At 68.0% G+C, this 56,905-nt stretch carries 57 protein-coding genes and 1 pseudogene (2 of these 58 running past the window's edge); 15 read left to right on the top strand and 43 right to left on the bottom strand.

Annotation, left to right across the window (positions count from 1 at the left end; all coding sequences use genetic code 11):
* Positions 1-207, bottom strand: the 5' end (the start) of a protein-coding gene (locus QNO12_RS08995) for an SRPBCC family protein (RefSeq protein ID WP_257502585.1). It extends 231 nt beyond the left edge of the window; 207 of the gene's 438 nt are visible here — the first part of the coding sequence; it begins with the start codon at positions 205-207; its stop codon lies off the left edge, out of view.
* 473 nt (positions 208-680) lie between these two features.
* Here QNO12_RS08995 and QNO12_RS08990 point away from each other — a divergent pair, with 473 nt between their 5' ends.
* The 5 genes from QNO12_RS08990 (at position 681) to QNO12_RS08970 (ending at position 4,625) form a co-directional block, all read left to right on the top strand.
* Positions 681-1,622, top strand: coding sequence for a DUF1990 family protein (locus tag QNO12_RS08990; protein ID WP_257502586.1), 942 nt, complete (start codon positions 681-683; stop codon positions 1,620-1,622).
* 136 nt (positions 1,623-1,758) lie between these two features.
* A complete protein-coding gene (locus QNO12_RS08985; RefSeq protein ID WP_257502587.1) occupies positions 1,759-2,625 on the top strand; it encodes an AraC family transcriptional regulator in 867 nt (288 codons plus the stop codon).
* A gap of 182 nt (positions 2,626-2,807) precedes the next feature.
* A complete protein-coding gene (locus tag QNO12_RS08980; RefSeq protein ID WP_257502588.1) occupies positions 2,808-3,119 on the top strand; it encodes a hypothetical protein in 312 nt (103 codons plus the stop codon).
* A gap of 176 nt (positions 3,120-3,295) precedes the next feature.
* Positions 3,296-3,907: a hypothetical protein gene (locus QNO12_RS08975; RefSeq protein WP_257502589.1), complete on the top strand. Its 612-nt coding sequence runs from the start codon at positions 3,296-3,298 to the stop codon at positions 3,905-3,907.
* 583 nt (positions 3,908-4,490) lie between these two features.
* The gene (locus QNO12_RS08970) at positions 4,491-4,625 is read left to right on the top strand and encodes a hypothetical protein (RefSeq protein ID WP_257502645.1); all 135 of its coding nucleotides are present in this window, start codon (positions 4,491-4,493) and stop codon (positions 4,623-4,625) included.
* Between the two features lie 63 nt (positions 4,626-4,688).
* Here QNO12_RS08970 and QNO12_RS08965 read toward each other — a convergent pair.
* Positions 4,689-4,836, bottom strand: a pseudogene (locus QNO12_RS08965) (IS30 family transposase); the annotation flags it as partial.
* Between the two features lie 398 nt (positions 4,837-5,234).
* On the opposite strand from QNO12_RS08965, the gene QNO12_RS08960 reads away from it, so the two are divergent.
* The 7 genes from QNO12_RS08960 to QNO12_RS08930 all read left to right on the top strand — a co-directional run bounded on the left by QNO12_RS08960 (position 5,235) and on the right by QNO12_RS08930 (position 11,611).
* Entirely contained in the window at positions 5,235-5,615 is a 381-nt protein-coding gene (locus tag QNO12_RS08960) for a hypothetical protein (protein ID WP_257502590.1), read from the top strand.
* A gap of 230 nt (positions 5,616-5,845) precedes the next feature.
* Entirely contained in the window at positions 5,846-7,222 is a 1,377-nt protein-coding gene (gene gad / locus QNO12_RS08955) for a glutamate decarboxylase (RefSeq protein ID WP_257502591.1), read from the top strand.
* Between the two features lie 9 nt (positions 7,223-7,231).
* Entirely contained in the window at positions 7,232-8,764 is a 1,533-nt protein-coding gene (gadC, locus tag QNO12_RS08950) for a glutamate/gamma-aminobutyrate antiporter GadC (RefSeq protein ID WP_257502592.1), read from the top strand.
* A 240-nt stretch (positions 8,765-9,004) separates the two neighbouring features.
* The gene (locus QNO12_RS08945; RefSeq protein WP_257502593.1) at positions 9,005-9,433 is read left to right on the top strand and encodes a hypothetical protein; all 429 of its coding nucleotides are present in this window, start codon (positions 9,005-9,007) and stop codon (positions 9,431-9,433) included.
* 648 nt (positions 9,434-10,081) lie between these two features.
* Positions 10,082-10,591: a hypothetical protein gene (locus tag QNO12_RS08940; RefSeq protein ID WP_257502594.1), complete on the top strand. Its 510-nt coding sequence runs from the start codon at positions 10,082-10,084 to the stop codon at positions 10,589-10,591.
* A 9-nt stretch (positions 10,592-10,600) separates the two neighbouring features.
* The gene (locus QNO12_RS08935; RefSeq protein ID WP_257502595.1) at positions 10,601-11,269 is read left to right on the top strand and encodes a hypothetical protein; all 669 of its coding nucleotides are present in this window, start codon (positions 10,601-10,603) and stop codon (positions 11,267-11,269) included.
* A 33-nt stretch (positions 11,270-11,302) separates the two neighbouring features.
* A complete protein-coding gene (locus QNO12_RS08930; RefSeq protein ID WP_257502596.1) occupies positions 11,303-11,611 on the top strand; it encodes a hypothetical protein in 309 nt (102 codons plus the stop codon).
* On the opposite strand, the gene QNO12_RS08925 is transcribed toward QNO12_RS08930, so the two are convergent.
* Complete coding sequence (locus QNO12_RS08925; protein ID WP_257502597.1) at positions 11,608-11,769, bottom strand: hypothetical protein; 162 nt, start codon at positions 11,767-11,769, stop codon at positions 11,608-11,610. The two genes, QNO12_RS08930 and QNO12_RS08925, sit on opposite strands and share 4 nt — an antisense overlap.
* 94 nt (positions 11,770-11,863) lie before the next feature.
* Positions 11,864-12,115, bottom strand: a complete 252-nt coding sequence (locus QNO12_RS08920; RefSeq protein WP_257502598.1) for a hypothetical protein — start codon at positions 12,113-12,115, stop codon at positions 11,864-11,866.
* 440 nt (positions 12,116-12,555) lie between these two features.
* Here QNO12_RS08920 and QNO12_RS08915 point away from each other — a divergent pair, with 440 nt between their 5' ends.
* Together QNO12_RS08915 and QNO12_RS08910 are read left to right on the top strand one after the other, a co-directional pair.
* A complete protein-coding gene (locus tag QNO12_RS08915; protein WP_257502599.1) occupies positions 12,556-15,144 on the top strand; it encodes a DUF4062 domain-containing protein in 2,589 nt (862 codons plus the stop codon).
* Positions 15,145-15,158: 14 nt separating this feature from the next.
* Positions 15,159-15,470: a helix-turn-helix domain-containing protein gene (locus QNO12_RS08910; RefSeq protein ID WP_285177850.1), complete on the top strand. Its 312-nt coding sequence runs from the start codon at positions 15,159-15,161 to the stop codon at positions 15,468-15,470.
* Between the two features lie 123 nt (positions 15,471-15,593).
* On the opposite strand, the gene QNO12_RS08905 is transcribed toward QNO12_RS08910, so the two are convergent.
* The 34 genes from QNO12_RS08905 to pyrR all read right to left on the bottom strand — a co-directional run bounded on the left by QNO12_RS08905 (position 15,594) and on the right by pyrR (position 51,962).
* Positions 15,594-16,190, bottom strand: a complete 597-nt coding sequence (locus tag QNO12_RS08905) for a hypothetical protein (protein ID WP_257502600.1) — start codon at positions 16,188-16,190, stop codon at positions 15,594-15,596.
* Positions 16,187-16,567 carry an SdpI family protein gene (locus QNO12_RS08900; RefSeq protein WP_257502601.1) on the bottom strand — a complete coding sequence of 127 codons (381 nt, stop codon included), beginning with the start codon at positions 16,565-16,567 and terminating at the stop codon, positions 16,187-16,189. The genes QNO12_RS08905 and QNO12_RS08900 overlap by 4 nt, the downstream gene beginning before the upstream one ends.
* The gene (locus QNO12_RS08895) at positions 16,564-16,896 is read right to left on the bottom strand and encodes a GntR family transcriptional regulator (protein ID WP_257502602.1); all 333 of its coding nucleotides are present in this window, start codon (positions 16,894-16,896) and stop codon (positions 16,564-16,566) included. Before QNO12_RS08895 ends, QNO12_RS08900 begins: the two co-directional genes overlap by 4 nt.
* Before the next feature lie 85 nt (positions 16,897-16,981).
* A complete protein-coding gene (locus QNO12_RS08890; protein WP_257502603.1) occupies positions 16,982-18,322 on the bottom strand; it encodes a class I SAM-dependent methyltransferase in 1,341 nt (446 codons plus the stop codon).
* Positions 18,319-19,698: an FAD-binding oxidoreductase gene (locus QNO12_RS08885; RefSeq protein WP_257502604.1), complete on the bottom strand. Its 1,380-nt coding sequence runs from the start codon at positions 19,696-19,698 to the stop codon at positions 18,319-18,321. Before QNO12_RS08885 ends, QNO12_RS08890 begins: the two co-directional genes overlap by 4 nt.
* Positions 19,699-19,857: 159 nt before the next feature.
* On the bottom strand, positions 19,858-20,247 hold the full coding sequence (locus QNO12_RS08880; protein ID WP_257502605.1) for an SHOCT domain-containing protein: 390 nt from the start codon (positions 20,245-20,247) through the stop codon (positions 19,858-19,860).
* Between the two features lie 70 nt (positions 20,248-20,317).
* Positions 20,318-21,766: a pyruvate kinase gene (gene pyk, locus QNO12_RS08875; protein ID WP_257502606.1), complete on the bottom strand. Its 1,449-nt coding sequence runs from the start codon at positions 21,764-21,766 to the stop codon at positions 20,318-20,320.
* 56 nt (positions 21,767-21,822) lie between these two features.
* A complete protein-coding gene (locus tag QNO12_RS08870; protein ID WP_257502607.1) occupies positions 21,823-23,289 on the bottom strand; it encodes a glutamate synthase subunit beta in 1,467 nt (488 codons plus the stop codon).
* Positions 23,282-27,883, bottom strand: a complete 4,602-nt coding sequence (gene gltB, locus QNO12_RS08865) for a glutamate synthase large subunit (RefSeq protein WP_502883265.1) — start codon at positions 27,881-27,883, stop codon at positions 23,282-23,284. Before gltB ends, QNO12_RS08870 begins: the two co-directional genes overlap by 8 nt.
* A gap of 82 nt (positions 27,884-27,965) precedes the next feature.
* On the bottom strand, positions 27,966-28,943 hold the full coding sequence (gene lgt / locus QNO12_RS08860) for a prolipoprotein diacylglyceryl transferase (protein WP_257502608.1): 978 nt from the start codon (positions 28,941-28,943) through the stop codon (positions 27,966-27,968).
* Positions 28,944-28,953: 10 nt separating this feature from the next.
* Positions 28,954-29,751, bottom strand: coding sequence for a tryptophan synthase subunit alpha (gene trpA / locus QNO12_RS08855; RefSeq protein WP_257502609.1), 798 nt, complete (start codon positions 29,749-29,751; stop codon positions 28,954-28,956).
* Entirely contained in the window at positions 29,748-31,019 is a 1,272-nt protein-coding gene (gene trpB / locus QNO12_RS08850) for a tryptophan synthase subunit beta (protein ID WP_257502610.1), read from the bottom strand. The genes trpA and trpB overlap by 4 nt, the downstream gene beginning before the upstream one ends.
* Complete coding sequence (trpC, locus tag QNO12_RS08845) at positions 31,016-31,792, bottom strand: indole-3-glycerol phosphate synthase TrpC (RefSeq protein ID WP_257502611.1); 777 nt, start codon at positions 31,790-31,792, stop codon at positions 31,016-31,018. The genes trpB and trpC overlap by 4 nt, the downstream gene beginning before the upstream one ends.
* Positions 31,793-31,794: 2 nt before the next feature.
* Entirely contained in the window at positions 31,795-32,025 is a 231-nt protein-coding gene (locus QNO12_RS08840) for a DUF6704 family protein (RefSeq protein ID WP_257502612.1), read from the bottom strand.
* Positions 32,026-32,060: 35 nt separating this feature from the next.
* A complete protein-coding gene (locus QNO12_RS08835) occupies positions 32,061-32,678 on the bottom strand; it encodes a Trp biosynthesis-associated membrane protein (protein WP_257502613.1) in 618 nt (205 codons plus the stop codon).
* Complete coding sequence (hisI, locus tag QNO12_RS08830; RefSeq protein ID WP_257502615.1) at positions 32,675-33,034, bottom strand: phosphoribosyl-AMP cyclohydrolase; 360 nt, start codon at positions 33,032-33,034, stop codon at positions 32,675-32,677. The genes QNO12_RS08835 and hisI overlap by 4 nt, the downstream gene beginning before the upstream one ends.
* A complete protein-coding gene (hisF, locus tag QNO12_RS08825) occupies positions 33,031-33,795 on the bottom strand; it encodes an imidazole glycerol phosphate synthase subunit HisF (protein ID WP_257502616.1) in 765 nt (254 codons plus the stop codon). Before hisF ends, hisI begins: the two co-directional genes overlap by 4 nt.
* A 2-nt stretch (positions 33,796-33,797) precedes the next feature.
* Positions 33,798-34,640 (bottom strand): ATP phosphoribosyltransferase, encoded by an 843-nt coding sequence (hisG, locus tag QNO12_RS08820; protein WP_257502643.1) that lies wholly within the window; start codon positions 34,638-34,640, stop codon positions 33,798-33,800.
* 43 nt (positions 34,641-34,683) lie between these two features.
* Positions 34,684-34,947 (bottom strand): phosphoribosyl-ATP diphosphatase, encoded by a 264-nt coding sequence (locus QNO12_RS08815; RefSeq protein ID WP_257502617.1) that lies wholly within the window; start codon positions 34,945-34,947, stop codon positions 34,684-34,686.
* A gap of 44 nt (positions 34,948-34,991) precedes the next feature.
* Entirely contained in the window at positions 34,992-35,603 is a 612-nt protein-coding gene (locus QNO12_RS08810) for a hypothetical protein (protein WP_285177845.1), read from the bottom strand.
* A gap of 10 nt (positions 35,604-35,613) precedes the next feature.
* Positions 35,614-36,234 (bottom strand): ribulose-phosphate 3-epimerase, encoded by a 621-nt coding sequence (gene rpe / locus QNO12_RS08805; RefSeq protein WP_374761047.1) that lies wholly within the window; start codon positions 36,232-36,234, stop codon positions 35,614-35,616.
* 140 nt (positions 36,235-36,374) lie between these two features.
* Complete coding sequence (locus QNO12_RS08800; protein WP_257503707.1) at positions 36,375-37,739, bottom strand: RsmB/NOP family class I SAM-dependent RNA methyltransferase; 1,365 nt, start codon at positions 37,737-37,739, stop codon at positions 36,375-36,377.
* Positions 37,736-38,665, bottom strand: coding sequence for a methionyl-tRNA formyltransferase (gene fmt / locus QNO12_RS08795; protein ID WP_257503708.1), 930 nt, complete (start codon positions 38,663-38,665; stop codon positions 37,736-37,738). Before fmt ends, QNO12_RS08800 begins: the two co-directional genes overlap by 4 nt.
* Positions 38,666-38,673: 8 nt before the next feature.
* Positions 38,674-40,653: a primosomal protein N' family DNA-binding protein gene (locus tag QNO12_RS08790; protein ID WP_257503709.1), complete on the bottom strand. Its 1,980-nt coding sequence runs from the start codon at positions 40,651-40,653 to the stop codon at positions 38,674-38,676.
* 31 nt (positions 40,654-40,684) lie between these two features.
* The gene (gene metK / locus QNO12_RS08785; protein ID WP_257503710.1) at positions 40,685-41,878 is read right to left on the bottom strand and encodes a methionine adenosyltransferase; all 1,194 of its coding nucleotides are present in this window, start codon (positions 41,876-41,878) and stop codon (positions 40,685-40,687) included.
* 126 nt (positions 41,879-42,004) lie between these two features.
* Entirely contained in the window at positions 42,005-42,259 is a 255-nt protein-coding gene (gene rpoZ / locus QNO12_RS08780; protein ID WP_257503711.1) for a DNA-directed RNA polymerase subunit omega, read from the bottom strand.
* Positions 42,260-42,314: 55 nt separating this feature from the next.
* Positions 42,315-43,283 carry a guanylate kinase gene (gmk, locus tag QNO12_RS08775; protein WP_257503712.1) on the bottom strand — a complete coding sequence of 323 codons (969 nt, stop codon included), beginning with the start codon at positions 43,281-43,283 and terminating at the stop codon, positions 42,315-42,317.
* Positions 43,276-44,136 (bottom strand): orotidine-5'-phosphate decarboxylase, encoded by an 861-nt coding sequence (gene pyrF / locus QNO12_RS08770; RefSeq protein ID WP_257503713.1) that lies wholly within the window; start codon positions 44,134-44,136, stop codon positions 43,276-43,278. The genes gmk and pyrF overlap by 8 nt, the downstream gene beginning before the upstream one ends.
* Entirely contained in the window at positions 44,126-47,419 is a 3,294-nt protein-coding gene (gene carB, locus QNO12_RS08765) for a carbamoyl-phosphate synthase large subunit (protein ID WP_257503714.1), read from the bottom strand. Before carB ends, pyrF begins: the two co-directional genes overlap by 11 nt.
* A complete protein-coding gene (gene carA / locus QNO12_RS08760) occupies positions 47,419-48,603 on the bottom strand; it encodes a glutamine-hydrolyzing carbamoyl-phosphate synthase small subunit (protein ID WP_257503715.1) in 1,185 nt (394 codons plus the stop codon). The genes carB and carA overlap by 1 nt, the downstream gene beginning before the upstream one ends.
* A complete protein-coding gene (locus QNO12_RS08755; protein ID WP_257503716.1) occupies positions 48,600-49,103 on the bottom strand; it encodes a PH-like domain-containing protein in 504 nt (167 codons plus the stop codon). Before QNO12_RS08755 ends, carA begins: the two co-directional genes overlap by 4 nt.
* Positions 49,100-50,446 (bottom strand): dihydroorotase, encoded by a 1,347-nt coding sequence (locus QNO12_RS08750; RefSeq protein ID WP_285177842.1) that lies wholly within the window; start codon positions 50,444-50,446, stop codon positions 49,100-49,102. Before QNO12_RS08750 ends, QNO12_RS08755 begins: the two co-directional genes overlap by 4 nt.
* The gene (locus tag QNO12_RS08745) at positions 50,446-51,426 is read right to left on the bottom strand and encodes an aspartate carbamoyltransferase catalytic subunit (RefSeq protein WP_257503718.1); all 981 of its coding nucleotides are present in this window, start codon (positions 51,424-51,426) and stop codon (positions 50,446-50,448) included. Before QNO12_RS08745 ends, QNO12_RS08750 begins: the two co-directional genes overlap by 1 nt.
* Positions 51,423-51,962: a bifunctional pyr operon transcriptional regulator/uracil phosphoribosyltransferase PyrR gene (gene pyrR / locus QNO12_RS08740; RefSeq protein ID WP_257503719.1), complete on the bottom strand. Its 540-nt coding sequence runs from the start codon at positions 51,960-51,962 to the stop codon at positions 51,423-51,425. Before pyrR ends, QNO12_RS08745 begins: the two co-directional genes overlap by 4 nt.
* 297 nt (positions 51,963-52,259) lie before the next feature.
* Between pyrR and QNO12_RS08735 the strand changes: the two genes are divergently transcribed.
* The gene (locus tag QNO12_RS08735) at positions 52,260-52,604 is read left to right on the top strand and encodes a hypothetical protein (RefSeq protein WP_257503720.1); all 345 of its coding nucleotides are present in this window, start codon (positions 52,260-52,262) and stop codon (positions 52,602-52,604) included.
* A 128-nt stretch (positions 52,605-52,732) separates the two neighbouring features.
* On the opposite strand, the gene QNO12_RS08730 is transcribed toward QNO12_RS08735, so the two are convergent.
* The 5 genes from QNO12_RS08730 to aroB form a co-directional block, all read right to left on the bottom strand.
* Positions 52,733-54,310, bottom strand: coding sequence for a Rieske 2Fe-2S domain-containing protein (locus QNO12_RS08730; protein WP_257503721.1), 1,578 nt, complete (start codon positions 54,308-54,310; stop codon positions 52,733-52,735).
* Positions 54,311-54,421: 111 nt separating this feature from the next.
* Entirely contained in the window at positions 54,422-54,832 is a 411-nt protein-coding gene (gene nusB / locus QNO12_RS08725; RefSeq protein ID WP_257503722.1) for a transcription antitermination factor NusB, read from the bottom strand.
* A 20-nt stretch (positions 54,833-54,852) separates the two neighbouring features.
* Complete coding sequence (gene efp / locus QNO12_RS08720; protein WP_257503723.1) at positions 54,853-55,413, bottom strand: elongation factor P; 561 nt, start codon at positions 55,411-55,413, stop codon at positions 54,853-54,855.
* Between the two features lie 136 nt (positions 55,414-55,549).
* Positions 55,550-56,014, bottom strand: coding sequence for a type II 3-dehydroquinate dehydratase (aroQ, locus tag QNO12_RS08715; RefSeq protein WP_257503724.1), 465 nt, complete (start codon positions 56,012-56,014; stop codon positions 55,550-55,552).
* Positions 56,014-56,905: the 3' portion of a 3-dehydroquinate synthase gene (gene aroB / locus QNO12_RS08710; RefSeq protein ID WP_257503725.1), read on the bottom strand. Its footprint extends 191 nt past the window's final position; only the last 892 of its 1,083 coding nucleotides appear in the window; its start codon lies off the right edge, out of view — the gene reads right to left on this strand; the stop codon is at positions 56,014-56,016. Before aroB ends, aroQ begins: the two co-directional genes overlap by 1 nt.

Raw genomic sequence — 56,905 nt, 5'->3', positions numbered from 1 at the left:
GTCCGCGACGATTTCGCCCCGCATTCGGCCGAGCATGGTCGAGTCTTCGTATGTCAGCCGCGCCCCCACCTCCGGCGTTCGCATTCTCGTTCCGCGGTACACCAGGGAATGTCTGAGCCAGGTCGGATAGGCGTCGAGAGCACGGAGAGCCGAATAGACCTGGTGGGGAGACGCGTTGATATCGATGGTGTTCGTGATCCGGACCATGCGCCCCGTTCTACGCTCTGCCGGGCATCCGCGCCAGCCGGGCACCTCATTGTTCTCGTCGCGTCGACGCCGCCTTGACGCCAGGCGGCCCGCGCCGTGGGGCAACCACCCTGCATGCCTGTGCGACTCAAGCCGGGTGATGGCGCTCGAACCGATCCTCAACTGCCGCTCGCGGATCTCTGATCGAGCGTTGTGTCCGGCACCAACGATTCGCGCATGAGGACCCTGATTCGAGCTGGCGCCGGCGGCAGGATCCCGGGACCATCTGAGGTGCTCAGCGTCCTGCTACGGCCGACCACCAGGCCGGCGCCACATGCGTATCACTGAGACCGACGGGTGGCCCCGGACTCGTCGGCTCATTGTGGGGGGCGCTCAAGAATCTGCCTCTCCAGCCACATCCACGCAACCTCCACGCATGCGCGCAAGTGGGCCGGATACGGGCGGCGAGGTAGGGGACCTGACAGGATCGGGAGATGGCCAGCTCGTTCTCACTCGTGACTCGCGCGAGGCTGCCCGTGGCGGAACTGTTCGATGTGTCGCTGTCCATCGACGAGCACGTGGCGTCTATGGCGAAATCCGGTGAGCGGGCGATCGGGGGTGTGACCCGTGGGTCGATCGCTCTCGGCGAGTCCGTGACGTGGCGCGCGAGGCATTTCGGGATCTGGTTCACGATGACATCGCGGATCACCAGCCTGCAGAGACCGGACCGGTTTGTGGACGAGCAAGTCCGCGGCCCATTTCGCACGTTCCGCCACGAGCACGTCTTCACCGGGGATGGCAACGAGACAGTCATGACCGACACACTGACCATCGGATCGCCGATATTCGGCCGGCTCGCGGAACGCGTCGTCCTCGTTCCCTACCTGCGTCGGCTGATCCAGCAACGCAACCACCACCTGCTCACCGCACTCAACGCGAACGCAGGCACCAACCCAGACCTGCCGACATGGCCAGCGGACGGGTCGACCCACTTCCGACGATCCGAAGTTACTGCGCTGATAGGCCACGGCGATCACGCGTGGGAGCGCGCGAAACGAGACGTCCTGCGTTGGGCGGTGAAGACTCGCAGCGGGTTCGCCGTCGACGACACGCGCAAGGTCACGCCAGGCTCCGAACTGACCGTCACCGCCCGGATAGCTGGCGTGACCGTCCGCGAACCTGTCCGAGTCGAAACCGTCGTCGAGAGCGACACCCGCGTGGGATTCTCCTATCGCACGCGCCCCGGGCACCCCGTGTCCGGCGAGGAAGCGTTCATAGTGCAGCGCGACGAAGGAAAGGTGTCGCTCACCGTGCGGTCACTGACCGCGCCGGGTGACGAGCAGCCGTGGCGATCGTTGTACCCACTGCTCCGCATCGCCCAAATCATCGCCAGGCGCCGGTACCTTCGCGCTCTCCGCCCACCAGTTGAGCACTGAAGGACCCGCATAGGGGTGGGACTCGCGCGTGGATCCGATCGGATCGGACTATCGCAGTCCGATCCGATCGGATCGGACTGCGATAGTAGGGTGCCGATCGAGGTGCTCCGGAAGGGTGGATGCCGAAGGGAGAGCCGTGATCGCTGAACTGAACAGACTCGTCGCTCTGGTCGAGGATCATCTGACAGACGACCTCGATCTGGCGAGCGTGGCGTCCGCACTCGGCACGACCGAGTACCACCTGCGGAGGATGTTCTCGTCGCTGGCCGGGATGTCCCTCTCCGAGTACGTCCGCCGTCGACGCATGACAGTCGCCGCGGCCGAGGTCCTCGGAGAGGACGACTTGCTGAGAATCGCCGTGCGGTACGGGTACGGGTCGACTGAGGCATTCGGTCGCGCGTTCCGCTCGGTGCACGGCGTGAGCCCCGGCGATATCCGTCGACATGGTGGCCCCCTTCGCACACAACCGCAGATCAGGTTCCGCCTGACCGTCGAAGGGATCACCACCATGGATGCTCGCATCACCGACCGACCAGACTTCCGCCTCGTCGGGCACGTCGCCCGCGTGCCTCTCATCCACGAGGGCATCAACCCGCATATCCAGGCGCACATCGCTTCGCTCCCTATCGAGGAGCATGCCCGCCTCAAAGACCTGAGCAGCACCGAACCGGCCGGTCTGCTCCAGGTGAGCGCTGACGTCGACTCTGACTATACGGAGGGCAGCGAACTGACCTACCTGCACGGTGTCGCCGTCACCGACGCCACCCCGGTCCCGGACGACCTTGACACGATCGAGGTTCCGGCCGGCACCTGGGCGGTGTTCCGTACCGGAGGCGACTACCCCGCCGCGCTGCAGTCGGTGTGGGCCGCGACGGCGACGGAGTGGTTTCCGTCCAACCCCTGGCGGCTCCGTCCCGGGCCATCGATCGTCACAGTCCTCGACCGTTCAGACGACTTCAGCACCGCCACGTGCGAACTCTGGCTCCCCGTCGAGCGCGCATAGTTCGTGCCGGGTGCCCACCCTCCTACGCCGCTGACCCGACCAAAGCGTTCAGGTCAGCCACGAATCGGGCGAAGCCGTTCCCGTCGATCGTGCTCAAAGGTTCGCCGAACCAACGGACCCAGATCACATCTACGTCCGCGTCGCTGATCCGCCCGTGATCGATCAGGTGACGGGTCTCAACGGTGGAAGTCACGAACACGCCGGCGGGCCCAGGCCTCGGCGAGAACCTCGACGCGGCGTCTGCGCAGGTAGCGGTAGGAGACGTGATCCAGGTCAGGCAGGACGGCGTCGACCCCTCGGTCCTGCAGCCGGGTCAGGAGTACCTGCTGTACCTGACGCCCAGCATGCTCTCCGGGGAGGAAGCCGCTCACTTCTTCATCACGGGTACGGTCGCAGGGGCATACCTGAGGGAGGGCGATGATTTCAGGCGCGTCGCTGCCGACAGCGGCGACGACCTCCCAGACACGATCGAGATCGCGGGCGCGGAACGCTGACCGCCCCGGCCGGCGGCCTGCGACGGCCGTCACGACCGTCTTACGGGTTTCTGATTGCGCTACCGGGTTCGATCCGGAACACTCGACTCATACAGTTCGCCGGAGTACTTCCTGAAGATGCCCCTGACCCGCGCCGTGCTGCGGGCGGGCGGTTGTCCGATCTGCCATTCCCACTTGTGGAACTTTCCGCACAACCGACGATTGAAGACACGAACGCCCCGGCAATCACTGAGATTACGGGTTTCGAGGGGCAATCTCACCTCGCGGTGAGTCTCTCGTACACGCTCTGGCGCAATCCCGACGACCGCGCCGATCCCGTCAATCTCAAAGACCTTGACCCGGTCGAGCAGGAAGCCGTTGACGATGTCCCACCGTGGCCGCGGCCATCGTGGCTGATCGAGTACGTCGAGATGATGCGCTATCCCCAATTGTGGGAAGCGGTGCGAACGAGCTGGAACAGCGACGTTTCGGAGCACACCACCCTGGCCCAGCAACTCGTCGACCACACGAACTACATCCTCATGAATCAGTTCCGCAAGGAACTCGGGCTCGCGCCCGGGCCGACCGAGAACGGGCCATGGCAAGTGGGACCGTCTTCTGTCAACACCGCGGTCACGCTTGATATCGACGGCAAAGACGTTCCGGCCTTCGAGATCGACACGGACCCCTTCGTCTATGCAATCGGCGCCCACGTCCGAAATGACGTCGTTGTCACCGTCGTGATCGCGCGCGAGCATCTCCCATACGTGCGCGTGACGCTGCGCACGCAGAGCGCGGCAACGGCCTAACCTGGCCCCCCTCCCCCGGATCCACTCGCGGGAATCCGCGAACCCATCGTTCACCGCGCGCAGACGACCGGCCTTCGCGTGGCCCGTGCGATGAGGCCACTACCGAACCATGAGTTCTGAGAACGTCATTGGCGACCAGTTCGGTGAGCTCGCGGCGCGTGGTTTGTGCGGCCGCCGAGCGGCCTTGGGAGGAATAGGGTGCCGCGGCGGATGCGGAGGTCGCGGACGGGGGGTTCGGAGGTCCGCCTGAAGCGCCGGCTCCAAATGCGACGACCGTGCCGCGCAAGTCACGAAAGAGACCGGAGGCTGGAGGAAGCGCGATGCGTGCCGTCAAGAGGGTGGATCGGGCGAAACGTGTCACCGTCGTCTCCATAGAGCCATCCAGCCCGACTGATCGTAGAACCGATTCTGCTCATACATCGAGCCGACGACCGCACCGGTCTGGCCGCAGATTGCCTCCATGAGCCACGCCTATGAGTTGCCGCCGACATCGGCTCCGCCGCGCTCGACCGACCCCCTGTCAGGGCAGTGACGTCCGCATGGTCGTAGGGTGGGTCGGTTCGTGCGGGCGTACGGTGGGATCATGTGGAGCCTGATCGCGCTGTTGTTGCTCGCGTGCCTCGGCGTGGCGGCCTTCATCGTGGGAACGGTCGTTCTCGTCGTGTTCCTCGTCCGCATGTATTCGCGTAGACGCGAGAACCCGACGCAGGGCATCTGAGCGATTTCCCTCTCCGCCACGGTGCTCGTGCTCGTTCACGCTGCTCCGTCCGCGATTTCGAGGAGTGTTTTCGTTGATGCCACGTTGCCACGGCGACTTCGGGTCACAGAAGAAGGATCTCGATCCCGCTGTCGATGCGGACTTTCTCCCAGTCCCGCATCTCGGGTCCCTGATCCCAGGTCAACGCGACCCGCAGCTGCTCGGGAAGCTGGGGATGAGAATGGGCAGACGACCCATTTGACCCCGGTGCGGTCGTCAAGCCAGCGATCGCGATCAGAGACACCACAAGCACGATCAGGCCACCGACCATCATCACGATGCGAAGGGCCTAGCCATCTCGCGCGGTGCTCTCAGGGTCAACCATGGATGAAGTGTGGTCGCGGCATCCGATCCACGCAAGCAATACCGGCGCACCCGCGACGCTCCGAGCCGCGCCAACGCGAATCGACGCCTTCGATGTCCAGAGGCTGGTTTCGTGTCTACCGGCTTGCCGCCCGCTGCCTCGCCACCGTCATGCGGACGTTGGTCGACCGCCTGTGGTCCGCCTCCCACTAGATTCGCGTGGTGGGTACTCTTCGTGGCGCAGCGTTGACGCTTATCGTCCTCGTGTTGCCGGCCGCGCTGACCGGCTGTTCTATCGATTCGGTGATCTGGGGGTGGGACGGCGCCCGCGTCATCCAGATAACTGAGGAAATCGTCGACGCCATGGCCGACCGCAATCCGACTGATCTCATCTGTGCGGACTCGGCAGCGGAGCTCGGAGAACCGACCGATTGGCTCGGCCTGTCGGCGGGCGAGCCCGAGCGCTTCTTCGCAGACCATTGGGACGAGCAGGTGCCGCTGGACCCTCAGTGGAACATCAACCTCGAGGGCCTGCCCGAGGGTCTGACACCCGGCTCCACCTTCCCCGGTGACGTGTTCTACAGAGAGACCGACGACGGCCTTTGCGTGATCGACATCGCATGGTCAACCCTCGTGACCGAGGGCTGAGTTCCGTCCGTATTGCGGGCTGAGAGTGCCTCCTTTGGAGCTCTCCGCCACGGCTGCGACCCGCGCCGCGGCAGCGACTGCAGGCCGTTTCACCGTGGGCCTTATGCCTCTGCTGCAAGCACATGCGCAGGTTTACGGTCGGGCTGAGGGCGAGGCGGAGTGAAACTCGCGCCGCCTCATTCTCCTCGGTGACCCACTCAGGCAATTCACGGGACGAACGGGAGAGAACGATGAACGCACCTCAGACTGACGGTGGCTTGACTCCGCAGTTTGCCCGCCCAGGAGAGGCGACGGTCGCTGCACGCCACGTCATCCCACAGCAGGAGTCCTTGCCGTCCACGGCCAAGCAGATCGTCGATGACGAGACGATGCTCGACGGCAACTCCCGGCTCAACCTCGCCACCTTCGTCGGCACGTGGATGGACGATGACGCCAAACAGGTGTACGAGGCATCCTTCGACAAGAACATGATCGACAAGGACGAGTACCCGCAGACCGCGGCGATCGAGGACAACTGCTGGCACATGCTGGCGAACCTGTGGAACGCGCCGGACGCGTCCCAGAGCATCGGCACGTCCACGATCGGCTCGTCGGAAGCCTGCATGCTGGGCGGACTGGCCTTCAAGCGGCGCTGGCAGCAGTCCCGCCGCGTCGCCGGCAAAGACACCTCCAAGCCGAACCTCGTGATGTCGTCCGCGGTGCAGGTGTGCTGGGAGAAGTTCTGCAACTACTTCGACGTCGAACCCCGCTTCGTGCCGATCAGCCTCGAGCACAAGACCCTCGACGGGTACGACCTGGAGAAGTACGTCGACGAGAACACGATCGGCGTCGTGGCGATCATGGGAGTCACCTACACCGGCATGTACGAACCGGTCGCCGAGATCGCCAAGGCGCTCGATGAGATCCAGGCCAAGACCGGCCTCGACATCCCGATCCACGTGGACGGCGCGTCCGGCGCGATGATCGCCCCGTTCCTGCAGCCGGACCTGATGTGGGACTTCCGTCTCGAGCGGGTGCACTCCATCAGCACGTCCGGTCACAAGTACGGATTGGTGTACCCCGGACTCGGCTGGGTCGTGTGGCGCCACACGCAGTGGCTGCCCGAGGACCTCGTGTTCCAGGTGAGCTACCTCGGCGGGCAGATGCCGACGTTCGCCCTGAACTTCTCCCGCCCGGGTGCGCAGGTGCTGCTGCAGTACTACATGTTCCTCCGCCTCGGCTTCGAGGGTTACCGCGCCGTGCAGCAGGCCTCGCAGGACGTCGCGAAATACCTCGCAGAAGGCATCGCCAAGATCGGTGCGTTCGAGCTGTGGAACGACGGCAGCGACATCCCCGTCTTCGCGTGGTACCTGAAGGACGGGCACACCACGAATTGGAATCTCTACCATCTGCAGGATCGGCTGCGGATGAAGGGCTGGCTCGTGCCTGCCTATCCCATGCCCGACGACTTGAGCGACCTGACGGTGCAGCGCATCGTGGTCCGCAACGGCCTCAGCATGGACCTGGCCGCCGAACTGCTCGAGAGCATCGAGACCGAGACCGCGTACCTCGACGCGCTCGAGTCGGCCATGCCCGTCGAGGGTCAGCACCCGGCCTTCCACCACTGAGGCAACGACGTGTCCAGCACATCAAAGCCGACACCGGATGCCGCGGCCCAGGCCGCGTCAAATCATCCGCTCACATCCAGCAAGCTGGTCACGAACTACCTCGGGGTCGGCCAGCTGGCATTGCTGACGCTGGTGGTGGTGGCGAGTCTGCGCTCCCTTCCCGCTATGGCTGTGTACGGCCTGGGCAGCGTGACGCTGTACATCATCCCCGCCGTCCTGTTCCTCATCCCCACCGCACTCGTTGCCGCCGAGCTCGCCACCGGGTGGAAAGGTGGGGTATACGTCTGGGTACGGGAAGCGTTCGGTAACCGCTGGGGCTTCACGGCGGTCTGGCTCCAATGGATCCAGAACGTGGTCTGGTATCCCACGCAGATCGCCTTCATCGCCGCGGCCCTGGCATTCGTGTTCGTGGACCCGTCGCTGGCGAACTCCGGGTTGTTCACCGCGATCGTGATCCTGGTGCTGTACTGGGGATCGACGCTCATCACCCTGCGCGGCGGCAACCTCTTCGCCAAACTCGGATCGTGGGGAGGCATCCTCGGCACGCTTCTCCCGGCCGTGCTGCTCATCATCTTCGGCTTCATCTGGCTCGGCACCGGGCAGAAGAGCGAGGTCCCGCTGGATGCCTCGGCGATCATCCCACCGTTCACCGGCATCGCGTCCATCGTGCTGATCGTCTCCAACGTGCTCGCGTACGCGGGCATGGAGGTGAACGCCGTGCACGTCAACCAGATGAAGGACCCCGGCAAGGGGTACCCGCGGTCGGTTCTGCTGGCGTCCATCCTCATCCTCGTCGTGTTCATCCTGCCGACGATCGCGATCTCGATCGCCGTCCCGGAAAAGGAGCTGGGGCTCACCAACGGCATCATGCTCGCCTTCCAGGCCTACTTCGACAAGTGGGATCTCGGATGGGGAACCGCGGTGGTGTCCGCGCTGATCGCAGCGGGCGCCCTCGCCTCCGTCATCACGTGGATCGCAGGTCCCTCCAAGGGCCTGCTCGCTGCCGCCGAGACGGGGCTGCTGCCGCCGGCCCTGCAGAAGCGCAACAAGGCGGGCGTCCAGTCCGGAATCCTCATGCTGCAGGGGACGATCGTGACGATCCTTGCGGCGATCTTCATCGTGGTGCCCAACGTGAGCGCAGCGTTCGTCGCCCTCGTCGACATGGCCGCGGCGATCTACCTCATCATGTACATGCTCATGTTCGCCGCCGCGATCGTCCTGCGTCGCAAGGAGCCGAACGTCAAGCGCACCTACCGGGTACCTGCGATGAACCTCGTGGCCGGCGTCGGATTCGTCGGGTGCCTCGCGGCATTCATCCTCGCCTTCATCCCGCCCACCGGATTCACGGCGTTCTCGCCCGCGGTGTACCCGTGGATCGTGGGGCTGGTGATCATCGGGCTGGGCGCGCCGCCGCTGATCTTCTACGCGATGCGACGACCGAGTTGGGACCGCCGAGCGCCCGCCGACAAGGCGCTGCACGCCACCCACGATGAGGACGAGGCCAGCGCCGCACGTAGCCCTCGTGCGCCCTCCCCGCCGTGATGCTCCGGCCGACGGGCAACCGCGGGTCTGTCCGATAAGCCAGGAACGGCGGGAGCAGTGCGGGGCCTCGGCCCCACAGCAGCAGCAGCAGCAGACCACCTGACCATAGGGCCCACGACGACGAGCACCGTTACCCCCGGCGTGGCAGGCGACGCGAATTCGGCGCGAGGCCTTCCGTCCTGGTTGCGTTCAGCCACCGGCGTGCGCACAGCGGAACTGGCGCCTGGGTACACTCCAGGCGTGCGGATACGCCCGATGGACCTCGTGGACGTCTTGGCGTATCTCGTAGTGCTGGGACTGTTCATACAGCTGTTCCCGCAGGTGATCTCCGAATCGTTCCTTGTCGCTCTACTCACCTCCGTCGTGCTGAAGGTAGTTCTCGAGCTCGTTCTGTGGGTCAAGAAGCGGATCGTGTCTCGGATCCGTGGAGCGCAACGCCGATCGATCCGCATCCTCAACGTGGCTGTCCTTCTCCTGGTTCTCCCGGGAAGCAAGCTCATTGTTCTTGAGCTCATCGACTTTCTGTTCGGGGGCGCTGTGCACCTCGGCGGGTTCTTCCAGGTGAGCGCGCTGATCGTGGCGCTGCTGCTGGCCCGGGGCGGAATCCGGCGGCTGATCGCAGACCCCGCCGGGCCGGCCGGTGGCGATGATGAATCTAGCGTGCGCTGAGGGACCGACTTGCGAGCGTCAATGGCTCTACCCGGGTTGCCTTCCGCTTGAAGAGCTTGCCCCAGCAGAGTGTGCGAGCTGAACCGTACCGATCAGGGCTACTGCTGCACCCGCGAGCAGCAGCAGCCACGATTCGGGGTTCCATCCGCCGACACCTGTCTCGTCCACGATGACGGCGTGGTTGTACATCGCAGCGGCGCCAGCGCCGACGACCAGTACGCTCAACAGGATCACGCCGGCCGCCAACCCGGCCTTCATCGTCGCCCGAGGCGTGCTTCGGAACGGATTGCCGACTGGCGCCGATCGGATACCGAAGTGATGGGTTCTGTGTGCGTCACGATGCCTCTCCCCCGTCATCCTGTCACCGTATGAAGCAGATCGCGTGGCGTGATCAGTCAACGTGCGGTCAGCCGCGGAGCGCCCGGAGGTATCTGCGGCGCGCGACAGCCCGCGCGATCAAGAGTGCGGGATAGAGCAACCGCCAGCGGAGACTGTCTTCGCTGAGCGTGGAGCGGTGTATCACCAAGTGCAGACGCGCACTCTTTGCGTTAGGAGCACACGCGGCTTCCCCGGATGCAGTTCAGTGTGCTTTCGCGAGGTCGTCCAAAGACGGTCTCGCCCGAATAGAGGTTCAGAACGAAGGTCGTCATGAACACCATCCGCACCGAGGGCTTCGGGTCCATCGAGCTTCTGCGCGCGTCGCTCTCCCTGGGGGTGTCGCCGGGGGATCTGGCGTCCATCATCGTGGACGAAGCCGAGCGCACGATCGCCGAGGCGGGCGGCAGCCGCCACCGCGCGATCGGTCTCGGGCTCAGGCGCATGCAGCGAAATCACCTTCTGACCGAGGCCGACGTGAAGAGGCTGGACCAGGTGAGTCTCGTCGTCTTCCACGTCGAGGCGGACAAACAGTCGCCCGAGAAGGCCGCTGCCGTCATCGAGGGGCTCTACCGCGAGTCCCTTGACGATCCCACCGCGAGCGAGCTCGGCTCCACGATGGTCGGATCGACGTATTCCGCGCGCAACAGCACGGTGGCTCCGGCAATGGGCCTGTTCGGGATGCTGATCGGCGCGCTCCTGACAGGAGGCTCCGGCGGCATGCTGATCGGCGGACTCGTGGGCTGGGGTGTCGGCAAGGTCTGCGGCGACGAAGAGGATTGAGGTAGGGAAATGGCAATACTCAGGCTCGAATCGATCACGTGCCTCGGCCAGGCCGAGACATTTACGGACGAGCTGTATGTCACGTTCAACGGAACGAAGCGATCGTTGCCCAACATGACCAAGGGCCAGACCAGGTCCCTGAGCGACGAGTTCGAGTTCGACGGGGAGCGTGAGCTCAGTCTTTTCGAGAACGACGGTGACCATTGGTACGACCGGGACGACTTCATCGGTAAGCAGATGATCAGCCCGTCGCCGGCCGACCTCACGCTCCAGTTCAGCGGCAGCGGAAACGCGGGCGGCGCGCGCTACTCCCTGAGCGTGAGCGTCGACCCGCCGCCGCAGTCGGCCATCCTGCGCTTGCGATCAATCACCTGCAACCAGCAGGCCGAGACGTTCACCGACGAGCTCTACGTGACGTTCAACGGCGTGAAACGATCCCTGCCGAACATGACGCAGGGTCAGACGAAGGACCTTCGCGACGAATTCGTGTTCAACGGCGCGCGCGAGCTCACCCTGTTCGAGAACGACGGTGATCACTGGTACGACCGGGACGACTTCATCGCCAAGCACACCATCACCACCGCGCCCAGGGAGTCGACGGTGGGTTTCGTGGCTTCGGGAGGCAATGCCGAGAAGGCTGACTACTCGTTGAGCCTCAGCGTCACTCCCGTTCCGTGACCGCTCGTCGGTCGTGAGAGAAGGAGGGGTGTCATGCCGGTGAGGGAGAAGTTCGTGCGTTCAGGGGAATGGCGAACGCTCGAGACCTTTTGGAATGTGACCACCACGGCGTGGTTTCAGAAGCCCGAGGGTGCCGAACTGAAGATCCGGTACTCGGGGTGGTGGTTCGGTGCAGATCGACAGCGTCAGCGGCTCGATGGAAGCACCGTGAGGCGCCTGGTGGTCAGTCGCTGGTCGGTGTTCACGGCGCGGCTGCAGATTCGGGTGCAGAGCGACGGCACCGTCCTCTACGTCGTCGAGCCGGGCAACGTCGCGAATCTCCCGCCCGAGATCTCGTTCTAGCGCGACGTGGTCCGCTCAACGACCGGCGTCGGTCGCTTGTACTGGTTGATGACCTGGTCGTACTGGTCGTAGGACTTGTGATTCACCATCTGGCGGATGATCGCCTCGATGAGGTCGAGCACATCCCACCACTGGCGGCGTTCGCCGAGGCGCGACATCGCAAGAGTGCACGCTCACCGCGCGACTGACGCGCATCGCCCGCAAAGGGATCCCTCCTTGCAGAGAGGACGGAACGAGGTGCTCGAGCGGTGATCAGGCTGACTGGTCGCTTGTGTCCTCGACGAGGGTGGTGAGCTCGAGGATCCGCGCTTCGAGGGCACGCAGGAGTGGTTCGCGTCTGGCCGTCTTCAGCAGTTCGCTGATGTAAGACTGCGCAAGTCCTGTGGCGACGAGGCCGGCGTAGCTGCTGTCTTCGATTTCGATGACGAGGTGACTGATGGCGTCGACGTCGTCGGCGACCATTGCGCGGAGAAGTCGTGTCGCGAGAAGATCTGGTCCGTCCATGTCTGTTCGCTCCCTTCGCTGCGGAATTCTAGGAATCGTTCTGGCATTGCTCAAGGGTGTCTACACCCCTGATGCGCGAGGGGTTTCCTCGTTCGGTTAGCGCTCGCATCTGAATCGTGCTCAAGAAGCGATTGCGGAGACATCGACCAGACTTCGCCTTCGCGGTCATCTCGGCGGGCACTTTGATCGCTCGCCGGCAATTCGGCCCGCAGGAGGACCCATTTCGCGCGACATAGCCAACCTTGAAAGCGCCTACTTCCGGGCCGGCAGCGGCTGTGCGTCCTGTCAATCTCGTTCGCGACCCTGCGCCCGAGCACATGGGCACCGGATTGGCGTCAGGCGCTTGGCCTGCTACGAGGCCGTGGTTTGCTCATGCCCAAGTCCGAAGGGATACCCGACGTTCCCTGGACACACCGGTGAGCGAGGAGCATACTTCGGCCATGGTCCGGGGCGCCGGCGTCATCAGAACACCCGATCAGCGCCTGCGTGCCTTCGTCAGCTCTACGCTGAGCGAGCTGGCACCGGAGCGCCGCGTCGTTCGTTCGGTTGTCGAGCGCCTGGCGCTCACCCCAGTGATGTTCGAGCTTGGTGCGCGGCCGCATCCGCCACGATCCCTCTATCGCGCCTATCTCGAGCAGTCGGACATTTTCGTCGGCCTCTATTGGGAGTCGTACGGCTGGGTGGCGCCGGGTGAACAAGTCTCAGGGCTCGAGGACGAATACAACCTAGCGCCAGACATTCCCATGCTCATCTACGTGAAGCGGTCCACGAATCGACAGGGTCGCCTCGAGAAATTGCTCGATCGGATCCGCAACGACGACAGAGTCTCGTATGTAGCGTTCGACACTTCCGAGGATCTCGCTGCGCTGGTTACCGGAGACATCGCGATCCTGCTTGCAGAGCGATTCGCCGACCGACGCCGCGAATCAACCGACCCGCAGTCGGCACCTAAGGGTCCGCTTGCCGCGGATGCCCGTCCGCCGACGCCGCTAACTCGGCTGGTCGGCCGTGGGGACGACGTGCAGCGGTACAGTGACATGTTGCGGTCTGGTGCACGGCGGCTCGTCACGCTCACGGGGCCGGGTGGCATCGGTAAGACCCGCCTCGCCCTCGCTGTGGCCCGAGAAGTGGAGGGGTCATTCGCAGAGGGAATCTGCTTCGTTGACCTCGCGCCAATACGCGATCCGGCCCTCGTGATGTCCGCAATCGCCGCGGCGCTGGGTGTACGAGACACGGGTGAGGCCCCGCTCCGCCAGAGGATCGTACACGCTGTTGGGCAACGACGCATGCTTATAGTGCTGGACAACTTTGAACAGGTCATCGACGCCGCGGGCGAGCTCAGGTTCCTCCTGGATGGCACGGGAGTATCGCTACTCGTGACATCACGCATCTTGCTCCACGTTCACGGCGAGCAGGCGGTCACTGTCGCACCCATCGATTCTCCGGCAGGGATAGAGCTCTTTGTTGATCGGGCCCGCGCGGTCAAACCTGACTTCGCGCTCACAAGTTCCAACGCTGAGGACATCGCTACGGTGATCGCCGCTCTGGATAATGTGCCGCTCGCAATCGAACTTGCAGCCGCCCGCATTCTTATCCTGCCCCCCAGCGAGTTGGTCAGGCGGCTCGACAAGACTCTGCCAATTCTCGTGCGGGGTGATCGAGGACAACCCGACCGTCACCGAACTCTGCGGGCCACGATCGATTGGAGCACGGAACTCCTGACCGACACTGAGCGGGCCTTGTTCCGACGGCTGGGTGTGTTCCGCGGAAGCTTCGCACTCGACGCGGTGGAGTGGATGTGTCTCGACTTGCCTGACGCCGTGGCCATTGATCTGCTGTCGGCTTTGGTCGACGGCAGCCTGGTGCAGGCCAGGCAGGACACTGGCCGCGCGTCGTTCACGATGCTAGCCACGCTCAGGGAGTACGCACGGGAAGAACTTCAGCAGACGGGCGACTTGCAAGCGTGCCAGCAGCGGCACGCGGCCTTCTACTCGCAGCTCGCGGTGCAGGCTGAAACGGAGCTCGTCGGCGCTGACCAGCACACCTGGATTGCGCGGCTGCGGGCCGAGTACGAGGACGTTCGTGCCGCGATCGAGTTCTACCTGCGAGCCCAGCAAGCACGTGAAGTCGTCGCGATCGTGTGGCCGCTGAACTGGTTCTGGTGGGCGTCGGGACGGGTCGCAGACCTTGAGCGATGGATGAGCGCCGTCGCCGACGCGCCCTACGACGTGGACGAACGCACCCGCCACATCGCTGAGTTCTACCTGACCTCCGGTTCGATCTGGATTGCGCCGGATCCCAGCCGCATCCCAGACTTCGAGCGGCTACTCACCTATTTCGTCCGAGCGAAGGACGTCTATGGGGAGATCTTCCTGCGCACCTCGCTTGCACTCCTGCAGATGGTGAGGAACTCTCCCGACCTTGACGAGGCTGAGCAGCACCTCCGACGAGCGCAGCAGATCGCAGACCAGACGCGGAGCAGCTTCCTCACATCGATGACACTGATGATTCGCGGGCGAGCAGCCCTCGTCCGGGGTTCTCTCTCAGAAGCCGCAATACTGTTCAACAACAGCCTGCAGGTTTCGCAGACCAGCGGAGACGCGCTGAGCCAGTCCGGTGCCCTCCAGTCGCTTGGATGGCTGCGTGTCGTCGGCGGTGATCTCGCCAGTGCAAGCGACTACTTCAAGAGGGCGCTAGCAATTTCCTCCAATGCCGGGCACGAGGAAGGAATGGCTCTTGGTCTCGAGAGCTTCTTCGCCATCACTGCCTTGAGTGGCGACATTCAACGCGCAGGTACCTACCTCGGCGCCGCCGAGAACATTCGCGCGCGTCGAGGCATCGACGGACCCTCGATCCTCTCCTCCCACCAGCACGTCCTTGCCCAACTCGAAGCATCCCCCGCCGCCGAAACCCTCAACGCCAGCCGAGAGGCAGGCAGGCTCGCCGACATCGACACCATCGTCCACGCCGCACTGACCGACGCAGCAGTCATCTCCGACCCAGATCCCTCGCACGCCAAGCATGAGTAGTCCTGCGTCCTCGCGTGGCGCACCAATCCGTTTCTCAAGCATCTGCGTACGGCCTGACCGAGCGAGAACGCGAGGTCGTTGAGCTCGTCCTGACGGGCCACTCCACCAACGAGATCGCCACGGAACTGTTCGTCTCACCGCTCACGGTTCAAAACCACCTGCACAACGTGTTCGAGAAGACCGGAGTGCGCAGCCGGCGTGACCTGGTGGCGAAGATCTACTTCACGCACTACGAGCCGCGATTTCGCGACAACGAGCAGCGAGTGCTCCGCGACGAACCAGTCCGGGGCGGCCCCATCGGCGGATGGGGCGCGGGAACTCAGTGACGCGCGGACTTGCTTCAGCTTTGGCGCGAGTTGCCACCCATCGATACGTGCGCGGCCACTTGGCGGTCCGCCAGTGCGGCGATTGTCAACGTCTATGCGAGCGAATGAGCACGTGTGTCTATGTCACGCTCGCGAAGCGTCGTCCTTGCCGGCGAGGTTGAGGAGGATGCTCGCTGGTTCCTCCGCGCCGTCGAGGGTGATCGCGAACTGCTTGCCGTTCTGCCGGGTGAACACCAGCCCGGGGCCTGCCCTCAGGATGATCGCGGACCGCCCTGGCATGATTCGAAACCCCCAGCCACCCCACTGCATAGGTTCCAGCACGGCCACCTCAACAGCCGCATTGTCTTCGGGGGCGATTCGCTTGAGGGGAATACCGAACAGGAGCGACGCGACGCGAAAGCCCCTCCAGTCCACGGTGACCCGGAACGCACAGAAGAGGGCGACAAGTAAGAACGCCCCGAGAAAGGGGATCATCGCCCAGCTCGCTGCCTCGATACCGTCACGAAGGATGGGCATCAAGAAGAGCAGGACTCCCACGATGAGCACCACGACGGTTATCGAAATGAACAACCAGGATGACACGGTGCGGCTCCAAGCGACCGTGTGCATCGGAACAAGGGTCATCGGTTTCACCGCAACCGGGTCCCGGACGGTCACGGCCGGCCCGCTCGGCAAGGGGAACAGCGCCAGAGGCACGAATGCGTAGAACGGCGCGATCAAGGTCGGAATGATCCACGCGCCAAGCTCCACCGTGTACGGGTCGGCGACATCGAGTGACGGAGCAGTGCTCCCAGCCACATGCCGAACACGAACGCACCGGTGGCAGCCGTAATGCCACCGATGGCACGCTGCTCCCACTTGCCCGACATCGGAATCAAAAGCAGAATCGTACCGATCAGTGCCGCACCAATGGCGACCGCCACCAGCCACCCCAGGAATGTCGCGGCATCCGTCGCCGAATCAGCGGGACCGCTGTTTCCCCAGTGTGTCGGCAGCTGGCCCGGCAAGCGGCCGCTCCATAGCGCCCAGGTACTGAGAATGGCCGCGGCAGGCAGCCACAAGGAGACGATCGCCAGGGCTTTCCGTAGCCCGATCATGCGGCGCCGCCCATGAGCCGATCGATCCGGGCATGTAGGTCCTGCACAGAAAGGCCAAGCTTTCGCGCCTCCGCTGCAAGTTGCGCGGCCAGCTCACCCACGCGCAAAGATGCTGCTCCTGCGTCATCTCGCACGAATGCCCCGCGGCCCTGTCTCATCGCTATCAATTCCTCATCCCGCAATTGTTGATACGCCCGCAGCACCGTGTGCATGTTGACCTGCAGCGACACCGATAACTCTCGCGCCGGGGGCAGCCGTTCACCGGGGGCAAGATCGCCAGAAGCGATCGCGGCACGCACCTGTACAGCGATCTGTTCGGCCAGCGTCACCCCCGACCCCTGCAGGCTCACACAATCGCGGCACGGAGCGTGGCGGAGTTGAGATGAGGATCGCGGCGACTCCGGCCGAATGCCGCTATGGTGTCCACCACGGCCGCAGCGGAAGGTCGGCATCGTCGCTGTTCCCCCGGGAGTTGACGGCGAGAACGTGGTGCAGCTCGATCCCGCCCGATTCGAAGGCGAGCCGTGATCCGGCCATGTAGAGGCCCCACACCTTCGCAGCGGGCAGTCCGATCTCGGTGACCGCTTCGTCCCAGTGCTCGACGAGGTTCGCGCACCAGTCACGGAGCGTCAGTGCGTAGTGAGGGCGCAGGTTCTCCTCGTGCAGCACTTCGAGCCCGGCATCCTGTGCCTCGGTGATGATGCGACCGGAACCGGTCAGCTCTCCGTCCGGGAAGACGTAGCGGTCGATGAACCCCCGCGCCGCGGGCTCGGTCTTGTTGTCACTGCGGGTGATGCAGTGGTTGAGCAGCAGGCCTCCCGGGCGTATCCGCGAGCGCAGGAAGCGGAAGTACGCCGGGTAGTTGCGCACCCCGATGTGCTCGAGCAGCCCGATCGACGACACCGCGTCGAAACCGGTCTCGGCGATACCGCGGTAGTCGCCGTACCGCACATCAGCATGCTCCAGCCCTTCGCCGGCGATGGCGCGCTGCGCCCACCCGGCCTGCTCCTGCGACAGCGTCACTCCGAGGGCGTGGACACCCCGACGAGCGGCGTAGCGCACCATGCCGCCCCAGCCGCATCCGACGTCGAGCAGCCGGTCCCCCGGCTTCAGCCGCAGCTTGTCGAACACGAGGCGGTACTTGTTCTCCTGTGCCTCCTCGAGCGAAGCGTCGAGGTGCGGGTAGCACGCGCACGTGTAGGTCATCGATGGGCCGAGCACCCACTCGTAGAAGGTGTTCGAGACGTCGTAGTGGTGGTGGATCGCCTGCGCATCGCGTGACTTGCTGTGCCGCAAGCCACCGGCGATGCGCTTCCAGCGCGGGGGCACCTCCTGCGGCGGCGGCGCGACCGGGCGCAGATGCTCGACGCCGATCGAGCGGATGATCCGGGCCATGAGCCGCGGCGATGGTCGCGTGAACTCAAGGCTCTCGAGCGTCTTGAGCAGCTCGTACGGGTCGCCGGGGTGCACACCTCGGATGTCGAGATCGCCTGCGATGTAGGCACGCGCGAGCCCCAGATCGCCGAACCCGGTGACGAGATAGGTCGTGCCGCGGGGTGTCTTCAGGTCAAGGGCGAAGGGCGCGTCGGGAGGTCCGGCCGTGCTGCCGTCATACGCGGTGAAGCGCAGCGGCAGCCGGCCCGCCGTGAAGATCTCGAGCACCTCGGCGAGCGTGAGTTCTCCGGACTCCGCGTCGCCCGTCACGGCCGCGCCGCCATCGGCCGAGGCATCCGTCCGTTCCTTGGATGTGGTCATCGTCGTTGCACCGCCTTCTGATAGAGGTCGAGCAGTCTCGCGTCGGGGTCGTACCGCCTTTTCGCCGCTCGGTAGTCGGCCCCGCCGTAGAGCGAGTCGAAGTCCTCCCGTGAATAGAACGCGTCGGAGTACAGCGATTTGTGCCCGTCGAGCTCGCGCACCTTCTGCTCGATCAGCCGATTCGTCTCGCCTTGGGTCGCCCCGACCGGCACGGTGGACCAGAAGCCGACGTTGACGTAGGTCGCGGCTGGATGCAGCGGGTAGAGCGGCCACGCTTCATGGTCGCGCAATCGCAGCGGACAGAGCCAGATCGGCGTGATCGGCACGTTCCCGAGAAACCATTCGACAAAATCGGCGCACCGGGCGATCGGCACTTCGATGTCCTGAATCACGCGCTCGCGCGCGGGGCGCCCGTGCAGCTTCTCCAGGCGATCGCCGATGTCGAATCGGCGTTCCAGCCCCATCAGCCTGCTGTACGTGGCGCTGCGGAGGTAGCGCCGGGGCCACACGCGACGGACGAGGGGGTGTTGCGCCCCGAACGCCGCCGAGCACCAGAACCAGTCGGTGTCCCACCGCCAGAGGTAGTCGTGGATGGTGAGCCGGTCGGCTTTCCCGGCGTCGTCGTGCCGGATGGACCGGTAATAGATTTGTCGACCCGTGTAGTCGCTGACCGCGCCGGGCACGGAGCTCTTCGTCCCGACGCACAGGTAGCTCTCGTCGGCGCCGAACACCACGCCGTCGAGATAGTCCACCGCCACGTCGTCCAGGCAACGCGACGCGACGATGCGGTCCATCGCCGCCATCAGATCGGCGATCGTGTGAAAGCGTATGTGCCGGAGGGTCACGAACGGCTGGACCGTCTCGAGTTCGATGCGCAGACGCACCGCGTAGCCGAGAGTGCCGTATGAATTGGGGAACGCCCGGTACAGGTCGGCGTGCTCGCTCGGGGATGCCGTGATCACCTCCCCCGCGCCGGTGAGAATGTCCATCTCGAGGACCGATTCATGCGGCAGCCCGCTTCGGAAAGACGTCGACTCGATGCCCAGGCCCGTGACCGCTCCGCCGAGCGTGATCGTCCTCAGTTGCGGCACGACGAGGGGTGCCAACCCCTGCGGCAGTGTCGCAGCGAGGAGATCCTCGTAGGTGCACATGCCGGCGACGTCCGCCGTGCGACCCTCAGGATCGACGCCGATGACTCCCGTCAACCCTGACGTGTCCAGGCCAGGGGCGGCAGTTTCCGAACGCGAGCGGAACAGGTTCGAGGTGCGCTTGGCGAGCCGGACCTGCGCGCCCGGCGGCAGCGCCCAGTAGCTCTCGAGCAGCCGCCGCACGCCGGCGGCGTGCGCGGTGCGTGTATCGGTCGCGGGTGCGGACACGACCCCACGCTAGTCCGCGGCAGGGTTCAGGTGAAGGATTCCGCTCCCCGCCGGTCTAGGGGCGTTTCACATCCGCCGCGGCACGTCGACGTCCACCGCGCGGGGTCGGACGCATCCGCAGAACGGCGGGCTGACCGGGTGGGGGCGCCAGCACGGCGCTCAGGTGCCGAAGTACTGGTTGCCCAGGGCCTTGCTCTTGAGCGCGTCGAATTCGCCCTGGCTGATGGTCCCGGCATCCAGCAGAGCCTTGGCCTGGGCTATGTCGGATGCCGGCGTGCGCGACGAGGCGGGGCGATAGTCATCCGCCTCCGCCACGGTGCGGTATCCGCCGCCGCTGCGCTCGGCCATGCCCTTGCCGCGCGCTATCACGTACACCAGGGCGGTCAGGAACGGCAGGAAGACCAGGAAGATGATCCACAGTGCTTTGAACCAGCCGTTGAGCTCCTCGTCGCGGAACAGATCCCCGATCACCAGGACGACGACGAAGATGTAGGCCGTGAAATAGCAGATCCACAGCAGGATCCACAGGAAGTCTCCGAAGAAGTTCATCGCGGGCACCCCTAACGAGAATGATCGCGCTCAGCCTAGCGAGCGCGATCATTCTCGGATATGGGGGCCGTCACTCGCGCGACTGGTAGATGGGAGCCTTCCCGTGGACGGCGTCGCCGATCTTGTGAATGCGGATGTCGTTGGTCGAGCCGATGATCCCTGGAGGGGAACCGGAGATGACCACGACCTTGTCGCCGACCTTCGCGAGGTCGTTGGAGAGGAAGTAGTCGTCGACCTGGATGAACATGCGGTCCGTGTGGGCGACGTGCTCCACGAGGGTCGACTGTATGCCCCAGGTGAGCGCCATGCGGCGGCGGATGGCAGGATCGGGGGTGAAGCTGATCATCGGGAATCGCGGCCGCAGGCGGGACATGCGGCGTGCCGTGTCGCCGGACTCGGTGAAGATGCAGACGTACTTGGCATCGACGAAGTCGGCGACTTCCATAGCAGCGAGCGTGATGGCCCCGCCCTGCGTGCGCGGCTTCGTGTTCAGCGGTGCGATGCGCTCCAGGCCGTGATCCTCGGTCGACGCGATGATCCTGGCCATCGTCTCGACCACGACGACCGGGTACTTGCCCACACTGGTCTCTCCGGAGAGCATGACCGCGTCGGCGCCGTCAAGGACCGCGTTGGCGACGTCCGAGGTCTCGGCACGGGTGGGGACGGGGTTGTCGATCATCGACTCGAGCATCTGCGTCGCGACGATGACGGGCTTGGCCATCCGTCGGCACAGCTCGACGGCCCGCTTCTGGACGATCGGCACCGCTTCCAGCGGAAGCTCGACGCCCAGGTCGCCACGGGCGACCATGATGCCGTCGAACGCGTCGATGATCTCCTCGAGGTGATCGACGGCCTGCGGCTTCTCGATCTTGGCGATCACGGGGACGCGACGTCCCTCTTCGGCCATGATGACGTGCACGCGCTGCACGTCCTTGGCGTCGCGCACGAACGACAGGGCGATGATGTCCGCGCCGATGCGCAGGCCCCAGCGCAGGTCGTCCTCGTCCTTCTCCGACAGTGCGGGAACGTTGACGGCGACGCCGGGGAGGTTGATGCCCTTGTTGTTGGACACCGGGCCGGCCACCAGCACCTTGGTCGTGACGACCGTGCCGTCGGTCTCGACGACCTCGACCTTGACCTTGCCGTCGTCGATCAGCAGGAAATCGCCGGGGTGGACATCGGCCGGCAGACCCTTGTACGTCGTGGAGACGAGCTCCTTGGTGCCGGGGACGTCGTCCACGGTGATCTTGAAGATGTCGCCGACGGCGAGATCATGCGGGCCGTCGGCGAACTTGCCGAGCCGGATCTTGGGCCCCTGCAGGTCGACCAGGATGGCAACAGCGCGGCCGGCATCGTCGGCCGCCTTGCGCACGTTGGCGAAGTTCGTCTCGTGCACGGTGTGATCTCCGTGGCTGAGGTTCATGCGTGCGACGTCGACACCCGCATCGATGATCGCTCGGACCTGCTCGTATGTGGAGGTGGCGGGTCCCAACGTGGCGACGATCTTGGCACGTCTCATCGGTAATTTCACTCCGAGTGCTTCAGTGGGGGTGCGGCAGAGTTGCCGCGGCAAGCCTACGCGCGCTGCAGGCCGATCGCGACATCGGACGGGAGCACCGGTGCGGGCAGCGATGTCGCACCCATCAGGTACTCGTCCACCTTCGCCGCGGCGGCCCGCCCCTCGGCGATGGCCCAGACGATCAGCGACTGACCGCGGCCGGCGTCGCCCGCCACGAACACGCCCGGTGAGCTCGTCTGGTAGTCGTCTTCGCGATCGAGGCTGCCGCGCGATGTGAACCGCGCGCCGAGCTGCTCCTCGAGGAGGGTGCGCTCGGGGCCGGTGAAGCCCATGGCGATCAGCACCAGATCAGCAGGAATCTCGCGTTCGGTGCCGCTCCTGGGCACGCGGCGGCCATCCACGAACTCGGTCTCGGCGACACGCAGGGCGCGCACCTCTCCCCCGTTGTTGCCGAGGAACTCGACGGTCGATGCCAGATACGATCGCTCGCCGCCCTCCTCGTGTGCCGAGGACACCTCGAACAGCGTCGGGGACATCGGCCACGGCTGATGATCCGGGCGCACGCCGGGCGGCTGCTTGCCGATGGCGAGGTTGGTGACGCTCAGCGCACCCTGACGATGCGCGGTGCCGATGCAGTCCGCTCCGGTGTCGCCGCCGCCGATGACCACGACGTGCTTGCCTTCGGCGGTGATCTGGTTGGGGACCGCGTCGCCGGCGAGAGCCTTGTTCGATTCAGTCAGGTATTCCATCGCGAAATGAACGCCGGCCAGATCGCGACCCGGGATCGGCAGTTCGCGCGGCACCGTGGCGCCGGTCGCGACCACGACCGCGTCGTACCTGGCGCGCAGGTCGTTCCATGCGATGTCGGTGCCGATCGCGACGCCGGCGCGGAAGCGGGTGCCCTCATCCTGCATCTGACGGAGCCGGTGCTCGAGGTGCCGCTTCTCCATCTTGAAATCCGGGATGCCGTACCGCAGAAGTCCGCCGATCCGATCGTCACGCTCGTACACCGCCACCGTGTGCCCGGCGCGGGTGAGCTGCTGGGCGGCGGCGAGCCCGGCGGGGCCGGAGCCGACCACCGCGACGGTCTTGCCGGTCAGACGGCCGGGCGGTTCGGGCTCCACCCAGCCGTTCGCGAACGCCTCGTCGATGATCGACACTTCGATCTGCTTGATCGTGACGGCGGGCTGGTTGATGCCCAGAACGCAGGAGCTCTCGCATGGCGCGGGGCAGAGCCGGCCGGTGAACTCCGGGAAGTTGTTGGTGGCGTGCAGACGCTCGATAGCCGAACGCCCCTCACCCCGCCAGGTCAGGTCGTTCCACTCCGGAATGAGATTGCCCAGCGGGCATCCCTTGTGGCAGAACGGGATGCCGCAGTCCATGCAGCGCCCCGCCTGACGGCGCAGCACTGCAGAATCGCCCGGCTCGTAGACCTCTTTCCAGTCCATGATCCGCACCGGCACCGGTCGACGAGGAGGCAGTTCGCGCTCCGTCACCTTCAGAAAGCCTTTGGGGTCAGCCACCAGTCACCTCCAGGATGCGGGTCCAGACGACGTCGCCGTCGGGGTCGAGGCCTTCAGCCACGGCCTCCTGACGAGTCAGCAGAACCGCGGCGTAGTCGCGCGGCATGACGCGGACGAAATTGTCCAGTTCGGCGTCGAAGTTCGCCAGCAGGGATGCCGCGAGCGTCGAGTCCGTCTCGGCAAGGTGCTGCTGGAGCAGATCGCGGAGGATCTCGGCATCCCCGGAGCCCAGTTCCCCGAGTTCCAGCTCACCGGTGGCCAGCGCGTCGCGGTTGACCAGTGCCGGATCGAGGCGGTACACGTAGGCGCTGCCGCCGGACATCCCCGCACCCAGGTTGCGCCCGGTGGCGCCGAGGATCACGGCGAGCCCGCCGGTCATGTACTCCAGGGCGTGGTCGCCGACGCCCTCCACCACGGCCGTGGCACCGGAGTTGCGGACGAAGAACCGCTCCCCCACGACGCCGCGCAGGAACATCGTGCCCTGCGTCGCGCCGTATCCGATGACGTTGCCCGCGATCACGTTCTTCGACGCGTCGAAGGTTGCGGCGCGCGGCGGACGGATCACGATCTGGCCGCCGGAGAGGCCCTTGCCGACATAGTCGTTCGAGTCGCCTTCCAGACGCAGGGTGATCCCGGCGGGCATGAACGCACCGAAGGACTGACCGGCCGAGCCGGTGAGGTTGACCACGATCGATCCGGACGGCATCCCGTTCTCCCCGTGCGCGAGGGTCACGTGATGGCCGAGCATCGTGCCGACCGCACGCTCGGTGTTGCGGATGGGCAGGTCGAACTCGATGGTGCCGCTGTGCGCGATGACGTCCCGGGCCGCCTCGATGAGCGGGACATCGAAGTGCGCCTCCAGCTCGTGCTGCTGCGGGCGGGTGTTGCGCCGCGCCTGGTCCGGACCGAACTCGGGTCCGGCCAGGATCGGCGCGAGGTCCAGCCCGCTGGCCTTCCAGTGCTCCACCGCGCCGTTGATGTCCAGCATCTCGTGGTGGCCGACCGCTTCTTCGAGCGAGCGGAAGCCGAGCTCCGCGAGGTACTCGCGGACCTCCTCGGCGATGAACTCCATGAAATTGACGACGAACTCGGGCTTGCCGGTGAACCGTTCGCGCAGGACCGGGTTCTGCGTGGCGACCCCGACGGGACAGGTGTCCAAGTGGCAGACGCGCATCATGACGCAGCCGGAGACCACCAGAGGCGCCGTGGCGAAGCCGAACTCCTCGGCGCCCAGCAGCGCGCCGATGATGACGTCCCGACCGGTCTTGAGCTGGCCGTCGACCTGGACCACCACACGGTCGCGCATGCCGTTGAGCATCAGGGTCTGCTGGGTCTCAGCCAGCCCGAGCTCCCACGGGGTGCCTGCGTGCTTCAGTGAGTTCAGCGGGCTCGCTCCGGTTCCGCCGTCGTGGCCGGAGACCAGGATGACGTCGGCCAGAGCCTTGGCAGTGCCGGCGGCGACCGCGCCGATGCCCGACTGGCTGACCAGCTTGACATGCACCCGGGCTGCGGGGTTCGCGCGTTTGAGGTCGAAGATCAGCTGCTTGAGGTCTTCGATCGAGTAGATGTCGTGATGCGGCGGCGGCGAGATCAGTCCCACGCCGGCCGTCGCGTGCCGCGTACGCGCGACCCACGGATAGACCTTGGTCGGCGGCAGCTGACCGCCCTCGCCGGGCTTGGCGCCCTGGGCGAGCTTGATCTGGATGTCGTCCGCTTTGGTCAGGTAAAGGCTGGTCACACCGAAACGGCCGGAGGCGACCTGCTTGATCGCGCTGCGGCGCTCGGGATCCAGGAGCCGGTCGACGTCCTCGCCGCCCTCCCCGGTGTTGGACTTGCCGCCCAGGCGGTTCATCGCGATCGCCAGCGTTTCGTGGGCCTCGCGCGAGATGGAGCCGTAGCTCATGGCTCCCGTGGAGAACCGCTTCACGATGGCGGAGACCGGTTCGACCTCGTCGATCGGGATCGGGCTGCGCACTCCGGAGCGCAGTGCGAACATGCCGCGCAGGGTCTTCAATTCGGATGCCTGGTCGTCCACGAGCCTGGTGTACTCGCGGAAGATGTCGTAACGACGCGTGCGGGTCGCGTGCTGCAGGCGGAACACGGTGTCCGGGTTGAACAGATGCGGGGATCCGTCTCGCCGCCACTGGTATTCCCCGCCGGTCCAGAGCCGTTCGTGCGCGCGCACCGCGGCATCCTCGGGGTAGGCGTAGTCGTGACGGGCCTGGTTCTCGGCGGCGATGTGCTGAATGCCGATGCCGCCGAGCTTGGACTCCGTGCCGGTGAAGTACCGGTCCACGAACTCCTCACTCAGACCGACCGCCTCGAACGCCTGCGCTCCGGCGTAGGAGGACACGGTGGAGATGCCCATCTTCGACATGATCTTCAGGACGCCCTTGCCGAGCGCGTAGATGAGGTTCTTGACCGCCTTCTCCGGCGGGATGCCGGTGATGTAGCCGGTCCGCACCAGCGACTCCACCGTCTCCATCGCCAGATACGGGTTGACCGCGGACGCGCCGTATCCGATGAGCGTGGCGACGTGGTGCACCTCGCGCACGTCACCCGCTTCAACGATCAGGCCGACCTTCATGCGGTTCTGCCGGCGGATCAGGTGATGGTGGATCGCCGAGACCATCAGCAGCGAAGGGATGGGGACGAGATCCTTGTTCGAGTCGCGGTCGGACAGGATGAGGAACTCCGCACCGCGGTCGATCGCCTCGTCCACCTCGACGCACATCTCGTCGATGCGCTGGCGCATCTGGTCCGGGCCGGCGTCGAAGTGATAGAGGCCGCGGATCGTCGCGCTGGAACGTTCCGGCAGGGCGCGCTGGATGTGCTGGATCTTCGCGAGCTCGTCGTTGTCGATGACCGGGAAATCCAGGGTGACAGACCGAGCGTGCCCGGGACCCCAGGACAGCAGGTTGGACTCCGGGCCGAGGCCGAGTTTCAGGCTGGTGACCACCTCTTCGCGGATCGAGTCCAGCGGCGGGTTGGTCACCTGGGCGAACTGCTGCGTGAAGTAGTCGAACAGCAGGCGGGGGCGCTCACTGAGGACGGCCACCGGCGTGTCGCTGCCCATCGCGCCGAGCGGCTCCGCGCCGGTCTGGCCCATCGGGGTCAGGAGGATGCGGACCTCCTCCTCGGTGTAGCCGAACGTGCGCTGACGCCGGGTGATCGAGGCGATCGGATGCACGATGTGCTCGCGCTCGGGCAGATCCGCCAGCCGCACCCGTCCCGCGTCGAGCCATTCCGCCCACGGCTCCTGGTCGGCCAGCTGCGCCTTGATCTCGTCCTCTTCGACGATCCGGCGCGACGCGGTGTCGACCAGGAACATCCGCCCCGGACGCAGCCGTCCGCGGCGCTTGATCCGCTCCGGCGCGAAGTCGAGCACGCCCGTTTCGCTGCCGATCACGATCAGACCGTCGGTCGTCTCGGTCCACCGGCCCGGACGCAGTCCGTTGCGGTCCAGGGTCGCGCCGACGAGCGTGCCGTCGGTGAAGATGAGTGCGGCCGGCCCGTCCCACGGCTCCATCTGCATGGAGTGGTAGTCGTAGAAGGCGCGCAGCTTCGGATCGATGTCGGCCTGCTTCTCGTAGGCCTCCGGGACCATCATCATGATCGCGTGTGGAAGGCTCCGGCCGGTCAGCGTCAGAAGTTCGAGGACCTCGTCGAACGACGCGGAGTCGCTCGCCCCTTCGGTGCAGATCGGCAGCAGCGGATCGATCTCGCCCAGCAGTTCGGATTCCAGCTGCGACTGACGCGCGCGCATCCAGTTGCGGTTTCCGCGCACGGTGTTGATCTCGCCGTTGTGCGCGAGCATCCGCAGCGGCTGGGCCAGCGGCCACGACGGGAAGGTGTTGGTGGAGTAGCGCGAGTGCACCACGGCCAGCTCCGACGCGAATCGCTCGTCCTGCAGGTCGGGGTAGAACGGCTCCAGCTGCAGGGTGGTGACCATGCCCTTGTATCCGAGCGTCCGGGACGAGAGCGAGACGATGTAGGAGCCCAGCTCGTTGCCGGCGCGCTTGCGCAGACGGAAGACCCGCCTGTCCAGCGCGATCCCGGACAGTGCCGCCTGGTCGCCGACAGCGGGACGCGACACGAACAGCTGCTCGAACACGGGCCGGGCCCCGAAAGCCAGTTTGCCGAGATGCTCATCGACGGTCGGCACCTCGCGCCACCCGAGCACGACGAGGTTCTCGGCCGCGGCGATGCGCTCGATCCCGGACTTCTCGGCCGCCCGCAGCTCCTCGTCGCGGGGCAGGAAGATCATGCCGGCGGCGTACTCCCCCACCGGCGGCAGCGCGAAGTCCACGACAGCACGCAGGAAAGCGTCGGGCATCTGGGTGAGGATGCCGGCGCCGTCTCCGGTGCCGGCATCGGAGCCGATGGCACCGCGGTGCTCGAGATTGCGCAGCGCGGTCAGGGCGAGATCGATGATGTCGTGCCCCGCCTCGCCGCGCAGGGTCGCCACCATCGCCAGCCCGCAGGCGTCCTTCTCGAAGGCAGGGTTGTACATGCCCTGCTTCGGCGGAAGCGTGCCGAAAGCGTGCTCGGCGGTGCCGTGCCCGTGCCGTTCAAGACCGAGGCTCGAAGACATACCTACCGTCCTCACATCCATGTTCATGATGGGACGACGTCGGCCCTGAATTGCGGAAGCCGGTTCACCGTTCGGTGAACCGCTACTTCGAGGCGACTGTGCTTGTGGCGGTGCCCGTAACGAGTTCGTCGGCCGGTGGTTCGCTGACGTCGACGAAGTCGCCTTGCGATTGTACAGTGCCTGGCGGCGACCATTCGCGGCCGGGGACATAGGGCGAGGGCTCCAGCCCCGGGTGCCGCCGTTTCTGGATGAAGAAGAGGGCCAGACCGAGCAGGACTCCGATGATGGCGGCCCAGACGTTGCTGCGCAGCCCCAGGATGATCTCGCTCGGATCCAGGCGGATCGACTCCCAGACGATGCGGCCAGCGCTGTACCAGATGAGGTAGAGGGCGAACAGCCGGCCCCACTGCAGGCGGAACCTGCGGCCGACCCAGAGCAGGAACAGCACACCGAGCGAGTTCCAGATCACCTCGTAGAGGAACGTGGGGTGAAAGAGCGTGCCCGGTGTCAGACCCTCGGGGAACGCGGGGTTGTCGCTGTCGATCTCCAGGCCCCACGGCAGATCCGTGGGCAGGCCGAACAGCTCCTGGTTGAACCAGTTACCGAAGCGGCCCATCGCCTGGGCCAGGAGCAGCCCCGGTGCCAGCGCGTCGGCGAACGTCCAGAACCGGATGCCGGTCCACCGGCAGCCCAGCCACGCGCCGATGGCGCCGCCGATGAGGGCGCCGTAGATCGCGATCCCGCCCTCCCAGATGCGGAAGACCGCCCAGAAGTCCGCGCCCTCTGCGAAGTAGTACCCGGGATGGGTGAGCACGTGGAAGATCCGCGCCCCGATGATCCCCAGCGGCACCGCGATGAGGCAGATGTCGATGACCACCCAGGGCTCGGCGCCGCGGCGGGTCAGGCGCCAGTTCGTGAGCAGCACCGCGGCGATGATGCCGGCGATGATGCACAGTGCGTAGACATGGATCCGCAGGGGTCCGATGTCGAAATAGCTGACCGTCGGGCTCGGGATGCTGGCGAGCACACCGTGGACCGCGCTCGTTGGGGCGAACAACATGCGTACGAGTCTAGGCGCGGCGCCGGGTACCGGCAGACAGCGCCCGAGTGGTCTCGGCCAGTGCCTCCAGCCCTCCGTCGCGCAGCGCGCGCACCAACGCGGTGCCGACGATGGCGCCATCGGCATATGCCAGCACGTCACTGACCTGGTCCGCCGTGGAGATGCCGATCCCCACGCACGCGCGCAGCGCATCCGCGTCGTGCGTGCGGAGCCTTTCGACCAGACGGCGGGCCGCGGCGTCCAGCTGCGCCCGTTCTCCGGTGATGCCCATCGTCGAGACCGTGTAGACGAAGCCGGTGGAGGCCTTCACGATCATGTCCAGACGCTCATCGGTGGAGGTCGGTGCGGCCAGGAAGACGCGGTCCAGGCCGGTGCGCTCACTGGCGGCGATCCAGTCTGCTGCGGCGTCGGGCGTGATGTCGGGGGTGATCAGTCCGGCACCGCCGGCGGCGAGCAGGTCGTCGGCGTAACGGTCGACGCCGTACTGCATGACCGGGTTCCAGTACGTCATCACCAGCACGGGGACCTCCACGCGTCGCGTGATCTCGCGCACCGCAGTGAACGTGTCCCGCAGGCGGAACCCTCCGGCCAGAGCGGCCTGGGTCGCCTCCTGGATCACCGTGCCGTCCATCACCGGGTCCGAGTACGGCGGACCCAGCTCGAGCACGTCGACGCCGTTCTCGGCGATGGTGACCGCGGCGTCGATGCTGGTCTGCAGGTCGGGGAAGCCCACGGGCAGGTAGCCGACGAACGCGCCGCGCCCGTCCGCGTGCGCTGCATCGATCGCGGCCGATACGCGTGAGCTCACAGCTCGGTCCCCTCGCCCTTGGCTGCGTCGGCGGGGGGCGGTGCCGCCACGGGCGGTCCCTCCAGCGCCGCGTTGGCGTCGTACAGCTCGAAGTAGCGGGCCGCGGTGTCCATGTCCTTGTCGCCACGACCGGACAGGCAGATCGCGATCACGGCATCCGGGCCCATCTCCCGGCCGATGCGGATGGCTCCGGCCAGGGCGTGGGCGGATTCGATCGCGGGGATGATCCCCTCGGTCTCGGACAGCAGCCGCAGCGCCTGCATCGCTTCGTCGTCCGTCGCCGGGATGTACTCGGCGCGTCCGATGGAGGCCAGCCAGGCATGCTCGGGGCCCACACCGGGGTAGTCCAGGCCCGCGGAGATGGAGTGGGACTCGACCGTCTGACCGTCCTCGTCCTGCAGCACGAAAGTCTTCGCACCGTGCAGGATGCCGGGGCGACCGCGTTCGATCGAAGCCGCGTGCCGGGGCGTGTCCACACCGTCGCCGGCCGCCTCCACGCCGTACAGCGCGACGCCGTCGTCGTCCAGGAACGCATCGAACATGCCGATGGCGTTGGATCCGCCCCCGACGCAGGCGAAGACGGCATCGGGAAGACGGCCGATCTCATCCAGCAGCTGCGCGCGCGCCTCTTCGCCGATGATGCGCTGGAAGTCGCGCACCATCGCCGGGAACGGGTGCGGTCCGGCGGCCGTGCCGAAGATGTAGTTCGTCGTCTCCACGCTCGCCACCCAGTCGCGGTAGGCGTCGTTGATGGCGTCCTTGAGCGTGCGCGATCCCGTGGTGACCGGAATCACCTCGGCGCCGAGCAGGCGCATTCGGGCGACGTTCAGCGCCTGGCGCTGCGTGTCGACCTCGCCCATGTAGATGGTGCAGTCGAACCCGAACAGAGCGGCAGCCGTGGCCGTCGCCACGCCGTGCTGACCGGCGCCCGTCTCGGCGATGACCCGGGTCTTGCCGAGGCGCTTGGTCAGCAGCGCCTGGCCGAGCACGTTGTTGATCTTGTGCGAGCCGGTGTGGTTCAGATCCTCCCGCTTGAGGAAGATCCGTCCTCCGCCGGCGTGCGCGGCGAACCGGGGCACCTCGGTCAGAGCCGAGGGCCGTCCGGCGTACGAGTGCAGCAGGCCGAGCAACTCGGCCTGGAAGGCCGGGTCGGCCATCGCGTCCTCGTAGACGGCGGTCAGTTCGTCGATCGCGGCGACGAGCGACTCGGGCATGAAACGCCCGCCGAACTCGCCGAAGTAGGGTCCGGGTGCCTCACGCAGACTCATGATCCAGCCTCCAGGAAAGCAGTCAGGGTGGCGACGGGATCCCCCGTCACCAGGGCTTCGCCGATGAGCACCACGTCGGCGCCGGCGGTTCGGTAATGTGCGACGTCGGCCGGAGCGAGCACCGCCGACTCGGCGATCTTGATCGCGTCCGCGGGAATGCCTTCGGCCAGTCGGCCGAACAGGTCGCGGTCCAGGGCGAACGTCGAAAGGTCGCGTGCGTTCACGCCGATCAGGCGGGCACCGACGTCGGCAGCACGGGCGACCTCGTCGGCGGAGTGCGTCTCCACCAGCGCAGTCATGCCGAGCTGGATCGTGAGCGCGTGCAGCCGCTCGAGCAGGTCCTGCTCGAGGCTCGCGACGATCAGCAGCACGAGATCCGCTCCGGACGCGCGCGCTTCGAGCACCTGATACTCCGTCGCGATGAAGTCCTTGCGCAGGACCGGCAGCTCGACGGCCGCGTGCACTGCTTCCAGGTCGGCGAGGCTGCCCTTGAACCGGCGGCCCTCGGTGAGCACGGAGATCGCGGATGCGCCGCCCTGCTCGTACCGGCGGGCCTGCAGTGCGGGGTCCGGAATCGCCGCCAGGTCACCGCGCGACGGGCTGGCCCGCTTGACCTCGGCGATGATCTTCACCCGGGGTGCGGGTGCCAGGAAAGCGAGCGCGTCCCGCGCGGCGGGTTGCGCGAGCGCCGCCTGTTCGACCGCGGCGAGGGGCCGCACGGAGGCACGGGCCTCGGCATCCTGAACCGCGCCGGCCGTGAGGTCGGCGAGCATGTTCAATGCTCTTTCGGGGTGTACTTCGAGCCGTTGACTCCGTAGCCCGCCTTGGAAAGACCCCAGCCGACCAGCGCGCCGACCACGAGAAGAGCAGCGGACGCCCACACCAGCCACGCCACGTCGAACCAGTAGGCGACCGTGCCGAGCGTGACCGCCGCAAGCATGATGATGACGGCGGTCCATGCGGCAGGCGAGTGTCCGTGACCAGGGTCGCCGATGGGGTTGCTCATTGAATTTCCTCCGGGATAGCGCGGGTGCGGCAAGTCTAGCGGGGTCCGACCGTCGGCCCCGCGGTCGGGTCGGCGCCGCGGGAGATGTCATCCCACGAGTCGACGGCGTCGAACGGGCGGGATGCCGGGTCGGCGGCGGCCGAGGACCCCGCATCGGCGTCGTACTTGTGCCCGCTCCTGCCCCAGAAGCGGGCGGAAACGAGTGTGAACAGCCCCGCCGCGAGCAGCACGATGCTGCCTGCCAGGGTCACGGCGGGCCAGGGTGTGGCGGTCACCGAGGACACCAGCTCGGCGACGGCATCTTCGCCGGTGATCCCGGTGGCGGTGGTGACGGTGGAGGCGACCGCGGCGATCGGATTGTGGATCGCGATCTGTGCGCTCAGCCAGCCCAGCAGCGCGGCGATGGCCACGGTCAGGGCGCCGAAGACGTACCGCAGCACCACGCCCACGATCGACAGCGCTGCGCCCAGGGCGAGCACCGCCAGGCTCAGCGGGGTGAGCACGGGGACCGCCGCGGCGCCGGCGACGGCGAGCGTGTGCTGGGCTCCGTCGTCCAGCGTCGCGACCAGCCAGGTCTGCGTGGAGGAGATGACGCCCATCGCGCCGACGGCCAGCGTGGTCAGAACGGCGAGGAGGCGGGCGCGCCGGATCATCTGGGCGGGCCGGGTACGGCGTGCAGGTCGTCGGCGTCGAAGCAGGTGCGCGTGCCGGTGTGGCAGGCGGGGCCGACCTGGTCGACCTCCACCAGGATGGCGTCGCCGTCGCAGTCCAGGCGCGCGCTGCGCACGAGCTGGATGTTGCCGGAGGTGTCCCCCTTGCGCCAGTACTCGCGGCGGGAGCGGGACCAGAAGGTCACGCGCCCCGTCGTGAGCGTGCGGCGCAGCGCCTCGGCGTCCATCCACCCCAGCATCAGGACCTCTCGCGTGTCCCACTGCTGGATGATCGCGGCCACCAGCCCTTCGGGGGTGAAGGCGACCCGCGCGATGCGTTCGTCCACGGTGTCGGTCACGCACGCACCTCGATCCCTTCGGCGGCCATGGCCGCTTTCACGTCGCCGACGGTCAGCTGACCGGAGTGGAAGACGCTGGCTGCCAGGACGGCGTCGGCACCTGCCGCGATGGCCGGTGCGAAGTCCTCGGCACGGCCCGCTCCGCCGGACGCGATCACGGGAACGCTGGCGGCCTCGCGCATGAGCGAGACCAGTTCCAGATCGAACCCGGCTTTGGTGCCGTCCGCGTCGATCGAGTTGACCAGCAGCTCACCCGCGCCGCGCTCGATGGCCTCTCGCGCCCAGTCGAGTGCGTCCAGCGTGGTCAGGGTGCGACCGCCGTGCGTGGTGACCACGAACCCGGAGTGGGTACCGGGCGCCCGCTTCACATCGAGCGAGAGGACGAGCACCTGCGCGCCGAAGCGGTCCGCGATCTCCGAGACCAGCTCGGGCCGGGCGATCGCTGCGGAGTTGACGCCCACCTTGTCGGCGCCGACGCCCAGCAGCCGTGCCACGTCCTCGGCCGAGCGGACCCCGCCCCCGACGGTGAGCGGAATGAAGACCTCTTCGGCGGTGCGTCTGACCACGTCGTATGTCGTGGCGCGCTCATCGACGGTGGCGGTGACATCCAGGAAGGTCAGCTCGTCGGCGCCCTGCGCGAAGTACTCGCGCGCCAGCTGCACCGGATCGCCCATGTCGCGCAGGTTCTCGAAGTTCACGCCCTTCACGACGCGTCCCGCCGCCACGTCCAGGCACGGGATGACTCGGCAGACCACGGCCATCGCTACAGCCTCGCGTTGTGGATGGCCGTGACCAGGATGGCCCGCGCGCCGATGGCGTACAGCGCGTCCATGACCTGGTTCACGTCCTTGCGCGCGCTCATCACGCGCACCGCCACCCACTCCGGGTCGCGCAGCGGAGAGATCGTCGGCGATTCGATGCCGGGTGCGATCGCCACAGCGGCATCGATCAGGTGCACCGGCAGGTCGTAGTCGATCAGCACGAAGCGGCGCGCCACCATCACGCCGCGCAGTCTGCGCAGCAGGGTGTCGGTGCCGCGGACCTCCTCGGGTCCCCCGATCAGCACGGCTTCGGACTCCAGGATCACCGGACCGAAGATCTCCAGGCCTGCCTGACGCAGCGTGGTGCCGGTCGAGACGACATCGGCGACGGCATCCGCGACACCCAGGCGCACCGCCGATTCCACTGCACCGTCCAGCGGAACCAGATCGACCGCGACGCCGCGCTCGTCCAGGAAGCCGTCCACCAGTCCCGGGTACGCGGTCGCGACACGGACGCCCTCGAGGTCCTCCACGGAGGTGAACGCGCCGGGCGGGGAGGCGAAGCGGAACGTCGATTCCCCGAAGCCGAGCGCCTCGATCTCGCGCGCGCCGGGCATGCGGGCATCCATCAGCAGATCGCGTCCGGTGATCCCCACATCCAGCGCGCGGGAGCCGACGTAGGTGGCGATGTCCTTGGGGCGCAGGTAGAAGAACTCGACCTCGTTGGCGGGGTCGATCACGTGGAGGTCTTTGGGGTCCCGGCGGCCGATGTACCCGGCCTCCTGGAGCATCTCGGCGGCGGTGTCGGCGAGCGACCCCTTGTTCGGCACGGCGATTCGCAGCATGGCGGAGGAGCTTTCGGATTCGGGGCGGTCGGCGGGGTGCGGCTCAGAGATGTCGGTAGACATCTTCGAGGCTGAGGCCCTTGGCGAGCATCAGCACCTGCAGGTGGTACAGCAGCTGCGAGATCTCCTCGGCCGCGGCATCCGTCGACTCGTATTCGGCTGCCATCCAGACCTCGGCCGCCTCTTCGACGATCTTCTTGCCGATCGCGTGCACGCCCGCGTCAAGCTGCGCGACCGTTCCCGATCCTTCGGGTCGGGCGGCTGCCTTGGCGGTCAGCTCAGCGAACAGCGTGTCGAACGTCTTCACATTGCCAGGGTACCGAACCGGGGCGGCCCCCGACGCCGATGGGGTCAGTGCGCGAGGATGCTCAGCCCGATCACCAGCGCCCCGAGCACCGTGGTGGACGCGATGCCGGCCAGTCGCCAGCCCCACGAGCTGCCGTTGCGGGCCGCGTTCGCGTAGCCGATGAGCGCGAGCATCACCAGGCCGCTGCCGAGCGCGAGGAAGTACGCGGTGTACTCCTCGACCAGCCCGAGCGCCCCCAGCGACAGCAGCAGCGCGGGGACCAGCATGGCCACGAGCATGCCGGAGCTGTGCCGGATGCCGTGGCTCAGAGCCGCGCGCAGGGGCATCGGGGGTGCGGCGGCCCGGCTGGCCACCACGGAGGCGTAGATGTGCGCGAGCCAGAACACCAGGACGGTGCCGACCACGAACACCAGCACCTCCAGATCGGTGTCGTCATCCCAGCCCACCGCGATCAGCGCGGTCACCAGGACGATGCCGTAGACCCCGTGCTCCCCGCTGTACGCACTGAGCACGTGCCGCGCCGGGCGGGCCGCCGCTGCCCGCAGGCCGCGGGCCGCGGGCCGCGCCGGCCGGGCTGCCGCTGCCCGCAGGCCGCGGGCCGCGGGCCGCGCGGGCGCAGCGGGCGGCTCGTCCGGAGGTGGTGCGACCGACTCCATGGCTGTCCTTTCAGTGCGTGTGCCGGTGGCGGCCCGCCGAGGCGCGCAGGGAGGAGATCGCGGCGCCCGGATCGGCCGCCCCGAAGACGGCGGAGCCTGCGACGAAGGTGTCCGCGCCCGCTTCGGCCGCCTGGGCGATCGTGGACTCGCCGATGCCGCCGTCGACCTGCAGCCACACCGAAGATCCGCGGCGGCGGGCCTCGTCGGAGAGCAGGCGCAGCTTCGGCATCGTCTCCGGCATGAAGGATTGCCCGCCGAAGCCCGGTTCGACGGTCATCACCAGGATCTGGTCGAACTCGTCCAGCACGTCGAACAGCCCCTCGATCGGCGTGGCCGGCTTGACCGCGATCCCGGCGCGGGACCCGATGGCACGCAGCCGCCGCGCCAGCGCGACCGGATCGGTCGCTGCCTCCAGGTGGAAGGTGACCGAGGCGGCACCGAGCTGCGCGTAGTCCGGCGCCCACCGCTCCGGCTGGTCGATCATCAGATGCACGTCCAGCGGCACCGGGCTGGTGTCCTGGATGCGCGAGACCATCTGCGGACCGAAGGTCAGGTTCGGCACGAAATGGTTGTCCATGACGTCGACGTGGACGAAGTCGGCACCCTCGATCCGCGCCAGTTCGGCCTGCATGTTCACGAAGTCGGCGGCGAGGATGCTGGGGTTGATGCGCACGGCGCTGGTGGTCCCGGTACGACTGCCGGCTCGGTCTTGGTCAAGGCTGTGCACGCGTCCATTATGGTCGAGGGCCGCGCAGGCCCACGTCCTCGGTCTCAGGACCGGCGCAGCAGCGTGATGGACATCGCATCGGTGTTGTGGCGGTGCGGCCACAACTGGGCCCGGCCGGAGCCGTCCTTCTGCGCCGGCAGGTCAGGTTCGGCATCGGAGATGCCGCGCAGCACCGCACGCGCGTCGAGCTCCTCGATGGAGTCCCCGAAAGCGCGTCTTGCCTCGCTGACCACGCCCGCCGTCTCGCCCAGGTGCGGGGAGCAGGTGACGTAGGCCACCACGCCCCCGGGGCGCAGCCCGCCGATCGCAGCGGCGAGCAGCTCGCCCTGCAGCTGGGTCAGCTCCGCGACGTCGGCCGGGGACTTGCGCCAGCGCGCCTCCGGTCGTCGGCGCAGCGCACCGAGCCCGGTGCACGGTGCGTCGACCAGGATCCGGTCATACCCGCCGGAGCCCGGTCGGGTCCGTCCGTCCTCCTCCGAGACCGGCACCTCCAACGGGATGCCGGCGATCGCCTGCCGGACCAGGCCGGCGCGGACCGGTGAGACCTCGTTGGCCTCCAGGCGCGCGCCGACCTGCAGCGCCTCCGCGGCCAGCACCGCTGTCTTGCCGCCGGGGCCGGCACACAGGTCCAGCCACACCTCGCCGGGCCGCGCGGGGACGGCACGGGTCAGCGCGAGCGCCGCGAGCTGGGAGCCTTCGTCCTGCACGCGCACCCGACCCGCGGACTCCCGGACCAGTCGCTCGGGGTCGCCGCCGCCGAGGCGGAATCCGAACGGCGAGTACGGCGTGTGCCGCGCGTCCTCGGGCACCGCGGCCAGGCCGGGCAGCGCCGCCATGGTGACGCGCGGCGCCGCGTTGTCCGCGATGAGGAGCGCTTCCAGTTCGTCGGCGCGCCCCTCGGCGGCCAGCGCTCGCCGGAACGCCCGGACGATCCACACCGGGTGCGAGTGGACCAGCCCGAGACGTTCGTCGTCCGAGCGTGCGCTCGCAGCGACGCGCGACATCCACTCCCCCGGAGTGTCCCTGGACACCCGGCGCAGCACCGCGTTCGCGAAGCCGGACGCGCCGCGGCTGCCCGCGCTGCGTGCGAGATCGACCGATTCGTTCACGGCGGCGTGCGAGGCCACCCGCGTCGAGAGCAGCTGGTGCACGCCCAGCCGGAGAGCGTCCAGCACGGCCGGGTCGATCTCCTGGATGCCGCGGTCCGCCGCGATCTGGATGACGGCATCGTAGGTGCCCTGCCGACGCAGGGTGCCGTAGGTCAGCTCGGTGGCCAGCGCGGCGTCCGCGGTGCTCAGCCCGGCCCGCGCGATGGCCTTGGGCAGCAGGAGGTTGGCGTAGGCGTCGGATTCGTTCACCGCGCGGATCGTCTCGAATGCGACCCGCCGGGAGGTGTCGGCGGAGCTCACGAGCCGGCCCGGGGCGGGGTGCCCGCGTCGCGGCGCCCGCGCCACCAGTCTGCAGCGTTCATGGGAGCCTTTCCGGCGGGTTGGATCCGATCCAGCATGACCGGGTCGGTGGCGGTGCCGATCAGGACGGCGCCGTCCTGCGCGGCCACCGCCCCCGGCTCGAGATGCGGGGCGTTCTCGGCTGCCTCGCGTGCGGCGAGGATCTTCACCCGTGCACCGTCGAAGGTCGTGTGCGCTCCGGGTTCGGGCGTCACCCCGCGCAGTCGCGCGAGCACCGCGTCCCGGGGTTCCTGCCACCGCAGCCGGCCGTCCTCATCGCCGAGCTTCGGGGCGAGCGTGGTTTCGCCGGTCTGCGGGGTGGCGTGCGCGGTGCCCGCGGCGATCGCATCGACCACCTCGTGCAGGAGCGTCGCGCCGTCGACCGAGAGCGCGCTCAGTACGTCTCCGGCAGTGGCGCCGTCCGGAACGACGTACTCGCGCGCGGCGTAGATGTCTCCGGCATCGAGCGCGGGAACGAGCTGGAACACGGCCGCACCGGTGACCCGGTCGCCGGCGATCAGCGCGTGCTGCACCGGCGCGGCACCCCGCCAGCGCGGAAGCAGCGAGAAGTGCAGGTTGATCCACCCCTGCCGCGGCGCGGACAGCAGAGGTTCGCGGACCAGGCCGCCGTACGCGACGATCACGCCGAGGTCCGGTTCCAGCGCCGCGATCCGAGCGGCCGCCTCGGCGTCCAGGCGATCCGTGCGGATCGTCGGGATCCCGAGGTCCTCGGCCGCTGCCGCCACCGGCGAGGGGGTGATCACCCGCTTGCGGCCGACGGGTGCATCACGGCGCGTGACCACCGCGACGATCTCGTGCCCGGACGAAGCGAGCGCGCGCAGCGAGGGGACGGCGGCATGGGGCGTGCCGGCGAAGACGAGGCGCATGACGTTCCTCACAGGTCCAGGTCGGGTACGTCGACCCGCACTCTGAGTGTATTGCGGGTGCCCGGCGCGCGAGTCTTCGGGTTCTTCCGCACGCGCAGCGCGTCCGCCACGATCGAACTGCGCAGGCTCTCGGTCACGCGCCCGCCGAGGGCGTACTCGAAGCGGACCAGCGCCCGCGCGCCCGCCTCGGTGGGCACCGGACCGAGGATCGCTTCGTCCTCGAGCGAGGGCACCGCCGTGCGGAGTGCGCCCAGCGCGGCATCGACTGCGGCCGCACTGCCCTCCAGCGCTGCGACCCGGACGGTGGGCGGCATGCGCAGTGGCGCACGATCGGCCAGCTCGGCGCGGGCGTATGCGGGTTGAGTCCAGGTGGCCAGGGCACGGGCGATGGCTCCGGTGACGCCGACCAGGTGCACGGGCGCCCCGGGCGCGGCCAGGGCGGCCGCGTTGGACCACCACCGCAGGCACGACTCGCCGATGCGCAGATCGTCGGCCAGCAGCATCCGATCCCCGTCCAGCAGGATGACTGCGCGATAGCCCCCCTCGGCGACCGGCTCGGCCCCGCGCGTGGCGACCACCAACGCCGGGCGACCCTCCACGCTCAGCACAGGGTGCTCGCCGTCGGCGAGGATGATCCGGGTGTCGGGGAAGGCCCGTCCCAGGTCATCCGCGGTGCGTTCGCTGCCGGAGGATGCCATTCGGATGCGGACCGACTCGCAGCGCGGGCATGCCCATGCGGTCGCCTGGCGACCGCACCAGCCGCACCCCGGCACCGCGCCGCGCCGTGCGGCGTGCAGCGGGCCCCCGCATGCCGGGCAGCGAGCCGGGGTTCGGCAGTCGGCGCAGACGAGCACCGGTGCGTACCCAGGACGGGACACCTGGACCAGCACGGGGCCGGTGCGCAGCGCTTCCCGTGCTGCCGCGAACGCGGCCGAGGGCACACGGGCGCCCGGGGACTCGCCCTCCTTGGTCGCGCTCAGCACCACCCGAGGCGAGGCGCGACGCGCCGCGGAGACATCGCGGACCCAGCCCAGCGAGACGAGCCGTTCGACGTCCGTGGTGCGGGTGTGGCCGGCGAAGACCACGGAGCACTCGTCCAGCTCCTGCCGGAGAAGGGCGGCGTCGCGGGCGTGCACCCCCGGACTCAACGGCTCGGCGAGCAGCGGATCTCCGTCGTCCCAGATCGCGATCAGGCCAGGGGCGTGCGCGGGCGCGTAGACGGAGGACCGATTGCCCACCACGATGCTGGGCACGGGTGCCAGCATGCGCAGGAACGCCGCGTAGCGGGCCGGGGAGCTCTGCCGTGCGTCGTTGCGCAGGATCGCGTCCGCCGGGGCTCGGGCGGCCAGGGCGGTCTCCAGCTGTGCCTGGTCGCGGTGGTCGGGCACCACCAGGATCGCGCTGCGGCCCGCCGCCAGGGTGCGCACGGCGGCGGCGGCGAGCAGCACGGCCCACGAGCCGGTGGTCGCTCCGCCCGGCAGGCGCACCGGCTCGGGGCGGGCGTCCAGCGCCCCGCGCCCGCGATGATCCAGGCATTCCACCAGCGCGGGGTACGGCCCCAGCACGGCGGCGGCCCATTGCCGGTTCTCCTCGCTGACCACCGGTTCGCCCGGGGGGTCACCCGCGAGCCAGGCCTTCTCCGCGCGCACCATGCGCTTGGGGATCGCCAGCCGCAGGATGTCGGTTGCAGAACCCGCGGCCCGGTCCGCGGCGCGGCGCGCCAGCGCGTACAGGCGGGGGGTCAGCACGGGCACCGTGGAGACGACGGCGTCCACCTCGGACAGCGGACGGTCCGTGGCGTCGGGTTCACCCAGTTCCACGACGTACGCGTCCAGCATTCGACCGGCGCTGCGCAGCGGGACCCGGATGCGCACGCCGGGGCGCACAGCCTCGGCGAGCTCCTCGGGGATCGCGTAGTCGAACAGGCGGTCCAGCTGCGGCAGGGGCGAGTCGATCAGGACACGCGCGACGCGGCGCGAGGCCGTCATCTGCGGTACCCCGCCGCGTAGCGGCGCGGCGTCACAGCCCGGCGGCTGCGCGCAGATCGTCGACGCGGTCGGTGCGCTCCCACGTGAAGTCGGGCAGTTCGCGGCCGAAGTGCCCGTAGGCGGCGGTCTGTGCGTAGATGGGGCGCAGCAGGTCGAGGGCGTCGATGATCGCCTTGGGGCGCAGGTCGAACACATCCAGGATGGCGCGGGTGATCACCTCGTCGGCGACGTGGCCGGTGCCGAAGGACTCCACGTACAGGCCGACCGGGTTGGCCTTGCCGATCGCGTAGGCGATCTGGACTTCGAGCCGGTCGGCGAGGCCTGCGGCCACCGCGTTCTTGGCGACCCAGCGCATCGCGTACGCCGCCGAACGGTCGACCTTGGAGGGGTCCTTCCCGCTGAAGGCGCCTCCGCCGTGGCGGGCGGCGCCGCCGTAGGTGTCGATGATGATCTTGCGGCCGGTCAGGCCGGCGTCGCCCTTGGGCCCGCCGGTGATGAACGGACCCGCCGGGTTGATGTAGAACTCGACATCCGGCAGTGCCAGGCCGGTGGCCTCCAGGACGGGGTCGATGACCTCGGCGCGGACGGCGGCGCGCAACGCCTTCTGGGAGATGTCGGGGTGGTGCTGCGTGGACAGCACCACGGATTCCACCGTCTTCGGGGTCTGTCCGTCGTAACCGAGAGTCACCTGGGTCTTGCCATCCGGACGCAGGAACGGCAGGGCCCCGCTGCGGCGCGCGTCGGCCAGTCGCTCGGCCATCCGGTGCGCGGTCCACGCGGCCATCGGCATCAGCTGAGGCGTCTCGGTGGTGGCGTAGCCGAACATGATGCCCTGATCGCCGGCGCCCTGCTCGTCGCGGGGGTCGGTCGATCCGCCCTCGCGGCGTTCGAAGGCCTTGTCCACGCCGGCGGCGATGTCCGAGGACTGCGCCCCGATCGACACGCTCACACCGCAGGAGTCGCCGTCGAAGCCGGTGTCGCTGGAGGTGTAGCCGATGCGGTTCACGACGCCGCGCACGATCGCGGGGATCTCGACGTAGGCGCTCGTGGAGACCTCACCGGCGACGTGGACCAGTCCGGTGGTGACCAGCGTCTCGACCGCGACGCGACCGTGCGGATCCTCGGCGAGGATCGCATCGAGGATGCTGTCCGAGATCTGGTCGCAGATCTTGTCCGGGTGCCCCTCCGTCACGGATTCGGAGGTGAACAGACGCAGCTCGGTCATCGATGCTCCAGGTTCCTGGCGGAGTCGGCTCGGATCGCTCCAGTATCGCGACCGCGGCCGACGCCGCCGTCACGCGGTGTCACAGCGCCGCCCGGGATGGACGGCGCGCATGCGGCATCGCCGTGATCACTCAGCCTGGCGAAGGCGGAGCTTGTCCTCGTGGATCTCGTGCAGGGCGATCGTGAGGGGCTTGTCCTCGACGGTGGAGTCGACCAGCGGGCCGACGTTGTCGAACAGGTTGCCCTCGTGCAGGTCGGAGTAGTAGTCGTTGATCTGGCGCGCGCGCTTGGACGCGTAGATGACCAGCTGATACTTCGAGTCGACCTTCTGAAGCAGGCTGTCGATGGGGGGATCGATGATCCCCTGGTTCTTTCCGGCCACGGCGAAACCTCCTGGGTTTTTGCGACGGATGTCGGGTGAAAACGTGTTCGCGCTCTCAGACGCGCGCAGATGGGCGCGCGGGCGCATCCACCAATTCTACGACCTCCTGGGCCGCTGCGGCGACGTCGTCGTTGACGACGAGGAAATCGAACTCGTTCTGGGCGGCCAGTTCGGCCTTCGCGGTACGCAGGCGCCGCGCCCGCTCCTCGTCGTCCTCGGTGCCGCGGCCGACGAGCCGCTGCACCAGTTCGTCCCAGCTCGGCGGCAGCAGGAACACCAGCGTCGCGGACGGCTCAGCCGCACGCACCTGTCGTGCGCCCTGCAGATCGATCTCCAGCAGGACCGTCCGTCCGGCCGCCAGCGCCTCCTCGATGGGCCGTCGCGGCGTGCCATAGCGGTACTTGTTGTGCACGGTGGCGTGTTCGAGGAGCTCGCCGGATTCGATCAGACGATCGAACTCGGCGTCGTCGACGAAGAAGTAGTGCTGGCCCTCGACCTCGCCGGGTCGCGGCGGTCGCGTCGTCGCGGACACGGACAGGTGGATCTCGGGGTGCTGTTCGTGGATCCGCGCGGCGACGGTTCCCTTGCCCACCGCAGTCGGTCCGGCGAGCACGACGAGCCGGCTGCGGCCGCCGCGGGCCTGCCGCTCCGGCCATCGGGCGTCCAGGAACGAGCTCAGCACGCGGCGCTGACGGGCACCCAGCCCGCCGAGGCGTTTGACGGGCGAGATCTGCAGCTCCTCCAGGATGCGGTCGCGTTTGCCCTCGCCGATCGCGGGGAGGCTGGTGAGGTACTCCGTGACACGCATCGTGCCGGCCGGAGAGGTCGGATCGGCGAAGGCGCGGCGCGCCAGCTCCTGCGGGGTGATCACCCGCATCGCGACGTCCTTCTTCAACGCGGCGCGGGCGCGGCGCGCGGCGACCGCGCGACGCGATGCCGCCAGACGATCCACCTCGGGGGGCCGCGTCGGCGAGCCGGGAGCCGCACGGGGGGCCGTGGGGGCCGGAGTCCGGGGGTCAGTCATGCCAGCTCCTGTACTCCTGAACCCGCGAATCGATGGCCTGCGCGAGGCCGGCCGGTCCTGCCGACAGCAGGCTGCGGCTCTCGGACGCGATGACCAGCGGGGCGGAGGAGCCGAACCGCCGGGGCAGGTCAGCCGGCCCGGCGCCCTGGTGACCGAAGCCGGGCGCGAGGATCGGGGCGGGCGGGGTCAGCGCGTCCAGCCCGGCATCGGACCAGTCGACGGTGGAGCCGATCACGAGGCCGATGCTGCCCCACGAGCCGTGGCCGGCCGTGCCGGCGTTGTGCGCGGAGACCTCCGCGACGATACCCGCCGAGACCGTCCCGCCTGCCGCCAGAGTGGCGCGCTGCAGCGGGAACGCCTCCGCGTTGCTGGTCGCGGCCAGGACGAACACGCCCTTTCCGGTGCGCTCGGCCAGCGCGAACGTTCCCTCCAGCGCGCCGATCCCCAGGAACGGGTTCACCGTCATCGCGTCGGACTCCAGTGCGGAGCCGGGGGTCAGCCAGGCCTCGGCGTACGCGTCCATCGTGGTGCCGATGTCGCCGCGCTTGGCGTCCGCGATCACCAGGACACCGGCTGCGCGTGCCGCGCCCAGCACGTCCTCCAGGGCGGCGAAGCCCGCGGAGCCGTAGCGCTCGAAGAAGGACACCTGCGGTTTGACGATGCCGACCCGGCCGGCGGCGGCATCCACCACGCGCAGGCCGAACTCGCGCGCGCCGGCGGCCGAGGCCGCCAGCCCCCACGCCTCCAGCAGCTGCGGATGCGGGTCGATCCCGACGCAGAGCGGACCGGACGCGGCAAGGGCGGCACGGACCCGGTCGCCGAACCCGGGTGCGCTCAGGCGGTCATCGCTCAAGGCGCGCCGCCCGGTCTGCCGCATACTCCTGCAGGCTCTTCACGTCGTAGCCGGCACGCACCGCGTCGAAGGAGCTGACCGCGGCCCCGAGCACGGCCATCGTGGTGAACAGCGCCTTGTCGGCCGCGACGGCGGCCGCGCGGATCTCGTAGCCGTCCGCCCGGGCGGACCGGCCGCTGGGGGTGTTGACCACGATGTCGATCTTGCCCGCGTTGATCAGGTCGACGACGTTGGTCTCGCCGGAGTCCAATGTCGCGCTGAACTTGTTCACGACCTGCACGTCGATGCCGTTCCGCGCGAGGATCTCGGCCGTCCCCTCGGTGGCCAGGAGGGTGAAGCCGAGTTCCTGCAGGCGGTGGGCCGGCAGGATGACGGCGCGTTTGTCGCTGTCGGCGACGGAGATGAACACCGTGCCCGACAGCGGCATGCCGCCGTACGCGGCCTCCTGGCTCTTGGCGAACGCGCGGGGGAAGTCGCGGTCGATGCCCATGACCTCACCGGTCGAGCGCATCTCGGGACCCAGCACGGAATCGACGGTCTGGCCGTCCTTGGTCCGGAAGCGCTTGAAGGGCAGCACCGCCTCCTTCACCGACACCGGCGAATCCAGCGGAACCCGTGACCCGTCGACCTCCGGCAGCAGGCCCTCGGCCTTCAGCTCGGCGATGCTCGAGCCGGTCATGATGCGCGCGGCGGCCTTGGCCAGCGGGATCCCCAGCGCCTTGGACACGAACGGGACGGTGCGGCTGGCCCGCGGGTTGGCCTCGATCACGTAGAGGACTCCGGCGCTGATCGCGAACTGGACGTTGATCAGGCCCTGCACTCCGACGCCCTTCGCGATCGCGAGCGTCGCGACCCGGACGCGGTCGATCTCGGTCCGTCCGAGCGAGATCGGCGGCAGGGTGCAGCTGGAATCGCCGGAGTGGATGCCGGCCTCCTCGAGGTGCTCCATCACTCCCCCGATGTACAGCTCGGACCCGTCGTAGAGCGCGTCCACGTCGACCTCGATCGCGTCGTCCAGGAAGCGGTCCACCAGCAGCGGCATGCCGGGGCCGATGATCGCCTGATCGGCGATGCGCACGAAGTAGTCGAGCACGCTCGGGGCGTCGTAGATGATCTCCATGCCGCGGCCGCCGAGGACGAAGCTCGGCCGCACCAGCACGGGGTAGCCGATCTCCGCGGCGATGGCGAGGGCCCCGTCCGCGTCGGTGGCGGTGCCGTGACGCGGTGCGATCAGGCCGGCCTCGTCCAGGAGCTGCGAGAACAGCTCTCGCTCCTCGGCCATGTCGATGGCCGCCGGGCTGGTGCCGAGGATGCGGTAGCCGGCATCCTCGATGCCCTTCGCCAGGCCCAGGGGGGTCTGGCCGCCGAGCTGACAGATCACACCGAGGATCTGACCGGACTGGGCTTCGGCGTGCAGCACCTCGAGCACGTCCTCCAGGGTGAGCGGCTCGAAGTACAGCCGGTCGCTGGTGTCGTAATCGGTCGAGACGGTCTCGGGGTTGCAGTTGACCATGACCGTCTCGTAGCCTGCCGCCGACAGCGCGAACGAGGCGTGCACGCAGGAATAGTCGAACTCGACGCCCTGCCCGATGCGGTTCGGGCCGGAACCGATGATGACGACCTTGGTCCGCTCGGACGGCGCGACCTCGGTCTCGAAGTCGTAGCTGGAGTAGTGGTACGGCGTCAGCGCCGGGAACTCACCGGCACAGGTGTCGACCGTCTTGTAGACCGGGCGCAGGCCGAGGGCGTGACGGATGCCGCGCACCGCCGTCTCCGCGTCGCCGCGCAGCTGTGCGATCTGGGCGTCGCTGAACCCGTGCTCCTTGGCGAGGCGCAGGGTGTCCACGTCCAGCTCCGCGGCCGCGTGCACGGTCTCGGCGATCTCGTTGATCAGGACGATCTGGTCCAGGAACCACGGGTCGATGCCGGTCGCCTGGAACAGCTGCTCGATCGTGCCGCCCTTGCGCAGCGCCTGCTGGACGACCACGATGCGGCCGTCGGTGGGGGTCCGGGCGATCTCGATCAGCTCGTCCACGGAACGCGGCTCGCTCCCCCAGTGGAAGCTGGACCCGCGCTTCTCCAGCGACCGCAGCGCCTTCTGCAGGGCGGTGGCGTAGTTGCGCCCGATCGCCATCGCCTCGCCGACGGATTTCATGGTCGTCGTCAGGGTGGTGTCGGCCGCGGGGAACTTCTCGAAATTGAACCGCGGCACCTTGACCACGACGTAGTCCAGCGTGGGCTCGAAGCTGGCCGGGGTGACCTTGGTGATGTCGTTGGGGATCTCATCCAGGCGGTAGCCGATCGCGAGCTTCGCCGCGATCTTCGCGATCGGGAAGCCGGTGGCCTTGGACGCGAGGGCGGAGGAGCGCGAGACGCGCGGGTTCATCTCGATGACGATGACCCGACCGTCGGCGGGGTCGACGGCGAACTGGATGTTGCATCCGCCGGTGTCCACGCCCACGGCGCGGATGATGTCGATGCCGATGTCGCGAAGCTTCTGGTACTCGCGGTCGGTGAGCGTCAGCGCGGGCGCAACGGTGATCGAATCTCCGGTGTGCACGCCGACCGGGTCGACGTTCTCGATGGAGCAGACCACCACCGTGTTGTCGGCGGTGTCCCGCATGAGCTCGAGCTCGTACTCCTTCCAGCCCAGGATGGACTCCTCGAGCAGGACCTCGCTGGTGGGCGAGTCGTGCAGACCGGCGCCGGCCATGCGCCGCAGGTCGCGCTCGTCGTAGGCGAAACCGGAGCCCAGGCCGCCCATCGTGAAGCTCGGCCGGACCACGAGCGGGTAGCCCAGGTCGTCGGCGGCGGCGAGGACTTCGTCCATCGTGTGCGCGATGTGGCTGCGGGCCACCTCGGCACCGGCATCCAGGACGAGCTGCTTGAAGATCTGGCGGTCTTCGCCCTTGTTGATGGCCTCGAAGCTGGCTCCGATCAGCTCGATGTCGTACTTCTCGAGGATCCCGTGATTGTGCAGATCGATCGCGGCGTTCAGCGCCGTCTGGCCGCCCAGGGTGGGCAGGATCGCGTCGGGACGCTCCTTGGCGATGATCGTCTCGATGACCTGCCACGTGATGGGCTCGATGTAGGTCGCGTCGGCGAAGTCCGGGTCGGTCATGATCGTGGCCGGGTTGGAGTTGACCAGGATGACGCGCACGCCCTCCTCGCGGAGCACGCGGCACGCCTGCGTCCCGGAGTAGTCGAACTCGCACGCCTGGCCGATCACGATCGGCCCGGAGCCGATGACCAGGACGCTCTTGATATCTTCGCGCTTCGGCATCAGTTGTTGCCCTTCCGGGTGGCCAGGACCAGGTCGCGGAACCGGTCGAACAGGTAGTTGGCGTCGTGCGGACCGGCCGCCGCCTCGGGGTGGTATTGCACGGAGAAGGCCGGGATGTCCAGCGCCCGCAGCCCCTCGACCACGTTGTCGTTGAGGTCCACGTGGCTCACCTCGACGCGTCCGTAGCCGTTGGGGCTGTCGAACTCGCCCTCCAGCGGCGCCTCGACGGCGAAGCCGTGGTTGTGCGAGGTGATCTCGACGCGTCCGGTCGTCCGATCCAGCACCGGCTGGTTGATGCCGCGATGCCCGAACGGCAGCTTGTAGGTGCCCAGTCCGAGCGCACGGCCGAGCAGCTGGTTGCCGAAGCAGATCCCGAAGAACGGCAGACCGTCGTCGAGGACGCCGCGCAGCACGTCCACATGGTCGTCCGAAGCCGCCGGGTCGCCCGGGCCGTTCGAGTAGAAGACGGCGACCGGGTCGATGGCGCGGATGTCCTCGATGGTGACGTCCTGCGGCAGGACATGGACCTCGAAGCCGCGCGCGGCCAGATTGTCGATCGTGGACTGCTTCACGCCGAGGTCGAGCACCGCCAGGTTCCCGATCCGCTCAACGCCAGCCCGCACCACGGCGGGGGTCACCTCGGGCCGGTCCACCGAGACCTGAGCGGAGAGGTTCTGCCCCGTCATCTCCGGGGCGGCCCGGACGACCTCGAGCTGCTCGCCCGGGTCGAGGTCGGCGGCCTCGCCCGAGAAGATGCCGCCGCGCATGCTGCCGGCCGAGCGGATGTGCCGGGTGATCGCACGGGTGTCGATGCCGCTGATGCCGACGACGCCGTCGCTGACGAGCGCGTCGTCGAGCGATTCCTCTGAGCGCCAGTTCGACACGACGCGCGAGGGGTCCCGCACGATGTAGCCGGCGACCCAGATCCGGCGCGACTCGGTGTCCTGCGCGTTCATTCCGGTGTTCCCGATGTGCGGAGCGGTCTGCAGCACGATCTGGCCGGCGTAGGACGGGTCGGTGAGGGTCTCCTGGTAGCCGGTCATGCCGGTGGCGAAGACCACCTCGCCCAGGGTCGTTCCGCGGGCGCCGTAGGCGCGTCCGACGTGACGGGTGCCGTCCTCCAGTACGAGGACGGCGGGATCGGAGGGAGCGCCGACGGCGCGGATGTCGAGGGGGACAGTCATTCGTTCTTTCCTGTCTGCTGAGAGAGTGCGGAGATCTCGTCGGCCACCACGCGGGCGGAGGCGCCCTGTGGCCGGAAGTAGGAGTCAACGACGTCCTGATCGTTCAGCCGCCACGACATGCGGACCAGCCCGTCGCGCTCCACGACGCGGTCTATCGCTACGGTCGCCTGGGCGACGTCGTCGATCTGGGCGGTGGGCAGGAACAGACGCGGCTGACCGGTCAGGTCGATGGCCACGCCGGCGCTGGTCACGGTCAGGTCGGCGCGGGACCGGAAGCCCAGGCCGCGGATGGCGAGGCGCTCGAGGGGCTCCCCGTGCCGGGTGGTCGCGACGTACAGGCCCTCGTGGCGGCTGAGGACTGCGGCATCCGCCGGAGCCTCTCCGACCGGGGCGCGCAGTCCGGAGTCGCGGCGGGTCCGCCGCCACCACGCCCATGCCAGCAGCCCGATCAGCACCAGCGCGACCGAGACCATCACGGCCAGTGCCCCTTCGCGCGTCATGCGCGCACCCCCGGTGTGTCCAGGAGCGCGCCGTCGGCGACCGTGACCACGCCGCCGTAGACCGTCCAGCGCACCTCGCCGGGCAGTTCGCGTCCGAGGTAGGGCGAGTTGCGGCTGCGCCCGTGCAGATCGGCCGTCGAGAACGTGCGTGTCGGCGCGGGGTCGTAGAGGGTGAGGGATGCCGCTTCCCCCGTCGCGAGCGGAGTGCCGTGCCCGCGGAGGCGGCCGATACGGGCGGGGGTGCGCGACATGACCCGTGCGACATCGGGCCACGCCAGCAGTCCGGTGTCGACCATGGCGAGCTGGACGACGCGCAGTGCGCTCTCCAGGCCGACCATCCCGTTCGCGGCCGACTGCCACTCGCAGGCCTTGGCCTCGGCGGGGTGCGGCGCATGGTCGGTGGCGACGATGTCGATGGTGCCGTCGGCCAGTCCCCGGCGCACCGCGCGGACGTCCTCCTCGCGCCGCAGGGGAGGATTCACCTTGAACGAGGCGTCGTACCCGCGAGCAAGCTCGTCGGTGAGCAGGAGGTGGTGGGGGGTGACCTCCGCGGTCACGTTCACGCCGCGCCGCTTCGCCCAGCGGATGATGTCGACCGATCCTGCGGTGGAGAGGTGGCACACGTGCAGGCGCGATCCGACGTGCTCGGCCAGCAGCACGTCGCGGGCGATGATGGACTCTTCTGCGACGGCCGGCCAGCCGGCCAGCCCCAGTTCGGCCGAGACCGCGCCCTCGTTCATCTGGGCGCCTTCGGTCAGTCGCGGGTCCTGCGCGTGCTGCGCGATGACGCCGTCGAAGGCCTTCACGTACTCCAGGGCGCGGCGCATGATCAGCGGATCCCACACGCACGAGCCGTCGTCGCTGAAGACGCGGACTGCGGCCCGGGAATCGGCCATGGCGCCGAGTTCGGCCAGACGCTCGCCCCGTTGTCCGACCGTGACCGCGCCGATGGGCTGGACGGTCACGTAACCGGCCGCCTCGCCGAGGGCGAGCTCCTGCTCGACGACACCGGCGGTGTCGGCGACAGGTGAAGTGTTGGGCATGGCGAACACGGCCGTGTAGCCGCCGGCTGCGGCGGCCCTCGAACCGGTCAGCACCGTCTCGGATGCCTCGAATCCGGGCTCGCGCAGATGCGTGTGCAGATCCACCAGGCCGGGCAGCGCGACCAGGCCGTCGGCGTCGATCACAGTTGCGCCGGCACGGCTGAGCGTGCCACCGGACTCGGCGATGCGTCCGTCCTCGAGGATCAGGTCGCCGGTGCGACCTCCCTCGATCCGCGCACCGCGGACCAGAAGCGTCTCGGCTCGGAATCGGCGGCCGGAGCCGCTGTCAAGGGCGGTCATCATGCGTCCTCCCTTTCGTCGTTCGCGGGTCGTCCCTCAGCACGTTCACCCGCCAACAGCAGGTAGAGCACCGCCATCCGCACGGACACGCCGTTCGTCACTTGATCGAGCACGGTCGATCGGGAGGAATCGGCGGCTTCGGCGGAGATCTCCAGGCCTCGGTTCATCGGGCCGGGATGCATCACCATGCTACCGGCCCCCAGCACCTCCAGCCTGCGCGCGTCCAAGCCCCAGCGGCGGGAATACTCCCGCTCAGTGGGGAAATAGGCGGCGTTCATCCGTTCCAGCTGGATCCGCAGCATCATCAGGGCGTCCGGCTGCGCGGCGACCGCGTCGTCCAGGTCGTAGATCACCCGCGCCGGCCAGGCCGACATGTCCTGCGGGAGGAGGGTAGGCGGGGCGACCAGCGTCACCTCTGCGCCCAGTGTGTTCAGCAGCCAGACGTTCGAGCGCGCCACCCGCGAGTGCAGGATGTCGCCGACGATCGCGACGGTGACGCCGGACAGGTCGCGACCGCGGCTGTCGTGGCCGAAGCGACGCTTGCGAATGGTGAACGCGTCCAGCAGCGCCTGGGTCGGGTGCTCGTGCGTGCCGTCCCCTGCGTTGACCACGCCCGCGCTGATCCAGCCGCTGGTGGCGAGGGTGCGTGACGCGCCCGACGCGCCGTGACGGATGACGACGGCATCCGCGCCCATGGCCTGGAGTGTCTGCGCGGTGTCCTGCAGCGACTCCCCCTTCGAGACGCTGGAGCCCTTCGCGGAGAAGTTGATGACGTCGGCGCTGAGCCGCTTCGCGGCGGCCTCGAAGGAGATGCGGGTTCGCGTGGAGTCCTCGAAGAAGAGGTTCACCACGGTCTTGCCGCGCAGCGTCGGAAGCTTCTTGATCTCGCGCTGCTGGGTGTCGGCCATGTCCTCGGCGACGTCGAGGATCTCCAGCGCGTCCGCGCGGGACAGGGTCTTGGTATCCAGCAGGTGTCTCACCGGTCGGCCCCCTCGATCGTGACGAACTCCTCGCCGTCCACTTCGGCCAGTCGCACGTTCACCCGTTCGTCGGATGCGCTCGGCAGGTTCTTCCCGACGAAGTCCGGCCGGATCGGCAGCTCGCGGTGGCCGCGGTCGATGAGGGTCGCGAGGCGGACCGCGGCGGGGCGGCCGATGTCCTGGAGCGCGTCCAACGCTGCCCGGATGCTGCGGCCGGAGAAGAGCACATCGTCGACGAGGACGACCACGGCTCCGTCGATCCCGCCGGAGGGGATGGAGGTGGGCTGCGGTGCCCGGGTCGGATTCCGGTGCAGGTCGTCGCGGTACATCGTCACATCCAGCGCGCCGACCGGCACGACCGTTCCGCTGAACTCGCCGATCAGCGTGGCGATGCGATTGGCCAGTGCGACGCCGCGAGTGGGTATGCCGAGGATCACGAGACCATCGGACCCCTTGTTGGACTCGAGGATCTCGTGGGAGATCCGAGTCAGGGCCCGGGCGATGTCGGCTTCATGCAGCACAGTGCGCGTGCTCATCCGCCGCTCCCTTCTCCGCCTCACAGGACGGGGTTAAAGGTTGCTTCGGTCAATCCTACCCGACCCGGATCACGGTGCGCCTCCGTGCGGTGCGGCCGCGCACTGGCACGCTGAGCACGTGGCAGATGCAAGCCCGGCGGACGCGCGCAGCCGCGACGCTCCGCGCCCGCGCGCACGACCGGCGTCGTACCTCTCGCGCTCGTCGGTCGAGTTCGGGCGAGGCATCTCGTTCTTCGACGCGATCTACGGATTCGCCGCACGGTCATCGTGGTGTTCTGGCGGGTGAATGTTCGGCTCATGCGCCGCCTGCGCGGATTGGACGCGGTCACCACGGCGATCAATCTCGCGGCTGCCGCGGCCGTGATCCTGATCGCGTACACCACCCAGGGGATCAGCGATCCGGCCACTGCCGCACTGCCCCTTCCGACCGCCTGCTATGCCGCCAACATCGCCCTGGTCGCGTTCTGCCAGATCGCCATGTTCCAGGTCGCCCGCGCGCGGGGGCTGGAGCGGTCCCCGCTTCCCGGCCGTGCGAACCTCCTGGGCGTCGCGGCGGCGCTGGTCACGCCCGTCGTCTTCCTCGCCTCCATACCGGTCGCGCTGATCTGGGGTGCGCCCCCGCAAAGCTCACGTGGGCGGTGAGTCTGGTGCTCAGCCCGCTCGTGGGCGTGCTGGCAGCACGCGCGAACCGGCCCAGCCGCCAGGTGGAATGACAGCGGCCGCGATCAGGACGCCCGGTGATACCGCGCCCGTTCACGGGCGGGCAGTCGTCACGCCACGGCGGGAGCGGTCGCCTCGCGCGAGAGGGCGTCCTCGGCGGTACGGGAGCGGATCGGATGCCCGTGCGTGGTGAGGCACTTGCCGCTGGCGAGGTCCCACTTCCAGTCGTGCAGGCTGCAGGTGAGCACGCCGTCCTCGATCTTGCCGGTCTTGGACAGGTCCGCCCGCAGGTGCGGGCACCGGCGCTGCACCACCCAGTCGCCCAGCTGCACGTCCTCGGACACATCGGACTGCTCCGCGTACCAGTTCTCGACGTACTCGATCCGGTCGCGGGACAGGCACTTCATGAAGGTGTAGATGAACTCGTTGAACTTGCCCACTCGGCCGGCCTGGAACTGCATCGAGAGGAAGATCGAGTTCGACCAGTCGATCTCGTGGTCGCGGATGTTCGTCGAGACCAGGTCGGCCGGGATGGTGAACCAGTACCCGGTCTCCTCCCCCGCATACTCCCGCACCTTCGCCTTCGGGAAATCGACGACCATGTCCAGTTCGCCGATCGTGTAGCGCACCGGTCCCCCGACGCCGTCGCGGAAGATCCGTCCGCGACGCAGCAGCGGCTCCCACCACTCCTTGAGGGCGGCGAGCATCTCGGCCGGGGGCAGTACCGCTGCGCGCGATGCCTCTTCGCGGGCGACCTCGTCCTGCCGGGAATCGCGCTGTTCGGCCAGGTACGCCCATTTGTCGCCGAAGATGTGCTCGATCTCGTCGTCGGTGTACAGCGTCTGGGTGACGGCGATCTGGCCGTGGTCCAGTTCGACGACCGTCCCGGGCAGGTACAGGTAGCCCTTCTGCTCGGGGCGCAGCTGAGCCATGTGCTCGAGGAACTGCCGCTGGTCGGTGAAGATCGAGTCGTCTTCGAGGCCGTATCCGTTGTAGCGGAACAGCTCTTCGCGCAGGAACATCGGCGGTCCGGCCATCGGGAAGACGTGCTCCGCGCCGACCTTCTCGATGTAGTACATCGCGCGCTTGTTCTGCGCATCGCGTTTGAGCCGTGCGAAGTTCTGCTTCGCCTCCTGGGGCAGGTCGTAGACCATCGGCCACCAGATCGCGCCCGAGACCTGGGTGAAGTAGGCGTCGGGCTTGCTGAAGCCCAGCAGCGCGTCCAGGTCGAGCGGATGCGAGTCGTTCTGGTTCAGGATGCTGGCGGTGCCGTCGTCCACGGAGAGACTGGAATCGCCGATCGGACCGTCGCTCGGCGCGCGCAGCGGCGTGACCATCACCTTCAGGTCGCCGAACTCCAGTGGCACACCGGCCTGGGTGTGGATGATGTTCGAGTATCCGAGAGCACGCAGATCCTGCTCGAGATCGTCGGTGGGATAGTCCGGCAGCAGGACCTTGATGTCCTTCGGGACGAAGCGCTCCATCAGCGCGGGGTCGAAGTGATCGCGGTGCCGGTGCGAGATGTACAGGAAGTCGGCGTTTCCGTACGTCGCCCAGTCCAGTCCTCGGTTGTCCGGGAACGGGAACCACGCCCCGAAGAACGTCGGGCCGATCACCGGGTCGCACAGGATGCTGCCGCCGCGGGTCTCGATGAACATGCCGGCGTGGCCGAGGCCGGTGATCCTCATGGCGCTCCCAAATTCCTCAGATGACGTCGTCTTGTGAACGCCCCGATTCTACGGTGCGACCCTGCGGCGCTCCTGCGGGCCGGCTGTGCGGCGGCGGATCGGACGCCCCGATCAGGACGAGCGGGCGATCCGCGCGAGCACTCCGTGCACGAAGGCGCCGGAGTCGTCCGTGGAGAATTCCTTGGCCAGGTCGACGGCCTCATCGATCGCGACGGCGGTGGGCACCTCGTCGTTGTACAGGATCTCCCAGACGCCCATCCGCAGCAGAGCGCGATCCACGGCGGGCATTCGGGCCAGAGACCAGTCCTTGGCGAAGGTGCTGATCTGCTCGTCGATCTCGTCGCGGTTGTCGATCACGCCGTCGACGATCTCGCGGGCATACAGCCACGAGGACTCGCGGGCGGGTTCGTTCGCGGCTCGCGTCGCCTCGGCGGCGAGGGTGACGGCGAGGTCGTCGCCGCGAACGTCGGACTGGAACAGGATGTCGAGGGCACGCTTGCGCGCCTTGGTGCGGGCGCTCATCAGAAGAAAGCTCGCCCGCGCTAGTTGACGCGACCGAGGTAGTCGCCCGTGCGGGTATCGACCTTGACCTTCGTGCCGGTCTCCAGGAACAGCGGGACCTGGATCTCATAGCCGGTCTCGACGGTGGCGGGTTTGGTCCCGGCCGATGACCGGTCGCCCTGCAGGCCGGGCTCGGTGTAGGTGATCTCCAGCACCACGGATGCCGGGAGCTCGACGTAGAGCGGATTGCCGTTGTTCAGCGCGATCTGGACCTGCTGATTCTCCAGCAGGAAGTTCGCGGCATCGCCGACGACGCTCGCGGGGACGGTCAGCTGGTCGTAGTCGGCGACGTCCATGAACACGAAGCCTTCGCCGTCGTTGTACAGGTACGTGAAGTCACGGCGGTCGACGTTCTCGATCTCGATCTTCGCACCGGCGTTGTAGGTGCGGTCCACCGTCTTGCCGGAGACGACGTTCTTCAACTTGGTGCGCACGAATGCGCCGCCCTTGCCGGGCTTGACGTGCTGGAACTCGATGACGTTCCACAGCTGTCCGTCGATGCTGAGGACGACGCCGTTTCTGATGTCTGCGGTGGATGCCATGACTGGGTGATTCCGATCGTGAGGGGCACGGGGCGCAAGCGCCGAGGCGAGGTCGCCGCCCTTCGCCTAGCTCAGGAACCGCGGCCGGTAGTTGCCGACGATCGATTCTACGGGATTCGGCGGGTGCGGGCAGGTCTCAGCCGTCCGCCTGCCCGGTGAGGACCTCGATCAGGCGCCTCGTGGCGCTCGCATACCCCGCCACGCCCTCGCCGATCACGTGGACGACGGCGACATCCGCGACGTAGGAGTGATGCCGGAAGGGCTCCCGTTCCTGGACGTTGCTGATGTGCACTTCGGCGACCGGCAGCGCAACGGCCGACAGCGCGTCGCGCAACACGACCGAGGTGTGCGTCAGGCCGCCCGGATTGATGATGATTCCCGCGCAGTCCTGCCGCGCCGCGTGGATCGCGTCGATCAGGACCCCCTCGTGGTTGCTCTGCACCGCACGGATGTCGAAGCCGCTCGCGGCCGCGGTCGCCGCGGTGAGCTGCTCGACGTCCGCGAGTGTCTGGGATCCGTAGACGTCCGGCTCGCGTGTGCCGAGCAGGTTCAGGTTCGGTCCGTTCACCAGCAGCAGACGGCGGGGAAGGTTCGCCGACATCAGCCTGCGACCTCCTGGTAGGCGGCGAACAGGAGCGACTCGTCCGGCGCTCGCAGCACCGTCGGCCGCGCGATGTCGTCCAAGACGATGAAGCGCAGCATGCCGGCGCGGCTCTTCTTGTCGCGCTGCATGGTGGCAAGCAGCTGCGGCCACGCGCCGGCACGGTACGTGGTGGGCAGACCCAGCAGCTCCAGGACGTCGCGGTGACGCTGGACCGCGGCATCCGGCAGGCGTCCGGCCAGACGTGACAGTTCGGCGGCGTACATCATGCCCACCGAGATCGCTGCACCGTGACGCCAGCGATAGCGCTCGGCGTGCTCGATGGCGTGGCCCAGGGTGTGGCCGTAGTTGAGCACCTCGCGAAGGCCGCCTTCGCGGAAGTCCTCCCCCACGACGTGGGCCTTCATGCCGATCCCCAGTTCGATGCAGCGCCGGAAGGACTCGCTGGTCGGATCCACTGCGGCGGTGCTGTCGGCCTCGATGATGTCCAGGATCTCCGGATGCCAGATGAACCCCGCCTTGACGACCTCGGCGAAGCCGGCCACCGCCTCGTTGGGCGAGAGGGACTCCAGCGTGCTCAGGTCGCAGACCACGGCCCGCGGCGACCAGAAGGCGCCCACGAGGTTCTTGCCCTCTGCCGTGTTGATGCCGGTCTTGCCGCCGACGGCGGCGTCGACCATACCCAGCACCGTGGTGGGCACCTGGACGACCTGTACGCCGCGCAGCCAGGTGGCCGCGACGAATCCGGCCAGGTCGGTGACCGCTCCGCCGCCGAATCCGACGACGGCATCCGTGCGGGTGAAGTCTGCTTTCCCCATCACCTGCCAGCAGAAGGCGGCCACTTCCACGCGCTTGCCCTGCTCGGCGTCCGGAATCTCGGCGAGCAGCACC

It is taken from the genome of Microbacterium sp. zg-B185 (assembly GCF_030246885.1).
Classification (GTDB): Bacteria; Actinomycetota; Actinomycetes; order Actinomycetales; family Microbacteriaceae; genus Microbacterium.
This window is presented reverse-complemented; position numbering and strand designations above follow the sequence as displayed.

Excerpts from the sequence above, each read along its gene's own strand:
- aroQ (WP_257503724.1), bottom strand. The coding sequence starts at position 56,014 with ATGTCGGCGAACCTTCCCCGCCGTCTGCTGCTGGTGAACGGACCGAAC.
- metK (WP_257503710.1), bottom strand. The coding sequence starts at position 41,878 with ATGACCGAGCTGCGTCTGTTCACCTCCGAATCCGTGACGGAGGGGCAC.
- trpC (WP_257502611.1), bottom strand. The coding sequence starts at position 31,792 with ATGCTCGCCGACCTCACGGCCGGCGCGGTTCAGGATGCCGAGGCCCGT.
- carA (WP_257503715.1), bottom strand. The coding sequence starts at position 48,603 with ATGACTGTCCCCCTCGACATCCGCGCCGTCGGCGCTCCCTCCGATCCC.
- QNO12_RS08840 (WP_257502612.1), bottom strand. The coding sequence starts at position 32,025 with ATGAGCAACCCCATCGGCGACCCTGGTCACGGACACTCGCCTGCCGCA.
- trpB (WP_257502610.1), bottom strand. The coding sequence starts at position 31,019 with ATGAGTCTGCGTGAGGCACCCGGACCCTACTTCGGCGAGTTCGGCGGG.
- lgt (WP_257502608.1), bottom strand. The coding sequence starts at position 28,943 with ATGTTGTTCGCCCCAACGAGCGCGGTCCACGGTGTGCTCGCCAGCATC.
- fmt (WP_257503708.1), bottom strand. The coding sequence starts at position 38,665 with ATGCGCCTCGTCTTCGCCGGCACGCCCCATGCCGCCGTCCCCTCGCTG.
- gmk (WP_257503712.1), bottom strand. The coding sequence starts at position 43,283 with ATGACTGACCCCCGGACTCCGGCCCCCACGGCCCCCCGTGCGGCTCCC.
- QNO12_RS08925 (WP_257502597.1), bottom strand. The coding sequence starts at position 11,769 with ATGTCGCGCCTCGGCGAACGCCGCCAGTGGTGGGATGTGCTCGACCTC.
- hisF (WP_257502616.1), bottom strand. The coding sequence starts at position 33,795 with ATGGCCGTGGTCTGCCGAGTCATCCCGTGCCTGGACGTGGCGGCGGGA.
- nusB (WP_257503722.1), bottom strand. The coding sequence starts at position 54,832 with ATGAGCGCCCGCACCAAGGCGCGCAAGCGTGCCCTCGACATCCTGTTC.
- gltB (WP_502883265.1), bottom strand. The coding sequence starts at position 27,883 with ATGTCTTCGAGCCTCGGTCTTGAACGGCACGGGCACGGCACCGCCGAG.
- QNO12_RS08755 (WP_257503716.1), bottom strand. The coding sequence starts at position 49,103 with ATGACGCGCGAAGGGGCACTGGCCGTGATGGTCTCGGTCGCGCTGGTG.
- QNO12_RS08940 (WP_257502594.1), top strand. The coding sequence starts at position 10,082 with ATGAACACCATCCGCACCGAGGGCTTCGGGTCCATCGAGCTTCTGCGC.
- QNO12_RS08990 (WP_257502586.1), top strand. The coding sequence starts at position 681 with ATGGCCAGCTCGTTCTCACTCGTGACTCGCGCGAGGCTGCCCGTGGCG.
- QNO12_RS08930 (WP_257502596.1), top strand. The coding sequence starts at position 11,303 with ATGCCGGTGAGGGAGAAGTTCGTGCGTTCAGGGGAATGGCGAACGCTC.
- QNO12_RS08735 (WP_257503720.1), top strand. The coding sequence starts at position 52,260 with ATGCGCCGCCTGCGCGGATTGGACGCGGTCACCACGGCGATCAATCTC.
- carB (WP_257503714.1), bottom strand. The coding sequence starts at position 47,419 with ATGCCGAAGCGCGAAGATATCAAGAGCGTCCTGGTCATCGGCTCCGGG.
- QNO12_RS08900 (WP_257502601.1), bottom strand. The coding sequence starts at position 16,567 with ATGATCGGGCTACGGAAAGCCCTGGCGATCGTCTCCTTGTGGCTGCCT.
- QNO12_RS08880 (WP_257502605.1), bottom strand. The coding sequence starts at position 20,247 with ATGAACTTCTTCGGAGACTTCCTGTGGATCCTGCTGTGGATCTGCTAT.
- QNO12_RS08935 (WP_257502595.1), top strand. The coding sequence starts at position 10,601 with ATGGCAATACTCAGGCTCGAATCGATCACGTGCCTCGGCCAGGCCGAG.
- QNO12_RS08750 (WP_285177842.1), bottom strand. The coding sequence starts at position 50,446 with ATGACCGCCCTTGACAGCGGCTCCGGCCGCCGATTCCGAGCCGAGACG.
- QNO12_RS08915 (WP_257502599.1), top strand. The coding sequence starts at position 12,556 with ATGGTCCGGGGCGCCGGCGTCATCAGAACACCCGATCAGCGCCTGCGT.
- QNO12_RS08730 (WP_257503721.1), bottom strand. The coding sequence starts at position 54,310 with ATGAGGATCACCGGCCTCGGCCACGCCGGCATGTTCATCGAGACCCGC.
- pyk (WP_257502606.1), bottom strand. The coding sequence starts at position 21,766 with ATGAGACGTGCCAAGATCGTCGCCACGTTGGGACCCGCCACCTCCACA.
- QNO12_RS08790 (WP_257503709.1), bottom strand. The coding sequence starts at position 40,653 with ATGACGGCCTCGCGCCGCGTCGCGCGTGTCCTGATCGACTCGCCCCTG.
- pyrR (WP_257503719.1), bottom strand. The coding sequence starts at position 51,962 with ATGAGCACGCGCACTGTGCTGCATGAAGCCGACATCGCCCGGGCCCTG.
- efp (WP_257503723.1), bottom strand. The coding sequence starts at position 55,413 with ATGGCATCCACCGCAGACATCAGAAACGGCGTCGTCCTCAGCATCGAC.
- rpe (WP_374761047.1), bottom strand. The coding sequence starts at position 36,234 with ATGCAGGCCGAACTGGCGCGGATCGAGGGTGCCGACTTCGTCCACGTC.
- QNO12_RS08835 (WP_257502613.1), bottom strand. The coding sequence starts at position 32,678 with ATGATCCGGCGCGCCCGCCTCCTCGCCGTTCTGACCACGCTGGCCGTC.
- hisG (WP_257502643.1), bottom strand. The coding sequence starts at position 34,640 with ATGCTGCGAATCGCCGTGCCGAACAAGGGGTCGCTCGCCGACACCGCC.
- gad (WP_257502591.1), top strand. The coding sequence starts at position 5,846 with ATGAACGCACCTCAGACTGACGGTGGCTTGACTCCGCAGTTTGCCCGC.
- QNO12_RS08890 (WP_257502603.1), bottom strand. The coding sequence starts at position 18,322 with ATGACCACATCCAAGGAACGGACGGATGCCTCGGCCGATGGCGGCGCG.
- QNO12_RS08920 (WP_257502598.1), bottom strand. The coding sequence starts at position 12,115 with ATGGACGGACCAGATCTTCTCGCGACACGACTTCTCCGCGCAATGGTC.
- QNO12_RS08970 (WP_257502645.1), top strand. The coding sequence starts at position 4,491 with ATGTGGAGCCTGATCGCGCTGTTGTTGCTCGCGTGCCTCGGCGTGGCG.
- QNO12_RS08810 (WP_285177845.1), bottom strand. The coding sequence starts at position 35,603 with ATGGAGTCGGTCGCACCACCTCCGGACGAGCCGCCCGCTGCGCCCGCG.